At 65.9% G+C, this 41,972-nt stretch carries 57 protein-coding genes and 1 pseudogene (1 of these 58 only partly in view); 17 read left to right on the top strand and 41 right to left on the bottom strand.

Annotated features, from left to right (window positions below):
- Together ACFQ4E_RS10685 and ACFQ4E_RS10690 are read right to left on the bottom strand one after the other, a co-directional pair.
- Positions 1-124, bottom strand: partial view of a DUF935 domain-containing protein gene (locus ACFQ4E_RS10685; protein WP_386803358.1) — the 5' portion only. Its footprint begins 1,514 nt before the window's first position; only the first 124 of its 1,638 coding nucleotides appear in the window; it begins with the start codon at positions 122-124; the stop codon falls past the left edge of the window.
- A gap of 30 nt (positions 125-154) precedes the next feature.
- Positions 155-1,816 (bottom strand): terminase large subunit domain-containing protein, encoded by a 1,662-nt coding sequence (locus ACFQ4E_RS10690; protein ID WP_386803360.1) that lies wholly within the window; start codon positions 1,814-1,816, stop codon positions 155-157.
- Positions 1,817-1,884: 68 nt separating this feature from the next.
- On the opposite strand from ACFQ4E_RS10690, the gene ACFQ4E_RS10695 reads away from it, so the two are divergent.
- Complete coding sequence (locus ACFQ4E_RS10695) at positions 1,885-2,208, top strand: hypothetical protein (RefSeq protein WP_386803362.1); 324 nt, start codon at positions 1,885-1,887, stop codon at positions 2,206-2,208.
- A gap of 191 nt (positions 2,209-2,399) precedes the next feature.
- On the opposite strand, the gene ACFQ4E_RS10700 is transcribed toward ACFQ4E_RS10695, so the two are convergent.
- The 25 genes from ACFQ4E_RS10700 to ACFQ4E_RS10820 form a co-directional block, all read right to left on the bottom strand.
- The gene (locus ACFQ4E_RS10700) at positions 2,400-2,717 is read right to left on the bottom strand and encodes a DUF7694 domain-containing protein (RefSeq protein ID WP_386803364.1); all 318 of its coding nucleotides are present in this window, start codon (positions 2,715-2,717) and stop codon (positions 2,400-2,402) included.
- The gene (locus ACFQ4E_RS10705; RefSeq protein WP_386803365.1) at positions 2,714-3,283 is read right to left on the bottom strand and encodes a phage protein Gp27 family protein; all 570 of its coding nucleotides are present in this window, start codon (positions 3,281-3,283) and stop codon (positions 2,714-2,716) included. The genes ACFQ4E_RS10700 and ACFQ4E_RS10705 overlap by 4 nt, the downstream gene beginning before the upstream one ends.
- Before the next feature lie 3 nt (positions 3,284-3,286).
- A complete protein-coding gene (locus ACFQ4E_RS10710; RefSeq protein ID WP_386803367.1) occupies positions 3,287-3,586 on the bottom strand; it encodes a VpaChn25_0724 family phage protein in 300 nt (99 codons plus the stop codon).
- Positions 3,587-3,594: 8 nt separating this feature from the next.
- On the bottom strand, positions 3,595-3,897 hold the full coding sequence (locus tag ACFQ4E_RS10715) for a VpaChn25_0724 family phage protein (RefSeq protein WP_386803369.1): 303 nt from the start codon (positions 3,895-3,897) through the stop codon (positions 3,595-3,597).
- Positions 3,897-4,271 carry a hypothetical protein gene (locus ACFQ4E_RS10720; protein WP_386803371.1) on the bottom strand — a complete coding sequence of 125 codons (375 nt, stop codon included), beginning with the start codon at positions 4,269-4,271 and terminating at the stop codon, positions 3,897-3,899. Before ACFQ4E_RS10720 ends, ACFQ4E_RS10715 begins: the two co-directional genes overlap by 1 nt.
- A 7-nt stretch (positions 4,272-4,278) precedes the next feature.
- Positions 4,279-4,689: a hypothetical protein gene (locus ACFQ4E_RS10725; protein ID WP_386803372.1), complete on the bottom strand. Its 411-nt coding sequence runs from the start codon at positions 4,687-4,689 to the stop codon at positions 4,279-4,281.
- Entirely contained in the window at positions 4,682-4,981 is a 300-nt protein-coding gene (locus ACFQ4E_RS10730; protein ID WP_386803374.1) for a hypothetical protein, read from the bottom strand. Before ACFQ4E_RS10730 ends, ACFQ4E_RS10725 begins: the two co-directional genes overlap by 8 nt.
- Positions 4,978-5,502, bottom strand: a complete 525-nt coding sequence (locus tag ACFQ4E_RS10735; RefSeq protein ID WP_386803376.1) for a hypothetical protein — start codon at positions 5,500-5,502, stop codon at positions 4,978-4,980. Before ACFQ4E_RS10735 ends, ACFQ4E_RS10730 begins: the two co-directional genes overlap by 4 nt.
- Positions 5,499-6,371 carry an N-acetylmuramoyl-L-alanine amidase gene (locus ACFQ4E_RS10740; RefSeq protein ID WP_386803378.1) on the bottom strand — a complete coding sequence of 291 codons (873 nt, stop codon included), beginning with the start codon at positions 6,369-6,371 and terminating at the stop codon, positions 5,499-5,501. The genes ACFQ4E_RS10735 and ACFQ4E_RS10740 overlap by 4 nt, the downstream gene beginning before the upstream one ends.
- Before the next feature lie 93 nt (positions 6,372-6,464).
- Positions 6,465-6,833 (bottom strand): helix-turn-helix domain-containing protein, encoded by a 369-nt coding sequence (locus ACFQ4E_RS10745; protein ID WP_386803380.1) that lies wholly within the window; start codon positions 6,831-6,833, stop codon positions 6,465-6,467.
- Positions 6,826-7,080 carry a hypothetical protein gene (locus ACFQ4E_RS10750; protein ID WP_386803382.1) on the bottom strand — a complete coding sequence of 85 codons (255 nt, stop codon included), beginning with the start codon at positions 7,078-7,080 and terminating at the stop codon, positions 6,826-6,828. Before ACFQ4E_RS10750 ends, ACFQ4E_RS10745 begins: the two co-directional genes overlap by 8 nt.
- Positions 7,077-7,532 carry a gp16 family protein gene (locus ACFQ4E_RS10755; protein WP_386803384.1) on the bottom strand — a complete coding sequence of 152 codons (456 nt, stop codon included), beginning with the start codon at positions 7,530-7,532 and terminating at the stop codon, positions 7,077-7,079. The genes ACFQ4E_RS10750 and ACFQ4E_RS10755 overlap by 4 nt, the downstream gene beginning before the upstream one ends.
- A complete protein-coding gene (locus ACFQ4E_RS10760; protein WP_386803386.1) occupies positions 7,529-7,678 on the bottom strand; it encodes a hypothetical protein in 150 nt (49 codons plus the stop codon). Before ACFQ4E_RS10760 ends, ACFQ4E_RS10755 begins: the two co-directional genes overlap by 4 nt.
- Positions 7,679-7,682: 4 nt before the next feature.
- Positions 7,683-8,294: an ORF6N domain-containing protein gene (locus tag ACFQ4E_RS10765; RefSeq protein WP_386803388.1), complete on the bottom strand. Its 612-nt coding sequence runs from the start codon at positions 8,292-8,294 to the stop codon at positions 7,683-7,685.
- 73 nt (positions 8,295-8,367) lie between these two features.
- Positions 8,368-9,018: a DUF3164 family protein gene (locus ACFQ4E_RS10770; protein WP_386803390.1), complete on the bottom strand. Its 651-nt coding sequence runs from the start codon at positions 9,016-9,018 to the stop codon at positions 8,368-8,370.
- A gap of 3 nt (positions 9,019-9,021) precedes the next feature.
- A complete protein-coding gene (locus tag ACFQ4E_RS10775) occupies positions 9,022-9,318 on the bottom strand; it encodes a hypothetical protein (protein ID WP_386803392.1) in 297 nt (98 codons plus the stop codon).
- The gene (locus tag ACFQ4E_RS10780) at positions 9,311-9,655 is read right to left on the bottom strand and encodes a hypothetical protein (protein WP_386803394.1); all 345 of its coding nucleotides are present in this window, start codon (positions 9,653-9,655) and stop codon (positions 9,311-9,313) included. Before ACFQ4E_RS10780 ends, ACFQ4E_RS10775 begins: the two co-directional genes overlap by 8 nt.
- Positions 9,652-10,041 carry a hypothetical protein gene (locus ACFQ4E_RS10785; RefSeq protein WP_386803396.1) on the bottom strand — a complete coding sequence of 130 codons (390 nt, stop codon included), beginning with the start codon at positions 10,039-10,041 and terminating at the stop codon, positions 9,652-9,654. Before ACFQ4E_RS10785 ends, ACFQ4E_RS10780 begins: the two co-directional genes overlap by 4 nt.
- On the bottom strand, positions 10,031-10,606 hold the full coding sequence (locus ACFQ4E_RS10790) for a hypothetical protein (RefSeq protein ID WP_386803398.1): 576 nt from the start codon (positions 10,604-10,606) through the stop codon (positions 10,031-10,033). The genes ACFQ4E_RS10785 and ACFQ4E_RS10790 overlap by 11 nt, the downstream gene beginning before the upstream one ends.
- Positions 10,603-11,343 carry an AAA family ATPase gene (locus tag ACFQ4E_RS10795; protein WP_386803400.1) on the bottom strand — a complete coding sequence of 247 codons (741 nt, stop codon included), beginning with the start codon at positions 11,341-11,343 and terminating at the stop codon, positions 10,603-10,605. Before ACFQ4E_RS10795 ends, ACFQ4E_RS10790 begins: the two co-directional genes overlap by 4 nt.
- Before the next feature lie 39 nt (positions 11,344-11,382).
- Complete coding sequence (locus tag ACFQ4E_RS10800; RefSeq protein ID WP_386803402.1) at positions 11,383-13,560, bottom strand: transposase domain-containing protein; 2,178 nt, start codon at positions 13,558-13,560, stop codon at positions 11,383-11,385.
- On the bottom strand, positions 13,553-14,395 hold the full coding sequence (locus tag ACFQ4E_RS10805) for a ParB/RepB/Spo0J family partition protein (protein ID WP_386803404.1): 843 nt from the start codon (positions 14,393-14,395) through the stop codon (positions 13,553-13,555). The genes ACFQ4E_RS10800 and ACFQ4E_RS10805 overlap by 8 nt, the downstream gene beginning before the upstream one ends.
- Positions 14,392-14,634, bottom strand: coding sequence for a hypothetical protein (locus ACFQ4E_RS10810; RefSeq protein WP_386803406.1), 243 nt, complete (start codon positions 14,632-14,634; stop codon positions 14,392-14,394). Before ACFQ4E_RS10810 ends, ACFQ4E_RS10805 begins: the two co-directional genes overlap by 4 nt.
- 38 nt (positions 14,635-14,672) lie before the next feature.
- Positions 14,673-15,017 carry a hypothetical protein gene (locus ACFQ4E_RS10815; RefSeq protein WP_386803408.1) on the bottom strand — a complete coding sequence of 115 codons (345 nt, stop codon included), beginning with the start codon at positions 15,015-15,017 and terminating at the stop codon, positions 14,673-14,675.
- Positions 15,014-15,277: a hypothetical protein gene (locus tag ACFQ4E_RS10820; protein WP_386803410.1), complete on the bottom strand. Its 264-nt coding sequence runs from the start codon at positions 15,275-15,277 to the stop codon at positions 15,014-15,016. The genes ACFQ4E_RS10815 and ACFQ4E_RS10820 overlap by 4 nt, the downstream gene beginning before the upstream one ends.
- Before the next feature lie 92 nt (positions 15,278-15,369).
- Here ACFQ4E_RS10820 and ACFQ4E_RS10825 point away from each other — a divergent pair.
- From ACFQ4E_RS10825 to ACFQ4E_RS10835, 3 genes and pseudogenes are all read left to right on the top strand, one after another.
- A pseudogene (locus tag ACFQ4E_RS10825) lies at positions 15,370-15,555 on the top strand (helix-turn-helix domain-containing protein); the annotation flags it as partial.
- A 21-nt stretch (positions 15,556-15,576) separates the two neighbouring features.
- Entirely contained in the window at positions 15,577-16,098 is a 522-nt protein-coding gene (locus ACFQ4E_RS10830; protein ID WP_386803472.1) for a S24 family peptidase, read from the top strand.
- Positions 16,099-16,506, top strand: coding sequence for a hypothetical protein (locus tag ACFQ4E_RS10835; RefSeq protein WP_386803412.1), 408 nt, complete (start codon positions 16,099-16,101; stop codon positions 16,504-16,506).
- Between the two features lie 1,078 nt (positions 16,507-17,584).
- Here the strand turns inward: ACFQ4E_RS10835 and ACFQ4E_RS10840 are convergent.
- The 5 genes from ACFQ4E_RS10840 to ACFQ4E_RS10860 form a co-directional block, all read right to left on the bottom strand.
- Positions 17,585-18,007, bottom strand: coding sequence for a secondary thiamine-phosphate synthase enzyme YjbQ (locus ACFQ4E_RS10840; protein ID WP_386803414.1), 423 nt, complete (start codon positions 18,005-18,007; stop codon positions 17,585-17,587).
- Complete coding sequence (locus ACFQ4E_RS10845; protein ID WP_386803416.1) at positions 18,004-18,666, bottom strand: nitroreductase; 663 nt, start codon at positions 18,664-18,666, stop codon at positions 18,004-18,006. The genes ACFQ4E_RS10840 and ACFQ4E_RS10845 overlap by 4 nt, the downstream gene beginning before the upstream one ends.
- Positions 18,663-19,190 (bottom strand): peroxiredoxin, encoded by a 528-nt coding sequence (locus ACFQ4E_RS10850; protein WP_386803418.1) that lies wholly within the window; start codon positions 19,188-19,190, stop codon positions 18,663-18,665. Before ACFQ4E_RS10850 ends, ACFQ4E_RS10845 begins: the two co-directional genes overlap by 4 nt.
- Positions 19,191-19,325: 135 nt before the next feature.
- A complete protein-coding gene (locus ACFQ4E_RS10855) occupies positions 19,326-19,871 on the bottom strand; it encodes a peptidylprolyl isomerase (RefSeq protein WP_386803419.1) in 546 nt (181 codons plus the stop codon).
- The gene (locus tag ACFQ4E_RS10860) at positions 19,864-20,370 is read right to left on the bottom strand and encodes a peptidylprolyl isomerase (RefSeq protein WP_386803421.1); all 507 of its coding nucleotides are present in this window, start codon (positions 20,368-20,370) and stop codon (positions 19,864-19,866) included. Before ACFQ4E_RS10860 ends, ACFQ4E_RS10855 begins: the two co-directional genes overlap by 8 nt.
- Before the next feature lie 289 nt (positions 20,371-20,659).
- On the opposite strand from ACFQ4E_RS10860, the gene ACFQ4E_RS10865 reads away from it, so the two are divergent.
- Entirely contained in the window at positions 20,660-21,847 is a 1,188-nt protein-coding gene (locus ACFQ4E_RS10865) for a phosphoglycerate kinase (protein WP_386803423.1), read from the top strand.
- 121 nt (positions 21,848-21,968) lie between these two features.
- Positions 21,969-22,271 (top strand): FtsB family cell division protein, encoded by a 303-nt coding sequence (locus ACFQ4E_RS10870; protein ID WP_386803425.1) that lies wholly within the window; start codon positions 21,969-21,971, stop codon positions 22,269-22,271.
- Between the two features lie 85 nt (positions 22,272-22,356).
- Here the strand turns inward: ACFQ4E_RS10870 and ACFQ4E_RS10875 are convergent, their stop codons facing one another.
- Positions 22,357-24,012: an ABC transporter permease gene (locus tag ACFQ4E_RS10875; protein WP_386803426.1), complete on the bottom strand. Its 1,656-nt coding sequence runs from the start codon at positions 24,010-24,012 to the stop codon at positions 22,357-22,359.
- Between the two features lie 87 nt (positions 24,013-24,099).
- Between ACFQ4E_RS10875 and ACFQ4E_RS10880 the strand changes: the two genes are divergently transcribed.
- Positions 24,100-24,987 carry a hypothetical protein gene (locus tag ACFQ4E_RS10880; protein ID WP_386803428.1) on the top strand — a complete coding sequence of 296 codons (888 nt, stop codon included), beginning with the start codon at positions 24,100-24,102 and terminating at the stop codon, positions 24,985-24,987.
- Positions 24,984-25,709 carry a YkgJ family cysteine cluster protein gene (locus tag ACFQ4E_RS10885; RefSeq protein WP_386803430.1) on the top strand — a complete coding sequence of 242 codons (726 nt, stop codon included), beginning with the start codon at positions 24,984-24,986 and terminating at the stop codon, positions 25,707-25,709. Before ACFQ4E_RS10880 ends, ACFQ4E_RS10885 begins: the two co-directional genes overlap by 4 nt.
- 56 nt (positions 25,710-25,765) lie before the next feature.
- Here ACFQ4E_RS10885 and ACFQ4E_RS10890 read toward each other — a convergent pair whose 3' ends face one another.
- A complete protein-coding gene (locus ACFQ4E_RS10890) occupies positions 25,766-26,026 on the bottom strand; it encodes a DUF2312 domain-containing protein (RefSeq protein WP_386803432.1) in 261 nt (86 codons plus the stop codon).
- Positions 26,027-26,146: 120 nt separating this feature from the next.
- On the opposite strand from ACFQ4E_RS10890, the gene ACFQ4E_RS10895 reads away from it, so the two are divergent.
- A complete protein-coding gene (locus tag ACFQ4E_RS10895) occupies positions 26,147-26,362 on the top strand; it encodes a hypothetical protein (RefSeq protein ID WP_386803434.1) in 216 nt (71 codons plus the stop codon).
- Between the two features lie 14 nt (positions 26,363-26,376).
- On the opposite strand, the gene ACFQ4E_RS10900 is transcribed toward ACFQ4E_RS10895, so the two are convergent.
- Positions 26,377-28,383, bottom strand: a complete 2,007-nt coding sequence (locus ACFQ4E_RS10900) for an enoyl-CoA hydratase-related protein (RefSeq protein WP_386803436.1) — start codon at positions 28,381-28,383, stop codon at positions 26,377-26,379.
- 115 nt (positions 28,384-28,498) lie between these two features.
- Positions 28,499-28,714 carry a hypothetical protein gene (locus ACFQ4E_RS10905; RefSeq protein ID WP_386803437.1) on the bottom strand — a complete coding sequence of 72 codons (216 nt, stop codon included), beginning with the start codon at positions 28,712-28,714 and terminating at the stop codon, positions 28,499-28,501.
- A gap of 308 nt (positions 28,715-29,022) precedes the next feature.
- Here ACFQ4E_RS10905 and ACFQ4E_RS10910 point away from each other — a divergent pair, with 308 nt between their 5' ends.
- Genes ACFQ4E_RS10910 through ACFQ4E_RS10920 form a run of 3 tightly spaced genes read left to right on the top strand, consistent with a single transcriptional unit; the run spans position 29,023 to position 30,317 of the window.
- Positions 29,023-29,448 (top strand): YeeE/YedE family protein, encoded by a 426-nt coding sequence (locus ACFQ4E_RS10910; protein ID WP_386803439.1) that lies wholly within the window; start codon positions 29,023-29,025, stop codon positions 29,446-29,448.
- On the top strand, positions 29,448-29,882 hold the full coding sequence (locus tag ACFQ4E_RS10915) for a DUF6691 family protein (protein WP_386803441.1): 435 nt from the start codon (positions 29,448-29,450) through the stop codon (positions 29,880-29,882). The genes ACFQ4E_RS10910 and ACFQ4E_RS10915 overlap by 1 nt, the downstream gene beginning before the upstream one ends.
- Before the next feature lie 9 nt (positions 29,883-29,891).
- On the top strand, positions 29,892-30,317 hold the full coding sequence (locus ACFQ4E_RS10920; protein WP_386803443.1) for a TIGR01244 family sulfur transferase: 426 nt from the start codon (positions 29,892-29,894) through the stop codon (positions 30,315-30,317).
- Between the two features lie 83 nt (positions 30,318-30,400).
- Here the strand turns inward: ACFQ4E_RS10920 and ACFQ4E_RS10925 are convergent, their stop codons facing one another.
- From ACFQ4E_RS10925 to ACFQ4E_RS10945, 5 genes are all read right to left on the bottom strand, one after another.
- Positions 30,401-31,429, bottom strand: a complete 1,029-nt coding sequence (locus ACFQ4E_RS10925) for a FliM/FliN family flagellar motor C-terminal domain-containing protein (protein ID WP_386803445.1) — start codon at positions 31,427-31,429, stop codon at positions 30,401-30,403.
- Positions 31,430-31,518: 89 nt separating this feature from the next.
- Positions 31,519-34,200, bottom strand: a complete 2,682-nt coding sequence (locus ACFQ4E_RS10930; protein WP_386803447.1) for an ATP-binding protein — start codon at positions 34,198-34,200, stop codon at positions 31,519-31,521.
- A complete protein-coding gene (locus ACFQ4E_RS10935) occupies positions 34,197-34,490 on the bottom strand; it encodes a hypothetical protein (protein ID WP_386803448.1) in 294 nt (97 codons plus the stop codon). Before ACFQ4E_RS10935 ends, ACFQ4E_RS10930 begins: the two co-directional genes overlap by 4 nt.
- The gene (locus ACFQ4E_RS10940; protein WP_386803450.1) at positions 34,487-34,858 is read right to left on the bottom strand and encodes a response regulator transcription factor; all 372 of its coding nucleotides are present in this window, start codon (positions 34,856-34,858) and stop codon (positions 34,487-34,489) included. The genes ACFQ4E_RS10935 and ACFQ4E_RS10940 overlap by 4 nt, the downstream gene beginning before the upstream one ends.
- 102 nt (positions 34,859-34,960) lie before the next feature.
- A complete protein-coding gene (locus tag ACFQ4E_RS10945) occupies positions 34,961-36,280 on the bottom strand; it encodes a helix-turn-helix domain-containing protein (RefSeq protein WP_386803452.1) in 1,320 nt (439 codons plus the stop codon).
- Positions 36,281-36,505: 225 nt separating this feature from the next.
- On the opposite strand from ACFQ4E_RS10945, the gene ACFQ4E_RS10950 reads away from it, so the two are divergent.
- From ACFQ4E_RS10950 to ACFQ4E_RS10970, 5 genes are all read left to right on the top strand, one after another.
- Positions 36,506-37,870: a substrate-binding protein gene (locus tag ACFQ4E_RS10950; RefSeq protein WP_386803454.1), complete on the top strand. Its 1,365-nt coding sequence runs from the start codon at positions 36,506-36,508 to the stop codon at positions 37,868-37,870.
- A 125-nt stretch (positions 37,871-37,995) separates the two neighbouring features.
- Complete coding sequence (locus tag ACFQ4E_RS10955; RefSeq protein ID WP_386803456.1) at positions 37,996-39,027, top strand: branched-chain amino acid ABC transporter permease; 1,032 nt, start codon at positions 37,996-37,998, stop codon at positions 39,025-39,027.
- A 4-nt stretch (positions 39,028-39,031) separates the two neighbouring features.
- Positions 39,032-40,246 (top strand): branched-chain amino acid ABC transporter permease, encoded by a 1,215-nt coding sequence (locus tag ACFQ4E_RS10960; RefSeq protein ID WP_386803458.1) that lies wholly within the window; start codon positions 39,032-39,034, stop codon positions 40,244-40,246.
- Between the two features lie 10 nt (positions 40,247-40,256).
- Positions 40,257-41,012, top strand: a complete 756-nt coding sequence (locus tag ACFQ4E_RS10965) for an ABC transporter ATP-binding protein (protein WP_386803460.1) — start codon at positions 40,257-40,259, stop codon at positions 41,010-41,012.
- A 12-nt stretch (positions 41,013-41,024) separates the two neighbouring features.
- Positions 41,025-41,780 carry an ABC transporter ATP-binding protein gene (locus tag ACFQ4E_RS10970; protein WP_386803462.1) on the top strand — a complete coding sequence of 252 codons (756 nt, stop codon included), beginning with the start codon at positions 41,025-41,027 and terminating at the stop codon, positions 41,778-41,780.
- Positions 41,781-41,972 lie beyond the last annotated feature (192 nt).

Genomic DNA, 41,972 nt, shown 5'->3' on the forward strand with positions numbered 1-41,972 from the left:
CTCCAGGATAGCCGGTCAGGGGCGAACGGACCCCGCCGAAGGTCGGCGCGGCGATTTCCTGGCCGAGTTCGGAGCGCCGCACAGGCTTGCCCCAGCGGTCGAGTAGCTGCGGTCTATTCGCCATGTCTGTTCACCTCGCGAGCAGAAGCATTGATCACCACGTCCCTCCCCTGATCTGCGCGCCGAGCGGCGGCCGGGACCAGTTTCGCCCGGCTTCGTGATCGGGATCGTCCCAGGCCTCGCGGGCCTCGCGCTCATCCGAGCCGAGACCGCGATAGGCGTATTCGACCCAGCGCATCCGGCTCGCGAAATGCGCCAGTGCCAGCGCGATTGCGTAGTCGCCATGCCGCTTCATCCCGGTCTCGCCCGTGCGGACCGGCGGGACCTTCGGGATGCCGCGGATCTCGCGAATGGCGCGGAGATCGCCGAGATGAGCATCCGAGCGACCAATCGAGATCATGTCGTCCTCGAAGGCTTTCTTCAGGGGCGGCATATGCAGCCGATACCATTCCTCGGTGAACTTGATCGGCCAGACGAGGCCGGGGCTGTCCTCGTTCTCGCGGGTGCCGAACTTGCGCCCCATCTCCTCGGCGACGATCCATCCCATACCTGTTGCGTCGAACGCCGCGCCCACCAGCCGCTCGCGCACGGCCGACATGACGTCCCCGACGATGGCAATCTGTTCCTGGCCGGGCACGTTGCGCATCTCGATCGAGAGCGTCTCGCGGCGCCGAAGCATCTTCTCGATCTCGAGGAGCGACAGGACGGAGAGGTCGGCGACGCGGGCGAAGTCGAAGCCCAGCGCGAAATGCGGCTCCATGTCCAGTCCGCCCAGGACGGCGTCCAGCTCCGCCGCGAAGGGCCGGATCAGCGCGCCCTGTGCGGCCTTGTCGAGCTGGAGATAGTTGCCCGGCAACTCGAGCGTCAGGACCGGCGCCGCGGCGGTCATGCGCGCCTCGATGAGCGGTGCCGCCAGCCAGACACCGGTTCCCGCCTTCGGAATGCAGTGCAGCTCCTCGTCGGCGTCATCGCCGTAGAAGCCCATGATGCTGTCGATCCAGGCCTGGCGCGCCTCGGCCGTCGCGGGTTTGCCGGTGACCAGCGCGATCCTCTCGTAAAGCCCGTCTTCAACGGCCTCTTCAAAGGTCACGCGAACGACCCTGCCAGCACGCTCGCCGGCGTTCACTTCGCGGACCAGAAGATTGAACGGGTTGTCCGAGCCGTCATGGGTCGAGATGACGAGGACCTTGCCGCCCCACATCAGGAGCGCCATCGCCGCCTTCAGAAGCTCGGCCAGCTCATCATGGAACGCCGCCTCGTCGAAGATCACGTAGCCCTGGCGACCGCGCAGCGATCGGGGCTTCGAGGTCAGCGCGACGATGTCGAAGCCGGAGGCGAACTTGATGCGGAAGGCGTTGATGTCCTTCTCCTCGCCGCCCTCGCCCTGGTCCTTGAAGAGGAACTCTTCGACGCCCGAGGCCGCGGGGATGAAGGCGCGGGCCCACATCGCACAAGTATCGATAAACTCCCGCGCCATATCGAGGTTGTATCCGATGTAGAGCACGTCCATGCCGCCCGCGCGCTTCTGCGAGCCCGCAGTCAGCGTCGCGTCCGCCGCCACCGCCCAGGTCATCCCGATCCGGCGGCTCTTCTCGCAGACCACGAGCTGCTCGATACCCGTCGTCGCCAGGAGACGAGCCTGATAGGGCAGAAGCACCGCCGGGAGACCGCCCGAGGTGTCCAGCGCCTCCGGCAGCGCCTGGCGGCTCTCGGCGCGGAGCTCATCCCACTCGGCGTCGGTCAGCGGTTCGCTCATGGGTGACCTGCTTGCAGTGCTGCCCTGCGGACGATCTCATGCGGCGAACTCGCCAGGAGATTCGCGCCATGATTGAAGTCGCCAGCTTTCTGACCGCATTGGGCAACACGAAGACCGCAATCGATACTGCGGAGAGCGCCGTCGGTCTCGTGCAGAAGATCAAAGGTCTTCTGAAGGAAAAGCAGCCGGACGAGAAAACTCGTGAGCTGCAGAAACTGGTTCTGGTCCTCCAAGATCAGTTGCTGGATGTAAAGGGTGCGAATGTGGATCTGCGCACTGAACTCCTGACGCTGAAAGAAGCCGCTGAAAAGGAGCAGTCCTTTCAAAGCACTCGAGAGAAGTATGTGCCGCTTGAGATGCGAGGTGGTGGCAGGATCCTTGTTCTTGGTTAATTGGTGACTAACGAACACCTTTGGGAAAAAATCTGCCCGGTTTGTGCAGATACCGACAAGCAGTTCGTCGCGCTGCAAGGGAACGCCTCGAGCTACAGTCTTTCCTGCCCTCGGTGCGATGCCAAATTTCAGCAGAATGAGAGCCGCGGTGCGGTAAAGCAGGGACGAGGCAATCCGTGGGCGGTGTAAGATCATCCCTCCGTCTCCCGCCACGCCCTGACGTATCGCGCATGCAGGCTGTCGTCGCGATCGACTGGACCCAGAAGGTTCGGACAGAAGTCGAGCGGTCCGAGGCGCCATAGATGGCGACAGGCGCAGCTGTTCACCAAATCCGTGGCGGCGGGATAGACCTCGATGGCGCGGGCCTCGCGCCCCCAGATCAGGTTCTTGATCTCGAAGAGCGTGTCCCAGCCGATCGACCCGTCGTGGTAGACAGCGGCGTGACCGATCACGTCATCGACGGTCACCTTGTGCCCGAGCACCTCGATATCGCGGACGAGATACGTCACCCGCTCACCCCGAGGATCTGCGCCTTGATGCCGGCGACGGTCTCGCCCGTCAGGCCCAGCTGACGCGCGTTCTTCTCGACGCTGTCGGCTGCCGCCTGGCGCGCCTCCCGCGCCGCGCGCTCCCGCTCGTCCGACACCAGCTTTTCGCGGATGCCCGAGCTCGCCATCACGTCCTTCAGCATCCGGCCGATGAAATGCAGCTCCTTGGGATCGATCTCGTCGCCCGGCTTGGTCATCTGCGCGTGCATGACCTTCCAGGCGAGCGAGGTGATCATCTGGAAGAGCACGTTGTGCCGTTGCGCTTCCTCCTCGAGGCCGTTCTGGTTCATCCAGTCGGCCGCCCAGGCGCTCGCCTCTTCCTGGACGCGGACGAACTCCTGGTACTCCTGCCCGTAGGCATGGAGCGCCGACTTTCCGATCCGAAGCTCGAGCCCCTCCTCCTGAAGCCGGAAGTTCAGGTCCTCGGCCAGCTGCTCGTAATCGCCGAAGCCCCGCGCCTTCAGCTCCTCCTGGAGGAACCGGCGCAGCTCCTCGGGGAGCAGATCGACCTTGCGCGGCGGCGGCATGCGTCAGCCCCTCGGCGACGGACGGCGCACGCCCGGATGCTCGGCGGCGCCCGTGGCCACCTCGACACCCCTGCCGGTCGCGGTGGCGACCACGACGCCGTCGCCGAGATCGGTCATCTCGAGAAGCTCCTGCTCGTGCAGCCAGCTCAGCGCCGCGATCAGCTGATCGCGCGAGGTCGAGACCCCGACGCCGTTGACCACGTCGTGCAGGATCGAGGTGTTCGACGTGTAGGTGCTGGCACTCGCGAGATGACGCAGAATGGCCAGGCGGCGGTGTTCGGTGATGGTTTTCAGGTCGGGCATGGCGGTCCTCAGGGATCGGGTTGCATGACACCGGGGTGCCGACGGTGGCCGAGAGCGGTCTCTCGGCCGAGGGGAGTGAGGCGGGCGACGGGACTGTCCTCGCTGCCTTTCAGGAGCACGAGCATCTGCTCGGCGAGCCACGCCAGGCAGCCTGACATCTGGTCGGTGTTGGTCGGCACGCCGACGGCGCGGCAGTGCTCCCGCAAAAGCATCGCAGACAGCTCGTAGCCGGGCGTATGCGCGAGCCTGACGATGACCTCGAGCCGCCGCTTTTCGGTCTCGACCTGCGCGACGGGCCAAGGGGGAAACATCAGCTCTTGCCTCCGGATGCGATGAACGCGGCCTTGTAGAGGGTCTGGGTCATGCCGCTGAGCTGCTGGAGGGTCGATTTCATGCCCTCCATCGCGACCTTGACCTCCATGAAGTCGCGGGCGGTGGGCAGCGCGTCCAGGCGGTCTTTGATCGAGCTCACGTCACGCTCAAGCTTGTCGACGTTCTCCTCGAGCTTCTGCAGCCGCTCGGTGACGCGCGCGTTCGAGCTCTCGACCCCGATCGTGCGGCTGTCCACATAGCTCCGCGAGCGCCGGTCCCACCAGAGAAACACCCCGGCGCCGGAGCTGATCATCAGCACGACGAGACCGACGATCACCTCGGTCAGTTTCAGCCATTCGAATAGTTCGCCCATGCGCGCCTCAGAACAGAGCGTAGACCGTGACGACCCAGATCGCCGCGAGAAGGAAGCCTTGGCCCGAGACCGGCTCAATCCAGTCACGACCGGCCGGGACAGCGCGCCGGCTGGCGATCACCAGGTTGAAGATCGACAGGGTGACAAAGCCCGACAGGAGCTCCGGCGCGGGGTGCTTGGACCAGAGGTCGAGACCGTAGGGCACGAGGATGCGCGCGAGGACGTAATAGACCCTCTCAACGATGAGCGCCGAGAGCGCCAGTGCGAGGGACACTCTCGAAAACGCCGGCGCCATGACGCGCCCGATCCCGCCCCGAACTGCAAGCACCCGCTGTGCCTCGGCGAAGACCAGGACGATGGCCACGCACATGCAGACATGCGACGCGACCGCGAAGGCGCTGGGCCCGAGATCAAGCATCGACGCCCTCCTCGAGCTGAATGGCGAGCGTTCCCTGCGCGAGAAAACAGGCAGAGCCATCCTCGAGTACGAGAAGCAGCGTCCAGCTCCGCTTGAGGCCGCTCGAGGACCACAGCTCGATCCGCTTGCCCTCGATGGTTTCGGAAGCGACCAGGCTTTCGCCGAAGGTCTCGGTCAGAGCCGCGACGAGCGGTGCGCGAGGACCGCAGACGGTTTCGACCTGGGCGGTCGCCGGGTGCGAGCCGAAGAGGAAGGCGACCAGCGCGGCCAAGTGGAAGATCAGAGAAATCATGCGCCCGCCTTGAGATCGGCGATGATCTCTTCCTTGGTCTTCGAACCGACCGAGCTGCCGTAGAAGAAGTTTCCGACCTGGGTGGTCATGGTCCCAAGCGAGCCGACCATTATCAGCAGAACCTCGCTGCCGCTATCGGGCAGGCCGAACCGGAAGATGTAGGCGAGAACCCCGAAGAACCCGAGGACGATCGCGAGACCAAGCACCGACGGGGTCCAGTCGCGGGTGGCAGTCTGTCGCTGCCGAGCGCTTGCACGATCCTTCGCGGCGATCTCCTCGAGCTGCACGCCCGCGGCTTCCAGCTCCGCTTGAAACTGCAGCTCGATCTCCTTCAGCTTGACCAGGTCCTGCGGACTGGCGTGCTGGATTGCACGGGCGATCTGATGTTCCGACGCGTCCTTGTCGCCGATCAGGGCACCGGCGATCTCGCGCGCGGCAACGCCCGCGAGCGGTCCGCCCAGGGCGGTGGCGAGCGTCGGCGCGACGGTGGCGACCACGCCGGTCAGTTTCCGGAGGTTCATGCGGGCTGCCTTTCGGTGATGAAATCGGCGTAGTCGGCGACGATCCACCCCTCGCGGCCGGCGTATTGAACGCGGTGCCAGTCGCGGCCCTCGAAGGTGCCGCTGCGGAGGACGGGAACGCGGGTTCCGTGCGGGATCGCGACCAGGACGTTAGGGTTGAAGCTCGGCCAGCGGCGCATGTTCAACGTGTCGCCCGGCGTGTTGATCTCCACGAACTCCGATGCCCCAACAGCCCGCGAAAGGATCTCCGCCTCCTCGTCGAGCGGATCCTCGCGGCCGAAGATCAGCGAGCGGATTTGCTCGAGCGGAAAGAGCGGGTTGGTGTCGACCTTGCGGCCGGGCGAGACGTACCAATGCGTCGTGATGTCATGAAGCGTCGGCAGCTCGTCGAAGAGGAACTGCATCAGGTCCACGAAGGTCGCGATCTGCTCCGGCGTGTAGGGCATCCACAGTCCGTGCCCATGCTCCGGCGTGGTACACTCCTGAATGCCGTAGCTGGCAATCTCGAAGCTGTCCCCGTACCAGGCCAGAGCATGGGTCTCGCTTTCCCGGCTCATCCGCCCGGGATTGACCATCTCGACACCGATCGAGAAGCCGTTGCACCATTGCCGCCCGTGATAGACCGACCGCCCGGCATGGTTGGCGCGGCGGTTCACTGGCACCTGCTGTTCGATCGCGCCGTCGCGCTCGATCACGAAATGCACCGACACCTTCCGGTCGTTCTTGCGCAGATAGCCCGCGGCCAAGCCTGGCGCGATCCGGCTGGCGGTATCGTGGGCGATGACGATCGTCGGCTCGATCTCGGCGCCAATGCAGACCGCCGGTCGGTAGGGCATGTTGTCGAGCAAGCCGTCTGTGATCCGGGACATTGGAGCACCTGCCTCTGTGTGGAATGAGCAGGTGCAGAATGCCGCGTTCCGGGGATGCAAAAACACCCGCAAGGGTTTGCGGGGAAGGCCGGATCAGAAGGGCAAATCGGGCTGATCGGGGGGTGAGATAGCCGCCGATCGGGCAAGGTAGGCGCGCACGGTGACGTCACTGACGCGCAGTCTGCGAGCGATCTCCGATTTCGGCAAGCCTTGGGATCTGAGAACCTGGGCGAGCCACGGTTTGGCGAGAGGAATGCGTGCCGGCAGCCGCTCCGACATCGCCGCCAGCTGCCGAGCCTTCTCGATGCCAACGAGGCGCGCGACCCGGCCGCGGCGCTTGGGTGCCTTCGGGAAGTAGAGCTCGGCGCCGCCGAACTCGAGAAGGAAGCCAACCGTCGCATCGACGCCCAGGACGTCGACAAAAGGCGCGATATTGGCGGGAATGCGCGGAGCGTCAGTCATCCTGCGCCGATCCCCGCCGCTTCCCCTGCCCGATCTTCGGCTGGTTGTGCGGCGTCACGGTGACGACAGAGCCGTCCACGATCCGGTGGACGAAGCCGCCGGAGATCGCGCCAGCGGCCCCGTGCTCGATGGCTTGCTCCGCCCGTCGTCCGATCTCGCAGCGGATCGCCGCGATATCCAAGCCTGCCACCCGCTCGAGATAGCGGACGACGGCGTGGTCGGTGACATGGAGCAGCGGCTTTTTCACGACCGGTGTTCCTCCCAGTCGAAGTCGATAGCGCTGCGGCGCCCCCAAGCCGTCAGCGCCTGGATGACATCGTCGATCTGAATGTGCTCCCGCAGCATGTCGACATCGGCCGGAACCACCTGCCACACAGGACCGAAGCGCTTCCGGATGAAGGCGTTGAGACCCGCGCGCGACGGATCGCGCAACTGGCCTGCCTCTCCGAGCTTCTTCCAGAGAACATGGATCAGCCTCAGGTCCGCCCGGGGCGCGCCGCGCCGCGTCGGCCGGGCCCCGACTTGCGGCTTGAAGCCCGAGGCCTTGAGACGCGCGACAACAAGCTCGAGCTCGGCCTCGGTCATGTCGCGCATCGACGCCTTGCCCGTCGCGGCCAGTTGCAGGTCGCGACGCGCCTCGGCGTCGAGCCCCAGCTCGCGACAGCCGACATGGACCAGCTTCTGCAGAGCCCGCGTCATCGCAGGCTCGCAGGATGCTTAGAGAACACCAGGATCCGCCGGCCGAGATAGAGCTCGAAGGCGCCATCCCACCACCCGAAGCCGACCTTCCAGTCGCCGGTGCCCCACTGATCGAAGTGGACGTGCCGCAGGAAGAAGCTCTTCATCGGATCACGCGCTCCAGAAGAGACCGAGCTGCGTCCCGGAGGGCGCGCGCTCAATGAGCCCGAGGCCAAGCATTTCCTTGATCGCCTGTTCGAGCTTCCAGCGCGGATAGTTCGTCGCCTGGAACAGCTGATCGAAGCTCTGACCTTCCAGGAGCGCCTGCTGGACGCGGCCGTAGATCGGCTTCTTGACGATGCTGTCAGAGCGGAGCTTCGCGATGACCGCGCGCGCTTCGGCCATCGCGCGCTGTTCCATCGTGGTGAACGCGTCGTTGATCGCCACCGCGACGGCGTCGGCGATCTCCCCCTTGAGGACGCCGGAGAGCATATTCGCCCCTGCATGCGTGAAGGCCATCGGCTCGTATCGAACCTTCGACGAGAGGGCGTTTGCGGTCACACTTTGTGACCGCAAACGTACCTTCTCGGCTTCTTCGAGACGGAAAACATTCCGCTCTGGGAAACGCGCCTGCCGACGCTTGACAGCTTGGTTCAACGCCTTGGTCGATGTGCCGTAGACCTCAGCCAAGTCACTGGCGAGCATGAACGGCGGTCTGCCGTCGAGAGTGTAGATCGGGCAGTCCTTGCCCGCGATCGTGAAGAGGGTCAGGGGGGAGGTCATAGTCATGTTCTCCTTCGGGTCTTGTTGAGAGGGCGGTCCCGGGGGTGTCCGATCACCCAGGACCGATGACGGATCAGGCCTTCGCAAGATCGATGGTGATGGGTTCCCAGGCAGCGTCATGCGCGGCACGCTGGTAGCAGCGGACGTAGGTCTTCGATCCGACCACACGCATCGCACTCCGGATCGCGTCCATCGCCTTGCGCCATCGCGCGTCGGTGATCTCGAGGCGGAGGAGCATGAAGATCTCCGCCCGGTTCACAGTGCCTTCCTTGTCGGTGTTGAAGGCGCGCGTGACGATGGCGCGCAGCTCGGGCCGGGCGTCGGCGGCCCACTCATTCAGGCACTCGTCGATCAGCGCCTTCGCGATCTGGAGCTGCGGACCGAAATCGATATTGTCGGCGACCGCCACCTGGACCTTGAAGAGCGCGTCGTGGCTTATGAAGGTCTTGTTGCCCTTGGCGCCGCCCTTCGAGGCCTCGTACTCCTGCGCAAGGATCGCTTCAAAGTCGCCGAGATCGTTGAAGGTGTGCTCCTTGAAGCGCGCGATCTGCGAACTCAGGGCCATCGCGTAGCCAATGATCTTCCGGACCGTCTCGTCCTCCAGAAGATCTTCGGCGCGGACGGTCTCGACCGGCTGCAAGCCGCCTTTCGCGTCATAGAGATACTCCCGCCCGTCGATCTCTCGACGGCCGGAAGCAATGGGTGCTGGGGTGAACTCGGTCATCGGTCAGTCCTCTCGGTCTTGGGTAAGGGTCGGGAATGCGGCCGCGCGGTCGCGCTCTTCGATCTCTGCCAGGCGCCACCGGATACGGTCCGGATGCCATTCGCTGGACAGGAAGCGCGGATCGTCGATCGTCTGGTCGGCTTGAATTGCCGGCAGTCCGACGGATGCGAGCACCGCGGCCATCGCCTCGATCTCCGCGTAGGTGACGTAACTGGCGCCGCGCGGACCGGCGCGGTCGATCTTGGCGAGGGCCTGGCCGGCGAGCGTCAGGGTCAGCGCGAGGTTCGGCGCATCAGTCACGGGCGCCTCCATCGTCGAGCACCGCGTCGACGATCCCGTCCCGCGCCACGAGCTCGAGGATTTCGGCCGCGAGCTCGCGCGCCGTCATGTTGCGGTGAAGAGCGAAAGGTTCGAGCGTGTCCAGCACGCGCTGCTCGATCACGATCCGCGGCTTCGTGCAGAAATTGCCGGTCATCTTGGTCGGCCGGGCGATCGGGACGCCCTTTTTCCGCTGCTCCGCAATGATCGAGTAGACGCGTTCCGCCGGCACACCGACCTGCGTCGCGATGTCGAGGCGAGAGACGTTCTCCCGTGCCAGTTCGATGATGCGATCGATCTTGTACTGCGGGATGGTCATTGCTCTTCCTCGCCGTTGTGGAGCGGGCAGCTGTTGCAGGCCCGGAACATGGTGACGTTGAGCGTATTGGCGGTGTTCAATCGTCCGGCCCGCGATCGCCAAAGGCGGCAGCGGTCCATCCCGATGGTGCCCAGAGCGGGGCAGTCGACGGTCGCGGCCTCGTAGACCCCGCGGTAGATGTCCTCGATCCGGGCCAGATCGGCCGGATAGGTGCGCTTGATCACCTGGCTGATCAGGGAGGCAGAGACGCCGAGGCGCTTGGCGACCCTGTTCTGGCTCGTCTCCGCGCAGGCACGCGCAAGGCCCTCGACCCAAGCGGGAAGAGCTGCGCCCCAGGCGTGCCGCGCGCGTTCGACAGGGCCTTGAATGCCCGTTTCAACGGTCATGGCGCGCACCTCCTGCGAGATAGGTGAACGCGTCGCGGTTCTCGTCGTAGACGCCGTGAACGCGGCGCTTGCGCGGCGGTCTCGGTCCCGTGTCCTGGATCAGCCGGTAGACCGGCGGATTGCCCGCCTGCGCCTTGCGTTCGGTCCTCAGGTAGTCCGCCAGCACCAGCATCCGGCAGAACTCGATCGCCTCCTCCTCGGACACGGGTCCGTCCGGCGTCGACGCCAGCATCACCAGGTCGAGCGGCGTGAAGCTGTCGCCGCGCCGCATGACGCGCCACATGCGCTCCTGAGGGGTGGTCTCGGTGAGCCGACGCCCGTCCTCATCCGTCCGCGGCGGGCGCTGACCGGCCCGAAGCGGATTGCGGCGATAGAAGTTCTTGCCGCGTTGCACGCGGACGAGCTCGACGAAGCCCCACTGCATCCAGATCTTGAGCGCGCGATAGGCGTGCTCGACCTGGACATGCATCGCCGCCGAGAGGTCGTAGGCCGAGAACTCGTCGAAGCGCTCGGTCGCGTCCCACATCGCGTCGCGCTGCGTCGCCCGATCGACTTTCGCACTCATCCGAACCTCCGCATCTGCGGCGGCTTGCCGTCGTGCAGCCGGTCGCCCTTGAGATCGGCGAGATCGATCGCGCTGAGGCCGCGCCGCTGTGCCTCGATCCGCACGGTATCGAGATTGTTGACGATCAGGCGCGCAGAGCCCTGGCTTGCCTGCTTGATCGAAGCCTTGAGCGCGTCGCCGAGGACGATCTTCGGCGCCCGGATCCTCGCAAGCGCATCGAAATCGTTATCGTCGATCGGTTGCGCCGCGACGCGCTCGAGCATGCGGCTGTTGATCCGCTCCCACTCGCGCAGCTTGGACGGAAGCGCCTCCTCTCCGATCAGGATGACCGGGACGAAGCTTTTCTCGTAGATGTCGCGCAGCACCTCGACCATCTTCTTCTTCACGAGGAAGTCGGCCTCGTCGATGATCAGCGGCGCGTTGCGTACCGCCAGGGCCTGCTGGATCTGGGCGACCATGCGATAGACTACGCGCTCCGGCGTCAGTCCAAGCTCGCGGATGATCGCCTCGCAGAGCGCCTTCTGGCTCCAGACGCTTTCACACTGGACCAGGACGGCATCGAGCTGGTTGGCGCAGTAGATGCCCGCCATGGATTTGCCGAAGCCTGACGGGCCGTAGAAGCAGCCCATGCCCGGAAGGCCGGAGCTGCGATGCTGGAGACGATCGACCATCGTCATGAACGAGACGACGTTTCTCAGCGGTGCCAGAGTGTTGTGTATCAGACTGCTCTGTGACATACGTTCCTCATCGTTTGGTGTTTCGGCGCGCGCGGGGCCCTAACCCGCCGCGCCACTCCCTCCCCCCTCGAACCCGCTGCCGAGATCCTCGTGGATCCTCTTCTGAGCCCTGTACTCGGGGGTCTGCTGGTAGCTCGACAGCCACCGTTCCTGGTCGCGGGTCAGAGGCTCTCCGGCCTCCTGACGGGCTTCCATCTCAAGAGCGCGCCTGAAAAAGAAGCGCGGATCGTCTTCGTCCTCGGTCGGGCGCTGACGTTCTGCTTTCCGGGCGTTGAAATCCGCCACAAAGGCCTCGCGCGCGGCGCGCTCCTCGTGGGACATGGGCGCGGGCTGAACCCGAGGTGCCTCCAGAGGGCGCGCCCGCGGCAAGCTGACCACCTTCGCCTCCAAGGGCTCGGTCGGGGCACCATCCGGCGGCGCGGCACCGTCGAGGAACTCGCCGAGCTTGGCCGCATCGAAGCGCCGCGCGGCTTCGGCCGCTTCCTTCTCGGCCTTCATCCAGCGCCGCTGCGCCGACTTGTGCGCCCGCGCCTCTTCGAGGTCGAAGAACCCGGCCGCGAGTTTGCAGGCGGCCTGGCCGAGGAAGGTGCCGTCGAGCCGATAGAGCTGCAGCCCCGCGCGCAGGTCCGCCGGATCAAAGCGCGCCACCACCTTCTGTCCCGCGATCTCGTGCATCCACGCGGACCAGTACTCGTTGCCCATGAACTTGATCAGCCCGGTCTTGGCATGGGCATTCACGCCCTCTGCCCCCATCAGCCACAGCCTGCGCTGTTCCGCCGTCGCCTTGCGGATCGGAGCGCGGCGATAGCTCTCCTCGAATGTCTCGAGGATGCTGCGTCCCATGGTGGTCTGGCCGCGGCGTCCGCCCCGCGCGTTGTGCTCCTCGATGCCCTCCGAGACGATCCGGATGAACTCCTCGAGCGCGATGGCACGGGAGCCATAGTTCTCCGGCTTCGCATCGGGCCGATTGCCGGTGTAGGCGCCTTCGAACCGCGGATCCTTGGCAATATCCTCGCAGAGGTCCCGAAACGCGCGTTCGATCGGCTTGGACTGGCCGCTATAGGGCGTGGCCCAGTGAACATTGATCCCGAGCTGCACGAGAACGCCCGGGATATCGTCATCCTTGACCTTGAAGCGGAACCTGGTCGGCACGCCGCCCGTCAGGAACTTGTTCGCGAACTCGCGCCCGTTATCGAGGACGATCCGCTCCGGAATGCCGAAGCGCTCGATCATGTCGCCGAGCGCCAGGCTGACGCCCACCTTGTTCGGCGTGCGGTCGATCCGCCAGCTGAGGATGCGTCCGGAATAGATGTCCTGGAACGCCACCATCTGCGGACGCACGATCTCGAAGCCGCCGGAGCCATCGTCGAGAGGCCAGCGCACGAACACGTCGAACCGATGGTAGTCGGCGTTGACCGCCTCCATGGCCTCAAGCGAAAGCCGGTCGCGCGTCTGGCTCGGGAACCTCCGCTTCAGCGCCTCCGAGCCCTCACGATGCAGGATCATCGTCAATTCCGAGACGTCGCGCTCGAGGTGGCGGCGCATGGTCCGCTCGCCCGCGGTCTCCCACCCTTCCGCTTCGGCGACGCGCAGCGCGCGCCGGTAGCACGCGCGAAAATTCGGGCCCGAAGGCCGAAGGTAGTCGGACTTCAGGAACTCCCAGAAGTCCTGTGAGAAACTGGCTTTCGTGCCGCGGTTTCCTGCCCGGGAATACCGCGGGATGAGATAGGCGAGGCGATCGTCGAGACGGATACCCTCGACCAGCGCCAGCCAGGTCCAGATCGCCCGATAGGAGCACTTCCGCAGGCGAGCAACCTCGCGCACCGCGTGGTCCTTGCCCACATGCGGCGCAAGGGTCTCGACCATCTGGATCGCCTCGAGCCGCATCCGCGCCACCTCGCGGTGCTTTTCGGTTTGCTGTTCGTAGAATGCCCAGGCCTCGGTTCGGTCGACCGGCTCCGTCGCAGGTGCCGCAGCAGGCTTCCGGGCCTGGGCAAGGAGCCGGGCCTGGGCGACCTCGGGCAACAGCGTCCAGTGATACTCCCAGCCGCCGCCCTTCCCCGTCCGACGGCGCGCCAATCGCGCGTGCGTCCTCCAAGCAAATCGCTTTGCGCGTTCCAGAATGCGCCGCTCGGAGGTCGGAAGGCCGGGAAGGTTGGCTTCTGCCAGCTCCTTCGGCGTCCACCACTCTTTGTTGGGGCGGAACGCCTTAGCCATTGTCGGCCTCGGCAGCGCGCTCGCGCAGAAAATCTTCAAAGAGGCGCTTAGCGGCTGCGGGTGCCCGGTCGTAGAGTATCACCAGCTTTCTGTACGACTGCTCTACGGGATCGCTGTCGGCAGGCCTTTCGCCGACGGAATGATACGCCTTCAGCGCTGCGGCCGCCGACCGTTCCGATCCATCCGCGAGCGCTTCGACGACGTGATACCGCTCCACGGGATTGCCGATCTTGCCGATGACCATCAGGTCCTTCAGCGTTACCGATCGCGGCGCGGCACGCAGCTTGGCGACCTCGTCTGGACCGAGGTTTCCTCCGGCACTGACGAGACGACGGACATGGCGTTCAGTCAGGCCGAATTTCTCGGCAGTTGTGCTGGCAAAGGATACGACGGACATGATGTCCGCCGTATTCCAGCGCTTCGCAACCAGGTCCGCTCCGGTTGCGGCAGCCGCCTGCGGAAACATCTTTTCGTAGACCCGCTTCCGGGCTGCCAGGAACACCGCGCTGTCCAGCGCCGTCAGCTCCGCGCCTGCGAGGTTGTCGTCGATCTCCATCAACCGGGCGAAGTCGTCGTTGCAGTCCCAGGCGGTGACCGGGATCGTCTCCCAGCCGAGCCGCCGAGCCGCTTCCAGACGGTGACCGCCGGCCAGGAGCCTGAACTCGCCGCTCTTGCGCATCTTCCGGACATGGATCGGGTCCTTCATGAACCCGAGCTCGGTGATCGAGGCCATCACCGCCTCCACACCGGCTGTCGAGACCGGCCTCAGCCTGTCCTTCGCGACGATGTCGGAGACCGGAAGCTCGGTCAGGCTCATCTTGCGCGCGGTACTCATTCCAGCGAGCCCTCCGGCGCGCTCTCCAGCGTGTAGAGGAACACGCGTTTGCCCTCCCGGGTCTCCACCCGGCAGCTGATCTTCGCGCCATTGTCGCGCAGCTCCGCGATCACCGAATTGACGGCACAAATCTGCGCCTTTGTGGCCAACTCGAGCGTGCTGACCGCACCTTTCGCGGCCTTCAGCACGTCGAGTGCGCGGCGCAACCGCGGAGAATGAGAGAGACGGGCGTGATGCATCTAGGCGGACCTCGAAAGCTATTGGAAAAATTGAGAAATCACTGCAGAACCCCGGCAATGACGAAGGCGGCATAGGCGAGAACCGCCACGCAAAGACCGCCGATCACGTCGCCGAAGACCCCGTCATCCAGCCTTGCCAAGAGACCCGGGCGACGCGGCGCCTCCTCGTACTGCACAAGATTGCCCGGCTCCTCGGTAAGACGCTCGAGCAGCAGCTGGTCGCCATGCTCGCGGATCAGGCGCGAGGCGTGGCGGAGATCGGCGAAACAGCCGGGATCGCTGACCCGGTCAGTTATGAGCACCGCGACAGCGACGCGCTCTTGAGGCGTGAGGTTCGCCACAGTTGCATCTGCGAGGGCCGAGAGCTGCTCATGGCGGCTCATTTGCCGAGCCCCTCGCGCTTGATCCGCTCCGCATAAAGAAGCGCAAAAAGGTCCGGACCGATGGCCTTGATCAGCTCCTCACGCACCCGCTGAGCAGCTTCGTTGTTCGAGTAGCCGATCAAGCTGTTGCGCAGGTTTTGAGGGTTGCTGCCGATCCGCTCCGCAAAGGTCGAGGCACGAGATCCCAGCGCGCGCAGAGCTCCGCATGCGACATCGTTGAAGATCGGCCCGGGCTGGTAGTTTTGCTGATGTTTTGTCATAATTTGGGCTCCAAACAGGGCACCTTGACCGTGAGTTACGTTCAAACGCAAAATGACCGTATTAAACGATCAATTCAAGAGCTTTTTCCTAAATGAACGCAATTTACGGTCAACGGCTCGCAAGCCTTCGGAAGGCTTTGGGGTTGTCTCAACGGGCCCTAGCCCAAAAAGTATCACGAAGTCAGGGTTTTATCGGAGACATAGAGGCTGGACGAACGGAGCCATCGTTCGACCTATTGGTGCGTCTTTGGACTATTCTGGGCGTAAACCCAGTTTGGATGCTTGCAGGCGACGGAGACATGATCACCAAGCCAGCGAAGTATGAAGGACGCACGAGAGATATAACTCAAGCTGATTTGTCAAAACCTGCACGCGGCGACGTTGTAATTGGAGCGAGCGAGGTACAGTTGGTCCGAAGATTTGAAATTGCAGCATCGGCCGGGAGAGGAAAACTAATTCCCGACGAGCAATCTGCGGACAATATTGCATTTACTAGAGAATGGCTTCTTCGACATGGAATAAATGGCGATCTTGCGGGCCTTATAAAAGTCGAAGGTGACAGCATGTCGCCAACCATTCGAAATGGGTCCCTCGCCCTAATTCACTTTGCTGAAAAGACGATAGTGAACGGAAATATGTATGCGTTTACGCTCAACGATGAGCTTTTCATAAAGAGACTAGCCGTATTAGGATCTGAGGATGATATCCGGCTACTCATAACTTCAGACAATCCAAATTATCCACCAAAGACGATTGAAGGATCAGAGGCACAATCTATTTTCATATCAGGCCGTGTAAGAGCGGTTATTTCGGAGATCTGAATGAAGTCAGCACTTATTTATTCCGCAGCCTTCTGGCTTTCTCTCGGAACTGCAAATGCCGAGGAGAAGCCCTCGGAAGCAGATTTCCTGCACTCAACCTTTGAAGCCTATATAAGTTACTCTGCCGACCTGAAAGCGTGCAATCCGACGTATCAGCCGCCTGAGCGGGAAATTCGAGAGCTGGCCTATAAGATCGCCAATTACAAAATGCGACATGAAATTAAATTCTCGTACAAAGATGAAATAGTCTATCGCAAGACGCTCTGGAGACAGGGCCTAGAGCAGTTGAATTCAGAAGTCGAGCGCTGGAAGAAAGGCTGTACATCGCCTGGCAGAGATAGCCCGGAGGGCCTGCTACATATAGCGCGACAATATGCCGACCTGATCCGTCTCATCTCCAAACAATAACGCATTTCAACTCTCGCAATCATCTTCCACCTGGAAGGTGATTGGCGACGACGGTGAAATGAGAATTTGCCGGCCGAAATGGACTGGCGCATCTCGACCCGTAGCAACGTCAGACGAATGCGCGTCGAGATCGTCCGCTGGATCGCATTACATTGTCCTGGCACGCCGCGTTCCCGCGAAAATCCGTTCCGAGTTCGGAAGGACCATCGCGCACCACCTGAAAACCTTATGTGCCTGTATCTAAAGGCGTAATCCCGTTCTCGGAACTGGAAATCTTTCTCGGAAGCGCAGTTCCGAGTTCCACGACCAGGTCGCGGAGATTTTGGGCCCAAATTCGGCGCCATCAGGACCATTTTATCGTTGATTGAAGAGGGCTTAGACCCGCTCCGTCACAACCGGGTTGTCCTTTCGCGATGTGGCACCGCAGAAAGACCCCTGACGTTCTCCATGACTGCACCTCGGATGGGGGGAAATCGACCGAAAAAGCGTCCGAGAAAAGCTTGACGATCGCGCGATACGAAAAACGCCAACCATCCGTTTTCATTGCGCGAATCCCGTTCTCGGACGTTTTGCGCAAACTCCGCGCCCTGCGTCCGAGTTCCACGACCTGATCGCGGCGATTTTCGGCCCAAACTCGACGCCATTAGGACCAATTTATCGTTGATTGAATAGGGCTTAGACCTGCCTCGCCTCGATCGGCGAAAATTTAACATAAAGGCCCTTACGAGCGCTCGAAACGCCGCTTTGAAGCGTCACTGCACTGACATGTGGAGACGTTTGATCCGCTCGACCGAACAGCCCCCAACCCTCCGATTTATCTAGGTCTTCCGGCTTCTTCCGACCTCCACCGAGGTCTTCCGAGGTCCTGCATATCAATGTGTCACCTAACAGCGAGGCCGATGGAACCGATGAGGCAGGCGCGTGTTCGCACCACAAGGCCCCTTCGGCCGTGCATCCGGCGCCACCGACGGCGGAGTTTGCGGCCCCGGAGACCGACCGCCCCTTACCGGTAGCGCTCGTGCTGGATGACAGCTCTATCGCTACCGGTTCACGAAAGATCCCCGTCAGCTCAGGCCCGTCAGCTCACGAAAGAGGCCGCCACCCGCCGCGTGTGCGGTGCATCCCGATGCTCGAAGAGATAGATGCCCTGCCAGGTCCCGAGCGCCATCCGGCCCCGCACAACCGGGATCGACAGCGACACCGGCAGGAGCGCGGCCTTGATGTGGCCCGGCATGTCGTCCGGCCCCTCATAGGTGTGTGTCAGGTAGGACATCGACGGATCGGTCGTCGGCGGCACCAGACGGGAGAAGAAGGCTTGAAGGTCGGTCCGCACCTCCGGATCGGCGTTCTCCTGGATCAGGAGGCTTGCCGAAGTGTGCCGCACCATGAGCGTCAACAGACCGTCGCCCCGATCCGCAACCCAGGCCGCGACCTCGCGGGTGAACTCGGTCAGGCCGGGGCCGCGCGTGGCGATGGTGAACTCCGTCGAGGCGACGCTCATTCGACGAACCGCACCGCATCGGCAACCGGCGCGCGCGGGACGCGGTAGCGGTTGATCGGGTGATCCTCGTCGGCATAGCCGAGCGCCACGCCACAGACCACGTTGCGTCCCTCGGGCAGATCGAACTGCTCGGCCAAGAGGGGCGAGACGGTGGCGAGAGCTCCTTGCGCGATGCTCGCGACCCCATGCTCGGCGGCGGCGATCATGACGTTGTGCACATAGGCCCCGCAATCGAGCACGCCGTAAGTGCCGAGCTTGGCCTCGGTGGTGACGATCAGCGCGTGCGGCGCATCGAAAAGCTCGAAATTGCGCCGTGATTGGCGGCTGCGCGCGGCGCTGTCGTCGCGCGTGATCCCCACCGCGTCATAGAGCTGGAAGCCGCAGGCGCGGCGGCGGTCGCGATAGACGCCCTCATAGGCTTCGGGAAACGGGATATGCGGATCGGGCTCGAGCCCGGCATCGAAGGCGGCGCAGAGCGCCTCGCGCAGCCGCTCGGTCGCCGCGCCCGAGGTCAGGACGACCTGCCAGGGCTGGACATTGTTCCAAGAGGCGGTCTGCTGTGCGGTCCCCAAGATCGCGTCGAGCACGCCCCGCGGCACCGGGTCAGGCCGGAAGGCGCGGCAGCTCCAGCGGCTGCGCATCAGCGCATCGAAGCTCATCGCGACCTCAGCCAGTCGAGCATCACCTCGGCGGCGGAGCGGTCGAGCGGCATGCCGGACGGGTTGTCCTGAAAGCCCGGCTCGGCGAAGAGCTGCGCGATCGTGCCGTCCTCGACCAGCATCGCGTAGCGCCAGCTCCGCATCCCCATGCCTGTCGCGGTCCGGTCGATCAGCATGCCCATCTTGCGGGTGAACTCGCCATTGCCGTCAGGCAGCATCTTCACCTTCTCGATGTCGCGCGACTTGCCCCACTGGAACATGACGAAGGCATCGTTGACCGAGAGCGCGTAGACCTCGTCCACCCCCGCCGCGCGCAGATCGTCATAGAGCCGCTCGTAACCCGGCAAATGGCTGTCCGAGCAGGCGGGCGTGAAGGCGCCGGGCAAGGCGAAGACGACGACCGTTTTCCCTGAGAAGATCTCGTCGCTCGTGACGTCCTTCCATTCGAACGGGTTGTCGCCGCCGAGCGCGGGATTGCGCACGCGGGTGTGGAACACGGCATCGGGCACGGTTTGCGGTGTCATCTGGGGTCTCCTCGTCACTGTCGCTTTTGTCCCCGGAGAGTAGACCGCGCCGCAGCGCGCGCCATCCCGGAGATGCAAAACGCCGCGCACCGGGGAGCGGTGCGCGGCGCTTGTCGGTCTCACGTCGCGGCCGTGTCACTCGGTGACGCGCACGGCCTCCATGCGGTCAGGCTCGCCCACCACGGCGCCGTTCGGGCCGGTGCCGCGCTTGATCGCGTCAACCACGTCCATGCCGTCGGTGACCGAGCCCACCACGGTGTACTGACCGTTCAGGAAGGGGCCCGGCTCGAACATGATGAAGAACTGCGAGTTGGCGCTGTCGGGGGATTGCGACCGGGCCATGCCGACCACGCCGCGCTCGAAGGGAAGATCCGAGAACTCGGCCTTGATGTCGGGACGGTCCGATCCGCCGCGACCAGCCATCGACATGTCGCCGCCCATCTTGCCGAACTCCACATCGCCGGTCTGCGCCATGAAGCCGTCGATCACCCGGTGAAAGACAACCCCGTCATAGGCGCCCTCTTCCGCCAGCGCGGTGATCTGGGCGACGTGGTTCGGAGCGACATCCTCGAAGAGGTCGACGGTGATGGTGCCGTTGGCCTCGCCCGCGACGTCGATCTCGAGACCGGTGGCGAAGGCCGGAAGCGGCAGAAGGGCCAAGGCGAGGACGAGCTTACGCATCGGCGGCCACCTTCACGCTGATCATCCGGTCGGGCTTGGCGGGCGGCTCGCCGCGGGTGATCGCATCGACATGCTCCATCCCCGAGATCACCCGGCCATAAACGGTGTACTGGCCGTTCAGGAAGTGGTTGTCCTTGAAATTGATGAAGAACTGGCTGTTGGCCGAGTTCGGGTTCTGGCTGCGCGCCGCGCCCAGAGTGCCGCGGTCATGCGGCAGCTTCGAGAACTCCGCGGGCAGGTTCGGAAGCTCGGAGCCGCCGGTGCCGGCCATGCGGATGTTGAAGTCCTTTTCCATGTTGCCATGCGCCACATCGCCGGTCTGGGCCATGAAGCCCTCGATCACGCGGTGGAAGGCGACATTGTCATAGGCGCCGGAGCGCGCGAGCTCCTTCATGCGCTCGGCATGCTGGGGGGCGACGTCGGGCAGAAGCTCGATGGTCACGGTGCCATCTTTCAGCTCCATGAGGATGGTGTTCTCTGGGTCCTTGATCTCGGCCATTGCGGGCTCCTCGGCTTCAAAGGGTCATTGGCGCCTTTGGTAGCGGCGCGGGGGGAGGCGAACAAGTCACCGTTGCGCGGGCGGCGGATCGGTCGAGGCGTATTTGGAAAAAGAAGAAGCGCAAAGGGGCGGCGTGCCTGGGGTTTTGACGGCGGCGCGCGGGCGGGCTATGGAAGCCATGTTAGCGCTATCGGCGCTTGACCCGATGCCCGGAGGAGGCAGGTCTGGAATTGACCCCGCCTGCCCCCTGCGGCAGCACAGGCGGCAACCGAACCAAAGGAGGCTCAGGATGGCCTGGAAAACCCTCGACGACATGGATCTCTCGGGCAAGCGCGTGCTGGTCCGTGTCGACATCAACGTTCCGGTCGAGGATGGGCGCGTGACCGACGCGACGCGGATCGAGCGCATCGTGCCGACCGTCGACGACATCGTCGCGGCGGGCGGAATGCCGATTCTCTTGGCGCATTTCGGCCGTCCCAAGGGCCAACGTGTCGAAGAGATGAGCCTCGCGCAGCTGGTGCCCGCGCTGGAAGAGGCGCTCGGGCGCGAGGTGGTCTTTGTCGCCGAATGCCACGGACCGGCCGCCAAGGTCGCCTCGGAGGCGCTCAAGCCGGGACAGGTGCTGCTTCTGGAAAACACCCGCTTCGAGCCCGGCGAGGAAAAGAACGACGCGGGCCTTGCGGCGGAGATGGCCAAGCTCGGCGATCTCTACTGCAATGACGCGTTCTCGGCCGCGCATCGCGCGCACAGCTCGACCGAGGCGCTCGCGCGCGAGCTTCCCGCCTGCGCCGGGCGGCTGATGCAGGCGGAGCTTTCGGCGCTCGAGAAGGCGTTGGGCTCCCCCGAGCGCCCGGTCGTGGCGGTCGTCGGCGGGGCCAAGGTCTCGACCAAGCTCGAGCTCCTGTCGAACCTCGTGGAAAAGGTCGACATCCTGGTGATCGGCGGCGGCATGGCCAACACCTTCCTCGCGGCGCAGGGCGTCGATGTCGGCAAGTCGCTCTGCGAGCATGACATGGCCGGAACCGCGCGCGAGATCGCCGAGAAGGCGGCCTCGGGCGGCTGCGAGATCCTCTTGCCCCGCGACGTGGTGGTCGCGCGCGAGTTCAAGGCGGGCGCGGCGCATGAGACGGTCAAGGCCGAGGACTGCCCCGCCGACGCGATGATCCTAGATGCAGGACCGGATTCGGTCGCGCATGTGAAGGAGGTGCTCGACCGCGCGAAGACGCTGATCTGGAACGGGCCGCTCGGCGCGTTCGAGATCGCGCCCTTCGATGCCGCGACCAATGCCGCCGCGGCGCATGCGGCGGATCTTTCGGCGGCGGGCAAGCTGGTCTCCGTGGCAGGCGGAGGCGACACGGTCGCGGCGCTGAACAAGGCCGGTGCGGCGGAGAAGTTCACTTATATCTCGACCGCAGGCGGTGCTTTCCTCGAATGGATGGAGGGCAAGACGCTGCCGGGCGTCGCGGCTCTCGGCTGAGCCTCCCGCGCGATTTCTGGGTCCCCCGCGCAAATTCCGTTCGCGCGGGGGATTCCTATCCCATCCGAGACGTGCCATAGTGAACGGCAGCGCCCGCCAGAGGCGCCGTTCGAGGCAGAGCATGACCCATCTTCGCAAGCCCACCGCGCTGGGGCCGATCCTTTACACCGCGCTTGCCATGGTGACGGGCGCGAGCTTCGTCTTTGCGGCGGTGCAGGGTGATTACGGCATCTTTCGCCGCGCTGAGATCAATGCCGAGGCCGAGGCGCTCGAGACCGAGCTCGCAGAGGTGCGCGCCGAGGTGGCGCGGATGGAGAACCTCACCAGGCGGCTGTCCGACGATTTCCTCGATCTCGACCTGCTCGATCAGCAGGCCCGCGATGTGCTTGGCATGATCCGCGCCGACGAGGTGGTGGTGCGCTGAGCCGCGCAGCTCACGCATAAGATCAACTTTTACGTGTAATCCCCTGCCTTCGCGGCAGAACAGCCCCGTGTTTCGCTGCGAAACATCAGCGGTTGGCGCGCGCCAGGAGCCCCACGGCACAAAGCCCGACACCGATCACCAGGATCGCCGCGGGCGCGGTGCCTCCGAGATTTTCCAGGCTCGCCTGCTCATGCACGCGCGTCGCGAGCGTCTCGAAATTGAAGGGACGCAGGAGGAGCGTGGCGGGCAGTTCCTTGACGCAATCGACGAAGACCAGAAGCAGCGCCGAGGCAACGGAGCCGCGGATCATCGGGTAGTAGACCGCGCCCAGCACCTGGCCCTGGTTGCGGCCCAGGGACCGCGCGGCCAGGGCGAGATTGGGCGAGACCCGCCCCATCGCCGCGTCCGCCGCGCCTTGGGCGATGGCGAAGAACCGCACGCAATAGGCGAGGATCAGGGCGAAGGCCGAGCCGGTCAGGAGGAGGCCGATATCGGTGCCGGTCATACGCTGGACCGCGTCGGCCAGACCGTGATCGAGCGCCGCGAGCGGGATCAGGATACCGACGCCCAGAACCGCGCCCGGGGCGGCGTAGCCGATCGAGGTGACCGGCATCAGGAGCCGCGGCAGGCGCTGGCGCGAGATGCGGACGCCGTAGACCATGAAGACCCCGCCCGCGACCGTGACCACGGCGGCAATGGAGCCCACCATCAGCGTGTTCAGCGTCGCGCTGAGGAGCCGCGGATCGAGCCATTCCTCGGCATTGTCGAGCGCATGCTCGAGGATGACGCCCGCGGGCAGCACGAACCCCATCAGAAACGGCAGGGCGACAAGGCCCGTCGCGAGGGCCGCGGAGGCGCCGTGCAACTCCTTGCGGATGGCGCGACGATGGCCACGCGAGAGATCGAAGAACCGCATCTTCCGGCGCGAGATCCGCTCCATCGTCACCAGGACGACGACGAGGACGAGGATCACGCAGGCGATCTGGGCCGCGCCACCCGCGTTGCCCGATTGCAGCCAGACCGAGAAGATGCCCGTGGTCAGCGTCTGAACGGCGAAATAGTCGACGGTGCCGAAATCGTTGACGCTCTCCATCATCACGATGGCCACGCCTGCCGCGATAGCGGGCCGGGCGAGCGGCAGGCCGACGCGGCGGAAGCGCTCGAACGCGCCCGCGCCCAGGGACTGCGCAACCTCTTCGGCCGCGCCCGATTGTTCGCGGAAGGCGGCGCGGGTCAGGAGATAGACGTAAGGGTAAAGCGCTGCCGACAGCACCAGAATCGCCGCGCCCATCGAGCGGATCTCCGGGAACCAATAGTCGCGCGCGTTCTGCCAGCCCATCAACGCGCGAAGGCCCGTCTGCACCGGTCCGGCATATTCCAGAAGATCGACAAGCGCATAGGCGCCGACATAGGCCGGGATCGCGAGCGGCAGGAGCAGCAGCCATTCCAGCCAGCGCCGGAGCGGAAACTCGTAGCGGGTGATCAGCCAGGCCGCGCCGGTGCCGGTGAGCGCGGTCACGAGCCCGGTCGAGAGCATCAGGACCAGCGTGTTGCCCAGATAGCGCGGCAGCGTGGTCGAGATCAGGTGCGGCCAGATATTCGTCTCGGGGAAAACCGCGATCCACGCCACGGCGAGGATCGGCGCCAGCACGACCGCCGCGATCGCGACCGCGCCGAACGACCAGAGCGACAGGGAGGACCTGCGCCCCGCGGCGGTCTGGACTGTGGTCGAAGCGGTCATCGCGCGTCCTTGACGGTTGCAGATAGGCGGTTGGAACCCCGGCGAAAGCGCTTATAAACAGGCTGGGCAGAGACAAAAAGAGACGCGATGAAAGTCGTTCTTCACACAGGCGTGCATTTCACCGACGAGGGACGCCTGCTGCGCTGCCTCCAGGCCAACGAGCGGCTTCTGAATTCGCGCGGGAGCCACGCGCCGGGGGCCAGCCGCTATCGCAAGTTCCTGTCGGACCAGGCGCATGCGCTGGCCGATCCCAAGGCCAAGCCCCCCGCTCCCGAAGAGGTGCGGCGGGTGTTTTTCGGCGATGTCGATGCCGAGACTCGGATCGAGCGGCTGGTTCTGAGCCACGAACAGCTCTGGGGCGTGCCGAAGCTGGCGATGCAGGGCGGCCTGCCCTATCGCAAGGCCGAGGACAGGACCGGCGCGGTGCGGCGGCTCTTTCCCGACGCGGAGTTCGAGCTCTTCCTCGCCATCCGCAATCCGGCGACCTTTCTGCCCGCGGCCTTCCGCGAGACGCCGCTTCCCAGTTTCGACGAGTTCATGTCCGGGCTCGATCCCGCCGAGATGCGGTGGTCGTCGCTGATCGCCCGCCTCCGCGCGGCGCATCCCGAGATCCCGATCACCGTCTGGTGCAACGAGGACACGCCGCTCATCTGGGGCGAGATCGTGCGCGAGGCCTCGGGGCTGGAGCCCGGCGAGCGGATCAAGGGCAGCTTCGAACTTCTGGCCGAGATCATGCAGAAAGAAGGCATGGCCCGGTTCCGCGCCTATCTGGCCGAGCATCCGACGATCAACGAGCGCCAGAAGCGCCGGGTGATGTCGGCCTTTCTCGACAAATACGCGCTCGACGACGCGATCGAGGACGAGGTCGATCTGGCGGGCTGGGACGGCGTCTATATCGACGCGCTGAGCGCGAGTTACGAAGAGGACGTCTGGCAGATCGGCCGCATGTCCGGCGTCACCCTGATCTCGACGTGAGCGCGGCGGGGCTGACGTCCAAGCTGCGGCGGGCGCGACTGCGCGCCAGCGGCGCGGCGGTCGAGCGCGCGCGGAAGCTTCTCGGCATCTATCTCGACACGGCGGACCAGCACCGGGTGCCGCGCGACGAGCTCTTGCGCTCGATGGCCGACGGGGTGCCGGCGGTGCGGATCGGCGGCGCGGAGCTCGAGGCGCAGGCGGGCGATCCCGAGGGGATCGCGGCCCGGGCCGCCTGCCGTGCGGGCTGCGCGTTTTGCTGCATTCTCGCGGGCGAGGACGGCGCGGTGATCTCTCAGGCCGAAGCGCGCCAGTTACATGCCGCGCTGGCGCCGCTGGCGGGGGCAGCCTCCGGGCGCGACTGGCACCCCCGCGCCTGCCCGGCGCTCGATCCCGAAACGCGGACCTGTCGGGCCTACGCCGCAAGGCCGATGATCTGCCGCAGCTACCTGTCGACCGATGCGGAGGCCTGCGAGGCGGTGTCGAAAGGCCTGCCCGCCGAGGGGCCGGGCGTCCTGTCGGCGCAGAGCGTCTATCTCGCCTGCCTTGCCTTCGCACGCGCGCTTCTGGGGCGCGACGCGGTGGCGAGCTACGGGCTGGCGCGCGTGGCCGAAGGCGCTCTTGCGGAGGAAAGCGCCGAGACGTCGCTCGCGGCCGCGCGGCACAAGCCGCGGGTGCTGGAGGACGAGCTGAAGCGCCTCTCGGGCGCGACCCCAAGGCGCTGATCCTTTATAAATTCAGCAGCTTAACCGACAATGCTCGCGCAAAGCGCGAACTGCGGTCAGGCCATGCCGAGCGCGGCCTTGTACATCTCCAGCACCGCCTCTTCCTCGGCGATATCGTCGGGCTCGCGCTTTCTAAGAGCGATGACCTTGCGCATGACCTTGGTGTCGTAGCCGCGGGCCTTGGCCTCGGCCATGACCTCTTTCTGCTGGTCGGCGATGTCCTTCTTTTCCTGCTCGAGACGCTCGAAGCGCTCGATGAACTGGCGCAGCTCGCCCGCTGCGACGCCGTAGCTGTCCGATCCCTGTCCGTCTTGCATGCTCGGTCTCCTGCCTGAAAGAGGCTTCCCGATACCCCAGCGCGCGGGATCCCATCAAGGGGTTGCGGCAGCGGCACGCCTGATTTACCGCCGCAGGGGTCCGGCAAGGAGGCAATCGGCATGGAGATCTTGGTCTGGGGCGGCGCGGCGGTGTCGGTGGCGGGGCTCGCGGGCCTGATCTGGTGCATCTTGCGGGTGACCCGCGCCAAGCGCGCCGGTCTCGGCGACGACGCGCTCAGGGCGGAATTGCAGAAGGTCGTGCCGCTCAATCTCGGCGCACTGCTTCTGTCGGCGATCGGGCTGATGATGGTGGTGGTCGGGCTCCTGCTCGGCTGAGCAGGCGGCGCGCGTCAGCCCAGCGGCGCCGGTGACACCGCGTCGAGGCTTACGAACCCGGCGCCGTTCTTGACGAGCTCGGCCCAGAGCGGATGCGGGGTGGCAAAGGCGCGGTCGGGATGATCGAAGCTGTCGAGCTTGCGCTTCAACCGGAAGAGACCCGCGGCATCCGCCGCGAACATCGGGCCGCCACGCCAGCGCGGAAAGGCGAGCCCGAGGATCGCGATCACGTCGATATCGACCGGCCGCCCGGCCATCCCCTCGCCCACCATATGGAGCCCCTCATCCGCGAGAGCGGCGAGCAGCAGGTCCTGGATCTCGGTGTCTGGCATCCGCGTGGTAGGCGGGCGCGCGGCATCGAGGAGCGCGATCAGCTCCGGATCCTCGCTCTCGCCCCCCGCCGCGTGTCGATAGAAGCCCTGCCCCGTCGCGCGACCGGCGCGACCGGCCTCGGCGAGGCGCGCGCTCCAGTTGACCGCGCCCTCCGTGCGCGGGGCTTGCGCGTGGGCCGCCAATCCGGCAACGTCGCGGTTGCGGAAGGGCAGCCGCGCCCATCCCCAATTCAGGAGCGCCCAGTCGATGGCATAGGGGCTTTGCCCGGCATCGACCAGCGCGTCTGCGGCCCGCTGCAGCGCGGCATCGAGCCGACGCACGCCGGTCTCGCCGGTCGAGCGCAGCTGGACCGGGGCCTTGTTGAGTTTCGTGGCGAAACTCAGGGCGTGGGCGATGTCGCGCGGCTCGGCCTCGGGTCCGGCGAGGATTTCGAGCAACCGGCTGTCATAGGCGGGCGGCTGGAACCGCAGCCCGAGGCGGCGGACATCCGAAGGCACGGCCTTGGCGTGCACGAGATCGAGAGGCAGCCGCACCCCGCGCTGCCCCGGCGCGGCGATCACGGCGAAATCGACATTCTGGGCCATCGCCTCGGCGTCGCCGAGCGAGAGATTGGCGACGAGTTCCGCGAAATGTTCGGTGGTGCCGCGCCCCACGGCGGCGAGGTGGCGGAAGAGACGCTCGACCTCGGCGACACCGGCGCGCAGACGCTCGGGATCGCGCGCGCCCCAGGCCACCGAGAGCCCGGACACAAGGCAGGCGACGACCAGGTCCGCGGCAAGGGGTCCCCCGCCTAGAATGGCGACACGGGCGATCTCCGGCAGGGCCGTGCCCTCGGGCACGCGCGGTCGCGCGGCCTGGCGCTCGGCGACGAGCGCGTGCCGCAGCGCCTTGGAGGCCTCCGAGCGCAAAAGCGTCTCGAAACTGTCGACCTCGAAGGCGAGCCCCGCTTCGAACGGCAGAAGCGCGGCGGCCTCGACGGCGGCGATGATCTCGGTCTGCGCCGCGCTCGTGGCGCCCCCGATGCGTTCGCGGCGCTCGGCGATCGCGGCCTGGTAGGTCGCCATGTCGGAAAACCCGCCCCGGTCCTGGGACAGACGCGGCAACGGGCTGCGGCCCAGAAGCGACCGGCAGGTCTCGACCGCGACTGCGCGCAGGTCGCCATCCACCAGCCTGTCGAACAGCCGCGCGGCGGGGGCGTCGGCGACGCTCATGAGCTTGGTCTCGAGAAGGCAGTCGAGCGTCGGCCCCGCGCCGAGACGGCGCGGCAAGCGCTGGGTCGCGCCCGCCGAGGGCATCAGCCCGACACGCAGCTCGGGCATGCCGATCTTCGCATCCCTGGGCGCGACCCGTCCATGCGCGGCCAGCGCCAGTTCCAGCCCGCCGCCCAGGACCGAGCCCGAGAGCGCGGCCACCACCGGACGCGCGCTCTCTTCGATGCGCGTGCAGAGATCGGCGACGGTCGGCGCCGCGGTCATGTTGGGGATTTCGGCGATGTCCGCGCCGAGAGGGAAGCCGCCGGGGCCGCCGATCAGGACGACGCCCGCCACGTCCTCGCGCGTGAAGACGATGTCAAGCGCGCGGGCCAGCGCCTGGCGGAGCGACAGCGTGAGGTTCGCCGGAGACGGATCGGCCCCGATTTCGAGCACCGCGACATCGCCGCTGAGGCTCATTCTGACGAGGACCGACATACGCTCTCCTGCACTTGATGGAAAAAACCAAGCGTTCAGGCCACATTAGAAGGCGGTCGGTCCGGTCTGGCAATCGGTCGCCGACGGAGGGCGACCGGGGCGTGTCCGCGAAGACTCAGACCGGCATATTGTCGAAATGCGCCTCGAGCGCCTCTTCGACACGCAGGTCGGTGCGGCGACGCACGCGCGGACGGCTGGCGGCCAAGGGGCGGCCGAGCGTGGTCACGACGCGGTCGAGACGGGTCGCAATCTCTTGGCGCTCGGCGGCGTCATCGAGATCGGCGATCTCGGATTCCAGAGCATCGATGCGGTTGTAAAGCGTGTCGCCCATGTTCAGTCCTCCCCTGCTGGCCTGGACCGCGGCACGGCCCGATAGACGCAAATCCTTCCTTCTGCCTGAAGCATGCCGCCACCTGACCTGCGGCGCATCCTCGGCAAAAAGACCCTGATAGACCTGCGCGTGTTCTACGACCTTGGTCTATGATCGCATACGGATCAAGGTTGGATAGCGCTATCAGAAAGTGACGCGGCGCTTTTTTACACGGTCGTCACAAACTGCCCAAGAGATACGCAGTTGCGGCAATTGATTACAGATATGAATATGTCTATATGTCTCGCAACTGAACTGCGGAGGGCGTCATGCCACTCGACTATCTCTACGGCCTCGGCGGCGGCCTTCTGATCGGGATCGCCGCATCGCTGTTTCTGCTCGGAAACGGGCGCATCATGGGCGCGTCCGGGCTGATCGGCGCGCTGATCGACGGATCGGGCCGCCGCGATGCGGGCGAGCGCCTGCTGTTTCTCCTGGGCCTTGCGGGCGCGCCGGCGCTCCTGGCGCTGATCTTCGCGCCGGAGATCACCCATCTGACCACCGCGGTCTGGGCGCTCGTCGTCGCGGGCCTTTCGGTCGGGATCGGCACGCGGATGGCCAATGGCTGCACCTCGGGCCATGGGGTCTGCGGCATCTCGCGCCTCAGCCCGCGCGGCATCGTGGCGACGCTGATCTATCTCGTCTCAGGCGGCGTGACGCTCGTCGTCTTCCGCCATCTTCTGGGAGTGATCTGATGCGCAAACTGATCAGTTTCCTGTCGGGCGCGCTTTTCGGAGCGGGCCTGTGGCTCTCGGGCATGACCGACACGTCCAAGGTGCAGGGCTGGCTCGACGTGTTCGGCGACTGGGATCCGACGCTGGCCTTCGTCCTGGGCGGGGCGATCCTGCCGATGGCGATCGCCTGGCGGGTCGCCGAGACCGGCGGCACGTCCTTCGCTGGCAGCGCCTTCCCGGCCCGACCGCCGATCCGCTTCGACCGCGGTCTGGTGCTGGGCTCGATCCTCTTCGGCTTCGGCTGGGGGCTCGTGGGGCTGTGCCCCGGCCCGTCCATCGCGGCGCTTTCCTATGGCGGCTGGCCGCTTCTGGTATTCCTCGCGGCGATGTTCGCGGGCATGGCGGCGACGCCCCATATCGTGCGGCGTCTCGACAGGGCCGTTCCGGCGCAGTAGGTCAGGATCATGGATATTCGACAGGTGACCCCCGACTATGCCGTCACGCCGCAAATCGCGGTCGAGGACGTGCCCGCCATCGCCCAGGCCGGTTTCGTCCGTGTGATCTGCAACCGGCCCGATGCGGAAGTCCCGCCGAGCCACCAAGCCGACGCGATCCGCGCCGCGGTCGAGGCCGCGGGGCTGAGCTTCGAGGCCTTGCCGCTGACCCACCAGACCATGACGCCCGAGAATATCGCGCGTCACAAGGCTTTGGCCGAGGGCGCCGAGGGCAAGGTTCTGGCCTATTGCGCCTCGGGCACCCGCTCGACGGTGATCTGGGCGCTCGGTCAGGCCGGCGCGCAGCCGGTGGACGAGATCCTCGGCACCGCGGCGCGCGCGGGCTACGATCTGGGGGGATTGCGGCCGCGGCTCGAGGAGATGTCGGAGGGCTGAGCCTTTCCACAGGGTGACAGGATCGAGACGGCGGGCTCTTCGGGTCCGCCGTTTTGCATTGGCGCTGCTACCGGTCCGGGATGTCATTTGCCCGGGCCGATTTCGTCGAAGGTGAGCGGCGGCAGGTCTGGCAGCGTCTCGGGCAAGGCGCGCGGGGCGGGCGGAGGCGCTGCGCGCGCGGGTGCGTCCGCTACGGCGGTGGGCGTGTCCGGGGCAGGTTCAGCCGCTTGCGGCTGACCGCCCAGCGCGTCGCTCAGGCGGAAGGCGCGGTGTCCATCCACCTGCCCCAACCGCCCGCGCGAGATCCGGTGGCGGGGACCGGCGACAAGCTCCGCCGTGCCGAGCGCGCCGCGCGGCAGGCTCAGGACATCGCCGGGCTGGAAATCGCGCACCTGGGACAAGGGCAGCGTGACGCGGGCCAGAACGACGTCGAGCTGCGCGGGCAGCCCCAGCATCAGCGCCTCGTGCGGGCGTCCGCGAGAGGTGCCCGCAGGTTCATCCGCCGCGTCGTCATGCTCGGGCACCGGCAGGAGCAAAACCACCCGCCCATGCCGCCGCCCCCCCGCGAGATCGAGCGCGGCGGTGAAGCCGCGATAGGCGCTGGCGTTCAGAAGGTTCCCGGCGCTTCGGGCCGATTCCAGCATCGCGCCGAAGCGAAACTCGGCGGCGGGCTCTTCGTCGAGCGCGGCGGCGTAGCCCGCAAAGCGCGTCAGCGCGTCGTCGAGAAGCGGCGCGGTCATGGCCGCGTCGGTGGCGGTGAACACGCGTTCCTCGGGGCGCATGGCCGAGACGAGGCCCAAGGTCTGTATCTCGATCAGCCCCGCGACAAGGGTGCGGTCGAACCCGGCGAAACCGGGCTGGCCGTCGGGGCCGTCGAGCAGGAGGATCAGGTCGCAATTCGACAGCGCGCGGACCGCCATCTCCTGATCGTAAAGGATGCTTTTCGGTTCGCGGGCAAGGACGGCGAGATCCCAGAGTCCCTCGGCCGCGCGGGCGAAGGCCCGGCAGAACGCCTTTTCCAGCGACATGCCCCGGGCGTCCTGTCGCCGCCGGGCCGCCTGCGCCTTCTGGCGCAGGCCATCCCGGTCGTCCGATGCGCGTCTGTCCGGCATGTTGAGAGAGTGCCTGTACTGTGTCCTGCCGTGTCTCGACACTGGCAGCGATGTCCTAACAAACTCTTTCTACAGCCAAGTTTAGAGGTTTATTGCGCCGCGATATCCTCGATCGCGACCTCCGGCAGGCTGACGCGGAACGCGGTGCCGGGCTCGCCCGCGAGATAATCGATGCCACCGCCGAGCCGGGTCATGATCTGGCGCGAGATCGCGAGGCCCAGCCCCGCGCCCGAGGCCTTCTGCTCGCTGATCCGGGTGAACTTCTCGAAGATCACCGCGCGGACCTCGCGTTCGAGACCGGCGCCGTTGTCGATGAAATCGACAAGAACGCGGCCCTCGCCATGGCTGACGCGGATGGTCAGCTCGGGCGCCTCGGCCTCGCAGTATTTCCCGGCATTGGCCGTCAGGTTGATGAAGACCTGCGCCAGTCGGTCGGCATCGGTCACGAGCGTGACCTCCTCGGTGGCCGGATCGCGGCGGATCGCGATGCCGCCGCCCTCGCCTGCCCCGGCCGAGGCCAGGGCGCGGTCGATCACCTCGTCCAGGCGCACCGGCTGGAGGTTCAGGCTGACCTTGCCGTGCTCGAGCACCGACAGGTCGAGAAGATCGTCGAGAAGGCGGGTGAGGCGGAAGGCCTCGGAATGGATGATCGAGGCGTAGCGGTGGCGCTGCTCGGCCGGCACGTCCCCGTCGCGCAAGATCTCGGAAAACGCGCGGATCGAGGTCATCGGTGTGCGCAGCTCGTGACTGACCTGGCTGAGGAAGGCGTCCTTCTGGACCGAGAGGCGGGTGAGCTTGTCATTGGCCTCGCGGAGCTGGCGGGCGGTTCGGGTCAGCTCGGTCGATTGCTGCTCGAGGCGCGCGGAATATTCCATGAGCTGGGCGCTCTCGTCGGCCACGGCCATGAGGTCCTGCACCGAAATCTGCGTAGCGCCGACGATCTGGCTGACCATGGCATGGGCGGTGGCCGCGCCGACCGAGCCGCCGAGCTCGCGCTCGAGCGTCTGGAGGAAATCGGGCGTGGGCTCGGGCAGGTCGGTGCGCCCGCCCTGCCGCCGCGCCTCGGCCCGGAAGAGCGCGAGCGCGTCGGTGGCGCCGAGGATGCGCTGCGCCATGATCAGGAGGTCTTCGCTCTGGGCCAGCCCGCCGGTCCAGCGATGCGCGGTCGCGGGCGCTGCGTTAACGAATTGCGCGCCCTGCAGGCGCTCCAGCGGACGCGGGAAACTGAGCGCGGAGAAGACGAAGACGCAGGCGGCGTTGAGCGCGAGACTCCAGAACACCGCGTGCAGGAGCGGATCGAGACCGGCGATGCCGAAGAGCGCCTGCGGACGCAGCCACCCGAGGCCGAAGGGACCTTCGGCGAGGATCGCGGGCGAGACCGCGGAGGGCCCGAGCGACGGCAGGAAGAGCGTGTAGAGCCAGAGGGCGAAGCCGACCGACAGCCCCGCCAGCGCGCCGGTGCGCGTGGCCCCGCGCCAGAAGAGCCCGGCCAGCATGGCGGGCAGGACCTGGCTGACGCCCACGAAGCTCACGAGACCGATGGAGGCGAGCGCCGTGCCGCCGCCAGAAAGCGCGTAATAGCCGTAGCCCAGCGCCAGGACGCCCGCGACCGAGAGCCTGCGCGCGGTCAGAAGGACATCGCGCACATCGCCCGAGATCGCCGCGCCGCCGCCCTGGATGCGCAGCCAGAGCGGCATGACAATGTGGTTCGACACCATCGTGGCCAGCGCCAGCGCCGCGACGATGACCATGGAGGTCGCCGAAGAGAAGCCGCCCAAGAAGGACAGGACCGCCAGCCCCTCGGCGCCCTGGCTGAGCGGCAGGGTCAGGACGAAGAGGTCCGGGTTCGAGCCCGGCGGCAGCAGCTCGAGCCCCATGACGGCGATCGGCAGGACGAAGAGCGACATCAGCATGACGTAGAGCGGAAAGGCCCAGCTTGCGGTGCGCAGGTGGGTCTCGGAGGGGGCCTCGACCACCAGCACCTGGAACATGCGCGGCAGGCAGAGGAAGGCCGCCGCCGAGAGGAACATCAGCCCCGCCCAGCGCCCGCCGGAGACGTTCCACGCGCCGAGCGCGGAGGCGTCGATGCGGTCGAGCATCGCCGAGGGTCCGCCCCCCAGCCCCCAGACCACGAAGATGCCGAGCGACAGGAGCGCGGTCAGCTTGACCACGGCCTCGACCGCGATGGCCATGACGATGCCGTAGTGGCGTTCGTTGGCGTCGAGATTGCGGGTGCCAAAGAGGACGGTGAAAAGCGCGAGCCCCGCCGCGACCCAGAAGGCGGTGAAGCGGTGCGGGTCGGCGCCGGATCGGAGGCTGCCCTGGAGGCCGAAGACCTCGAAGGACAGGGTCACCGACTGGAGCTGGAGCGCGATATAAGGGGTCGTGCCGACCACCGCGAGGAGCGTCACGAGGACGCCCAGAGTGTTCGACTTGCCGTAGCGCGACGAGATCAGGTCGGCGATCGAGGTGATGCGCTGCGCGCGGCCAATTCGGACCAGCTTGCGCAAGATCCACCACCAGCCGATCATCACGAGGCTCGGGCCGAGATAGATCGTCAGGTATTCGAAGCCGGTGCGCGCGGCGGAGCCGACCGCGCCGTAGAAGGTCCAGGCGGTGCAGTAGATCGACAGCGACAGCGTGTAGACCACCGGTGCCGAGACCCAGCGGCCCCGGCCGCGGCGCGCCGCGCGTTCCGCCACGAAGGCGATGACGAAGAGAAACGCCACATAGCCGAGACAGGCGAGAAAGAGACCGTTGAGCGCGCTCACCCCTCGCTGCCTCCCGCCTCCGCAAGGCTGTCCTCGGCGGCGTCGCGGGCGAGCCGCGCGGCGAAGAGCCGGGCCATGACGATCAGCACCGCCCAGCCGGTGAAGAGATAGATCAGCACCGAGGACGAGGACGGCGCCTCGGCGCCGCCGCGCGCCCAGAGCAGCGGGACGAGCCAGATGAAGAGGCCCAGCACCGGCAAGAGGCGCAGCCCGTCGCGCAGGCGCCGCCGCCGGTAGGAGCGGCGTTCGAGAAAGACCGGTGTGCCGCGCGGATCCTCTTCGAGGCTCATGTCACCGGCGCGAGCGCGCGCACGGCTTCGAGCATCTCGGCATTGGAGAAGGGCTTGGTCATGAAATGCGACACCCCTGCCCGCTCGGCCAGCTCGCGATCCTTGGGCTGGCCGCGCGCGGTCAGCATCATCACCGGCAGACCCGCGGTCTCTTCCCGGGCGCGGATCTCGCGCAGGATGTCGTAGCCGGATTTGCCCGGAAGCATGAGATCGAGGATCACCACGTCGGGTTTCTCGCGTTCGACCACCTGCGCGGCGTCGGCCCCGTTGGAATGGGATTTCACCGTCCAGCCGTCGCGCGACAGGATAAAACTGATCGCCTCGATGATGTTCGGTTCATCCTCGATCAGCACAAGATGCCGTCCCATTGTCCCGCACTCCTCCCCAGACGCGGTCGGAGGCGGTGTATCCGCCTCTCGTTCATTATCTTTTCTCCCTGCTCCGTTTTATGGAGCCTCACGCGGGTCCTGTCAAAACACCTCTGGCCCGGTTTCGCCGAGGATCGACGGCTCGCGGCGGCCGTGGCAGCCCGGGCGCGGGCAGATCCGGCAGCTCGTTCCGACCGGGAGCACCGTCGCGGGCGACGATGGCGCCTCGCGCAAGGGCAGAAGGATCATGTGCCCCTCGAAGAGCGGCGGGCGGTCGAGCGTGACCGGCCCGGCGGGCGCGGCGATGGCGACGGCCCTGAAGGTGCGCGGCGTCCGGCCCGGCTGTTCGACCAGATACGCGAGCGGGATCGCGGGCCTTGTCAGGGCCGCGAAGAGCGGCCAGAGCGGACAGGCGGAACCGGCCTTGGGCATCGGGAAATCCGGCAGCGGCCGCCGGTAGGTCAGCGCACCGGAGGCGTCGCAGATCGCGAGGCCCGCGGGTTCCCCCAGAAGTGTCTCGGAGAGAGCGGCAAGGCGGCGCATGAGCTGGGCGGGATCGACGCCGAGCCGCCCTGCGGCGGCGATGGGATCGGGATCGGCGGGATCGATCGCGCCCGCCAGCCGCTCTTCGGGCAGCGCCCGGGCATCGGCGGCGTAACGGCGCAGAACGCGGGTGAGCATCTGGACCGCCATGTCGGACGCGCCCTCGCCCAGCTCGGCGGCAAGCTCGTCGGGCTCGGCCCCGCCGGTTTCGAGCTGGTCGAAGCGGTGCCCGGCATCGGCGAGGATCGCGTCGACCTCCTCCTGCGGCACGCCGGTGTCGGAGCGGTCCTTTTCGTTGGCGTCGAGAAAGCCCACAAGCGCGCGGCTAGTCTCGGCGAGGCGCGAGCTGTCCTCGTTGATATTGCGCAGGAAGCGGGCCTGCCATTCCGGCGCCACCTCGCCCGGCTCGGCCAGGATCGAGGCCGAGGAGCGGATGGCGGTCACGGTCGAGAGCATCTCGTGCAGCGCCGCGGCGAGCTCGGGATCGTGGGTCAGCCGGTCGGCCATGAGCTCGACCGAGCGCTCCAGCCCGTCGACCCGGCGCCGGGTCTCGGCAAGGAGGTTGGCCCAGCCGGGAAAGCGTCCCGCGAACTCGTCGGCGCGGTCGGTTTCGGGCTGGGCGCTGCGCGCATCGGCGGCGGCCTCGCGGAGCCCGGCGATCAGCGCGGCCTCGGCGCCTTCGGTCAAGACCGAGGGCTCGACCTCGAGAACCGAGGCGATCTTCAGGAGCAGCTTGCCCCCGATTCTCCGGCGATTGTGCTCGATGAGATTGAGGTAGGAGGGCGAGATTCCGGCGCGCTCGGCCAGTTCGGCCTGTTTCAGCCCCGACATGGTTCGGCGTTCGCGGATGCGGCTGCCCGTGAGCGTGTCGCGCGACATGACCTAGCCCTTCGACAACAAATGCTTTCTGCATCGCAACATAATGAAATTTACAATCGGAGGGAAGCGCCTGTTCATTATTTGACAAAAAAAGCGAGCTACCCGAACGGCTTGTTGCGTATTTTTACGACCGCTCCTCATACTATTGCCAGCACCTAACCGTGCCCTGCGTCCGGCGGAAGAGGAGCCACCGGATGCCGATAATAACCATTTGGGAGGAGATCCATGTCCATGGATAGACTGACGCGTCGTGGCGTTCTGAAGACGGGTGCCGTGGCCGGCGCAGGGCTTGCGCTGCCCACCTATCTCAGCGCCGCGCAGCACGAAGGCTTCACCAACGCGCCGACCGGCGACACCGTGACGCTCGGCTTCAACGTTCCCCAGACCGGACCCTATGCGGACGAAGGTGCCGACGAGCTGCGCGCCTTCGAGCTTGCGGTCGAGCACCTGAACGGTGGCGGCGACGGCGGCATGATGCAGACCTTCTCGTCGAGCGCGCTCGACGGCACCGGCATCCTCGGCAAGAAGGTCGAGTTCGTGACCGGCGACACGCAGACCAAGTCGGACGCGGCGCGCGCCTCGGCGCAGTCGATGATCCAGAAGGACAGCGCGGTGATGATCTCCGGCGGCTCGTCCTCGGGCGTGGCGATCGCGGTGCAGGGCCTCTGCCAGGAAGCCGGCGTGATCTTCATGGCGGGTCTGACCCACTCGAACGACACCACCGGCAAGGACCGCAAGGCGAACGGCTTCCGCCACTTCTTCAACGCCTACATGTCCGCTGCCGCGCTGGCACCGGTGCTAGAAGGCCTCTACGGCACCGACCGCAAGGCCTATCACCTGACCGCCGACTACACCTGGGGCTGGTCGCAGCAGGAATCGATCGCCGCGGCGACCGAGGCGCTTGGCTGGCAGACCGTCGAGAACGTGCTGACGCCACTGGCGCAGACCGACTTCTCGTCCTACATCGCGCCGGTTCTGAACTCGGGCGCCGACGTGCTGGTCCTGAACCACTACGGCGGAAACATGGTCAACTCGCTGACCAACGCCGTGCAGTTCGGCCTCAAGGAAGCGCAGGCCAACGGCAAGCAGTTCGAGATCGTCGTGCCGCTCTACTCCGAGCTGATGGCCCGCGGCGCAGGCCAGAACATCGCCGGCATCCCCGGCTCGCAGTCCTGGGACTGGAAACTCGAGAACCAGCTGGGCGAGCGCTACAAGGGCACCAATGCCTTCGTGAAGTCCTTCGGTGAGAAATACGGCTTCCCGCCGAGCCAGGCTGCCCACACCTGCTACGCGCAGACCCTGCTCTATGCAGACGCCGTGGCCCGTGCCGGGTCGTTCAACCCCTGCGCGGTTGTCGAAGCGCTCGAAGGTTACGAGTTCGACGGTCTCGGCAACGGCCCGACCCTCTACCGTGCCGCCGACCACCAGTGCTTCAAGGACGTGATCGTCGTGCGCGGCAAGGAGAACCCGGAGAACGAGTTCGACCTCGTGGAGATCGTCGAGGCGACCCCGGTCGAGCAAGTCACCTACGACAGCGAGCACCCGATGTTCGCGGGCGGCCAGCTGGGGTCCTGCAACCCGGGCGCCTGATCGCCAACGTCCCGGAGCCGCCGCACCTGACCAAACGCGGCTCCGGTTCGCACCCGGACGGGTCTCCTGGCCGTCCGGGTGCACCCGCATTTCATATCTACTGCTGAACCCGAGCGGATGGGACCATGGACGCGATAATCCTCCAGACCTTGAACGGGCTCGACAAGGGCTCGGCCTATGCGCTGATCGCGCTGGGACTGACACTGATCTTCGGCACGCTGGGCGTGGTGAACTTCGCGCATGGCGCGCTGTTCATGATCGGCGCCTTCTGCGCGGTGACGCTGCAGCGCATCCTGACGCTGAGCTACGTCACCGAAGACCCGACGAAGACCGACTTCCTCGGCAATCCCGCGAAGATCGAAACCCCTTATGTCCAAGCCTGGTTCGGCGAGGAGTTCGGCGCCGGGATCATCGACTGGTCGGTGCCGCTGGCGATCATCTTCGCCATCCCGATCATGATCGCCGTGGGCTTCGCGATGGAGCGCGGCCTGATCCGCTACTTCTACAAGCGCCCGCATGCCGACCAGATCCTCGTGACCTTCGGCCTCGCCATCGTGCTGCAGGAGATCATCAAGTATTTCTACGGCGCCAATCCGATCCCGACCCCCGCCCCCGAGGCGTTCCGCGGGTCGTTCGATTTCGGCGTCCTTCTGGGCTTCGACCCGAACGTCATCATCTACCCCTACTGGCGTCTGGTCTACTTCGCCTTCGCGGCGCTGATCATCGGTGCGGTCTTCGCCTTCCTGCAGTTCACCACCTTCGGGATGGTGGTCCGCGCGGGCATGGCCGACCGCGAGACCGTGGGTCTTCTGGGGATCGATATCGACAAGCGCTTCACGATCATGTTCGGCCTCGCCGCCGCGGTCGCGGGGCTCGCGGGCGTGATGTACGCGCCGATCAACTCTCCCAACTACCACATGGGCATGGATTTCCTGGTGCTGAGTTTCGTGGTCGTGGTCGTCGGCGGCATGGGGTCCCTTCCGGGCGCCGTGCTCGCCGGCTTCCTCTTGGGAATCCTCGAGAGCTTCGCCTCGATGACCGAGGTGATCAGCCTGATCCCGGGCATCAACCAGATCGTCATCTACGTCGTCGCCATCGTCGTGCTGCTGACGCGCCCGCGTGGCCTGATGGGCCGCAAAGGCGTGATGGAGGAATAAGACAATGCTCGGACTAGACCGCAAAGACGCCGTGCTCCTGGTACTCGTCGCGATCCTGACGCTCTGCGCGCCGTTCATCCTGAACCCGTTCCCGGCCTCGTCGAGCCTGGCGCAGTTCAATGCCGGCTACCCGGATCTGATGCAGCGCTTCGTGATCTTCGGGATCTTCGCCATCGGCTTCAACATCCTCTTCGGCCTCACCGGCTACCTGTCCTTCGGCCATGCCGCGTTCCTGGGCGTCGGCTCCTACGCGGCGGTGTGGATGTTCAAGCTCCTGACGATGAACGTCCTCCCGGCGCTGATCCTGTCGGTGATCGTCTCGGGCCTCTTCGCGCTGGTGATCGGCTACGTCTCGCTGCGCCGCTCGGGCATCTACTTCTCGATCCTGACGCTGGCCTTCGCGCAGATGTCCTTTGCCCTCGCCTATTCGGTGCTCACCCCGATCACCAATGGCGAGACCGGCCTGCAGCTGTCGCTGAACGACCCGCGCATCCTCGGCCAGTCGATGGCCGACGATGGCGGCATCCCGGTCACGAGCCTCTTCGGCATGGAGATGCGCGCGACCGAGGTGCTGAATCTCGGGCCCTGGCAGTTCCAGTTCTCGGTCGGCTACTACCTCTGCGCGCTGATCATGCTGGTGGCCTTCTACCTGTCGATCCGCATCTTCCGCTCGCCCTTCGGCATGATGCTGCGGGCGGTGAAATCGAACCAGCAACGGATGAACTATACCGGCCTGAACGCCCGGCCCTACACGCTCGCGGCCTTCGTGATCTCGGGCATGTATGCCGGTCTCGCCGGTGGCCTCCTGGCCTGCATGGACCCGCTCGCGGGCGCCGAGCGGATGCAGTGGACCGCCTCGGGCGAGGTGGTTCTGATGACCATCCTCGGCGGCGCGGGCACCCTGATCGGCCCGGTCCTCGGCGCGGGCTTCATCAAGTACTGCGAGAACATCTTCTCGAAGATCAACGACGGCGTCCTGCACCAGTGGTTCGCCTTCCTGCCCGACGGGATCGAGGACCTGCTTGTCACCATCGTGCATCCCTTCGTCGGCAAGGGCTGGTCGCTGACGCTCGGCCTTCTCTTCATGGCGGTGGTGATCTTCCTGCCCGGCGGTCTCGTCGAAGGCGGCCAGCGCATCCGCAACCTGTTCCGCCGCAAGGGCGCCAACGCCTCGGATGCCGAGGCGGATGCCGCAAAGCAGCAGACCCCGGCCGAGTGAGGAGAAAGACATGGGTATCCTCGAAGTCAAAGACGTGAACAAGCGCTTCGGCGGCCTGCAGGCCCTGGGCGACGTGAACCTGTCGGTCGCCGAGAACACGGTGCACGCGATCATCGGGCCGAACGGGGCGGGCAAGTCGACGCTCTTGAACTGCCTCGTCGGCAAGCTCATCCCCGACACCGGATCGGTGAGCTTCGCGGGCCGCTCGGTCCTGGGCCGCAAGCCCTACCAGATCAACCAGATGGGCATCTCCCGCGTGTTCCAGACGCCCGAGATCTTCACCGATCTCACGGTGATCGAGAACATGATGATCCCGGTTCTCGCCCGCCGCGACGGCGCCTTCAAGCTGCGCGCCATCGAGAACGTGCGCGCGGAGAAAAGCCTGATGGACGAGGCCGAGCACATGCTCGACGAGGTCAACATGCTCGACAAGCGCGACGCCCATTCCGGCTCGCTCTCGCGCGGCGACAAGCGGCGGCTGGAGATGGCGATGTGCCTGGTGCAGAAGCCCAAGCTCCTGCTTCTCGACGAGCCGACCGCGGGCATGGCCCGCGCCGACACCAACAACACGATCGAGCTTCTCAAGACCATCAAGGCGCGCGGCGACATCACCATGTGCATCATCGAGCACGACATGCATGTGGTCTTTTCGCTCGCCGACCGGATCACGGTGCTCGCGCAGGGGACCCCCCTGGTCGAGGACACGCCCGAGAACATCAAGGGCCATCCGAAGGTCAAGGAAGCCTATCTCGGCGAAGCGGCGTAAAGGAGCGACCCCATGAACGTCCGTCCCGATTTCTCGAAGAACGCCAACCACGCCGAGACCGCCCCGGCCTACCTCTCGGTCTGGGACATGCACGCCTATTACGGCGAGAGCTACATCATCCAGGGCATCACCTTCAACGTGCACGAAGGGGAGATCCTGGCGCTTCTCGGCCGCAACGGCGCGGGCAAGACCACGACGCTGCGCTCCATCGCGCGGCTCGGAAGCCCGCAGGTCCAGAAGGGCGAGATCTGGCTCGACCACCAGCCGCTCCACAAGATGGCGAGCCATCAGGCGGCGGTGGCGGGGCTCGGGCTGGTGCCCGAGGATCGCCGCATCATCCCCGGCCTGACGGTCGAGGAAAACCTGCAGCTCGCGCAGATCCAGGAACCCATCGGCTGGTCGCTCGATCGCCTCTACGAGCTCTTCCCGCGTCTTGGCGAGCGTCGCCGACAGGAGGGTGTGACGCTCTCGGGCGGCGAGCAGCAGATGCTGGCCATCGCCCGGGCGCTGGCGCGCGACATCAAGGTGCTCCTGCTCGACGAACCCTACGAGGGGCTCGCCCCGGTCATCGTCGACGAGATCGAAAAGACCCTGCGCCACATCAAGGAGCAGGGCATGACGACGATCCTTGTCGAGCAGAACGCCGTGCGCGCGCTGCAGCTCGCCGACCGCGCGATCATCCTCGACACAGGGTCCATCGTCTATGACGGCACGGCGGCGGAGGTTCTCGAGAACGAGGAGCTGCGCCACGAATACCTGGCGATCTGAGCCTCGGGAAACGGCTTGGCATTGCCGAAAGGTCGGGGGCGCCTGCCCCCGGCCTTTTTCGTTAGAACGGCGGCGGAACAGGACGCTGCACGATCGCGTTTTGCCAGCAACCTGGAGGAGGAGACAGAGATGAGTCATCACGATCCGAACGCGACGTTTGCGCCGAGTGACGAGGTTGTGTCGCGGGCGCAT

Source organism: Litorisediminicola beolgyonensis (genome assembly GCF_042679605.1).
In the GTDB taxonomy this organism is placed as follows: Bacteria; Pseudomonadota; Alphaproteobacteria; order Rhodobacterales; family Rhodobacteraceae; genus Litorisediminicola; species Litorisediminicola beolgyonensis.

Excerpts from the sequence above, each read along its gene's own strand:
- ACFQ4E_RS10690 (WP_386803360.1), bottom strand. The coding sequence starts at position 1,816 with ATGAGCGAACCGCTGACCGACGCCGAGTGGGATGAGCTCCGCGCCGAG.
- ACFQ4E_RS10785 (WP_386803396.1), bottom strand. The coding sequence starts at position 10,041 with ATGACCGTTGAAACGGGCATTCAAGGCCCTGTCGAACGCGCGCGGCAC.
- ACFQ4E_RS10850 (WP_386803418.1), bottom strand. The coding sequence starts at position 19,190 with ATGACACCGCAAACCGTGCCCGATGCCGTGTTCCACACCCGCGTGCGC.
- ACFQ4E_RS10790 (WP_386803398.1), bottom strand. The coding sequence starts at position 10,606 with ATGAGTGCGAAAGTCGATCGGGCGACGCAGCGCGACGCGATGTGGGAC.
- ACFQ4E_RS10905 (WP_386803437.1), bottom strand. The coding sequence starts at position 28,714 with ATGGGCGACACGCTTTACAACCGCATCGATGCTCTGGAATCCGAGATC.
- ACFQ4E_RS10895 (WP_386803434.1), top strand. The coding sequence starts at position 26,147 with ATGGAGATCTTGGTCTGGGGCGGCGCGGCGGTGTCGGTGGCGGGGCTC.
- ACFQ4E_RS10950 (WP_386803454.1), top strand. The coding sequence starts at position 36,506 with ATGTCCATGGATAGACTGACGCGTCGTGGCGTTCTGAAGACGGGTGCC.
- ACFQ4E_RS10900 (WP_386803436.1), bottom strand. The coding sequence starts at position 28,383 with ATGTCGGTCCTCGTCAGAATGAGCCTCAGCGGCGATGTCGCGGTGCTC.
- ACFQ4E_RS10920 (WP_386803443.1), top strand. The coding sequence starts at position 29,892 with ATGGATATTCGACAGGTGACCCCCGACTATGCCGTCACGCCGCAAATC.
- ACFQ4E_RS10805 (WP_386803404.1), bottom strand. The coding sequence starts at position 14,395 with ATGAGTACCGCGCGCAAGATGAGCCTGACCGAGCTTCCGGTCTCCGAC.
- ACFQ4E_RS10820 (WP_386803410.1), bottom strand. The coding sequence starts at position 15,277 with ATGACAAAACATCAGCAAAACTACCAGCCCGGGCCGATCTTCAACGAT.
- ACFQ4E_RS10955 (WP_386803456.1), top strand. The coding sequence starts at position 37,996 with ATGGACGCGATAATCCTCCAGACCTTGAACGGGCTCGACAAGGGCTCG.
- ACFQ4E_RS10880 (WP_386803428.1), top strand. The coding sequence starts at position 24,100 with ATGAAAGTCGTTCTTCACACAGGCGTGCATTTCACCGACGAGGGACGC.
- ACFQ4E_RS10770 (WP_386803390.1), bottom strand. The coding sequence starts at position 9,018 with ATGACCGAGTTCACCCCAGCACCCATTGCTTCCGGCCGTCGAGAGATC.
- ACFQ4E_RS10735 (WP_386803376.1), bottom strand. The coding sequence starts at position 5,502 with ATGAACCTCCGGAAACTGACCGGCGTGGTCGCCACCGTCGCGCCGACG.
- ACFQ4E_RS10940 (WP_386803450.1), bottom strand. The coding sequence starts at position 34,858 with ATGGGACGGCATCTTGTGCTGATCGAGGATGAACCGAACATCATCGAG.
- ACFQ4E_RS10875 (WP_386803426.1), bottom strand. The coding sequence starts at position 24,012 with ATGACCGCTTCGACCACAGTCCAGACCGCCGCGGGGCGCAGGTCCTCC.
- ACFQ4E_RS10870 (WP_386803425.1), top strand. The coding sequence starts at position 21,969 with ATGACCCATCTTCGCAAGCCCACCGCGCTGGGGCCGATCCTTTACACC.
- ACFQ4E_RS10840 (WP_386803414.1), bottom strand. The coding sequence starts at position 18,007 with ATGAGCGTCGCCTCGACGGAGTTCACCATCGCCACGCGCGGCCCCGGC.
- ACFQ4E_RS10695 (WP_386803362.1), top strand. The coding sequence starts at position 1,885 with ATGATTGAAGTCGCCAGCTTTCTGACCGCATTGGGCAACACGAAGACC.
- ACFQ4E_RS10780 (WP_386803394.1), bottom strand. The coding sequence starts at position 9,655 with ATGACCATCCCGCAGTACAAGATCGATCGCATCATCGAACTGGCACGG.
- ACFQ4E_RS10915 (WP_386803441.1), top strand. The coding sequence starts at position 29,448 with ATGCGCAAACTGATCAGTTTCCTGTCGGGCGCGCTTTTCGGAGCGGGC.
- ACFQ4E_RS10960 (WP_386803458.1), top strand. The coding sequence starts at position 39,032 with ATGCTCGGACTAGACCGCAAAGACGCCGTGCTCCTGGTACTCGTCGCG.
- ACFQ4E_RS10725 (WP_386803372.1), bottom strand. The coding sequence starts at position 4,689 with ATGCTTGATCTCGGGCCCAGCGCCTTCGCGGTCGCGTCGCATGTCTGC.
- ACFQ4E_RS10925 (WP_386803445.1), bottom strand. The coding sequence starts at position 31,429 with ATGCCGGACAGACGCGCATCGGACGACCGGGATGGCCTGCGCCAGAAG.
- ACFQ4E_RS10910 (WP_386803439.1), top strand. The coding sequence starts at position 29,023 with ATGCCACTCGACTATCTCTACGGCCTCGGCGGCGGCCTTCTGATCGGG.
- ACFQ4E_RS10710 (WP_386803367.1), bottom strand. The coding sequence starts at position 3,586 with ATGCCCGACCTGAAAACCATCACCGAACACCGCCGCCTGGCCATTCTG.
- ACFQ4E_RS10815 (WP_386803408.1), bottom strand. The coding sequence starts at position 15,017 with ATGAGCCGCCATGAGCAGCTCTCGGCCCTCGCAGATGCAACTGTGGCG.
- ACFQ4E_RS10705 (WP_386803365.1), bottom strand. The coding sequence starts at position 3,283 with ATGCCGCCGCCGCGCAAGGTCGATCTGCTCCCCGAGGAGCTGCGCCGG.
- ACFQ4E_RS10720 (WP_386803371.1), bottom strand. The coding sequence starts at position 4,271 with ATGGGCGAACTATTCGAATGGCTGAAACTGACCGAGGTGATCGTCGGT.
- ACFQ4E_RS10730 (WP_386803374.1), bottom strand. The coding sequence starts at position 4,981 with ATGATTTCTCTGATCTTCCACTTGGCCGCGCTGGTCGCCTTCCTCTTC.
- ACFQ4E_RS10765 (WP_386803388.1), bottom strand. The coding sequence starts at position 8,294 with ATGACCTCCCCCCTGACCCTCTTCACGATCGCGGGCAAGGACTGCCCG.
- ACFQ4E_RS10740 (WP_386803378.1), bottom strand. The coding sequence starts at position 6,371 with ATGTCCCGGATCACAGACGGCTTGCTCGACAACATGCCCTACCGACCG.
- ACFQ4E_RS10965 (WP_386803460.1), top strand. The coding sequence starts at position 40,257 with ATGGGTATCCTCGAAGTCAAAGACGTGAACAAGCGCTTCGGCGGCCTG.
- ACFQ4E_RS10855 (WP_386803419.1), bottom strand. The coding sequence starts at position 19,871 with ATGCGTAAGCTCGTCCTCGCCTTGGCCCTTCTGCCGCTTCCGGCCTTC.
- ACFQ4E_RS10745 (WP_386803380.1), bottom strand. The coding sequence starts at position 6,833 with ATGACTGACGCTCCGCGCATTCCCGCCAATATCGCGCCTTTTGTCGAC.
- ACFQ4E_RS10970 (WP_386803462.1), top strand. The coding sequence starts at position 41,025 with ATGAACGTCCGTCCCGATTTCTCGAAGAACGCCAACCACGCCGAGACC.
- ACFQ4E_RS10760 (WP_386803386.1), bottom strand. The coding sequence starts at position 7,678 with ATGAAGAGCTTCTTCCTGCGGCACGTCCACTTCGATCAGTGGGGCACC.
- ACFQ4E_RS10800 (WP_386803402.1), bottom strand. The coding sequence starts at position 13,560 with ATGGCTAAGGCGTTCCGCCCCAACAAAGAGTGGTGGACGCCGAAGGAG.
- ACFQ4E_RS10890 (WP_386803432.1), bottom strand. The coding sequence starts at position 26,026 with ATGCAAGACGGACAGGGATCGGACAGCTACGGCGTCGCAGCGGGCGAG.
- ACFQ4E_RS10795 (WP_386803400.1), bottom strand. The coding sequence starts at position 11,343 with ATGTCACAGAGCAGTCTGATACACAACACTCTGGCACCGCTGAGAAAC.
- ACFQ4E_RS10935 (WP_386803448.1), bottom strand. The coding sequence starts at position 34,490 with ATGAGCCTCGAAGAGGATCCGCGCGGCACACCGGTCTTTCTCGAACGC.
- ACFQ4E_RS10830 (WP_386803472.1), top strand. The coding sequence starts at position 15,577 with ATGATCACCAAGCCAGCGAAGTATGAAGGACGCACGAGAGATATAACT.
- ACFQ4E_RS10865 (WP_386803423.1), top strand. The coding sequence starts at position 20,660 with ATGGCCTGGAAAACCCTCGACGACATGGATCTCTCGGGCAAGCGCGTG.
- ACFQ4E_RS10715 (WP_386803369.1), bottom strand. The coding sequence starts at position 3,897 with ATGTTTCCCCCTTGGCCCGTCGCGCAGGTCGAGACCGAAAAGCGGCGG.
- ACFQ4E_RS10860 (WP_386803421.1), bottom strand. The coding sequence starts at position 20,370 with ATGGCCGAGATCAAGGACCCAGAGAACACCATCCTCATGGAGCTGAAA.
- ACFQ4E_RS10755 (WP_386803384.1), bottom strand. The coding sequence starts at position 7,532 with ATGACGCGGGCTCTGCAGAAGCTGGTCCATGTCGGCTGTCGCGAGCTG.
- ACFQ4E_RS10835 (WP_386803412.1), top strand. The coding sequence starts at position 16,099 with ATGAAGTCAGCACTTATTTATTCCGCAGCCTTCTGGCTTTCTCTCGGA.
- ACFQ4E_RS10945 (WP_386803452.1), bottom strand. The coding sequence starts at position 36,280 with ATGTCGCGCGACACGCTCACGGGCAGCCGCATCCGCGAACGCCGAACC.
- ACFQ4E_RS10810 (WP_386803406.1), bottom strand. The coding sequence starts at position 14,634 with ATGCATCACGCCCGTCTCTCTCATTCTCCGCGGTTGCGCCGCGCACTC.
- ACFQ4E_RS10845 (WP_386803416.1), bottom strand. The coding sequence starts at position 18,666 with ATGAGCTTCGATGCGCTGATGCGCAGCCGCTGGAGCTGCCGCGCCTTC.